The organism is Polaromonas sp., assembly GCF_035638815.1.
Lineage (GTDB): Bacteria > Pseudomonadota > Gammaproteobacteria > Burkholderiales > Burkholderiaceae_C > Polaromonas.
In genome coordinates, this window is record NZ_DASQZG010000005.1 from 1 (window position 1) to 57,273 (window position 57,273).

At 59.4% G+C, this 57,273-nt stretch carries 51 protein-coding genes, 2 tRNA genes and 3 pseudogenes (1 of these 56 only partly in view); 46 read left to right on the plus strand and 10 right to left on the minus strand.

Going from position 1 to position 57,273, the window contains the following annotated elements:
• The 20 genes and pseudogenes from tuf to VE934_RS02285 form a co-directional block, all read left to right on the plus strand.
• Window positions 1–364: pseudogene (gene tuf, locus VE934_RS02190) on the plus strand (elongation factor Tu); the annotation flags it as partial.
• A gap of 67 nt (window positions 365–431) precedes the next feature.
• A tRNA-Trp gene (locus VE934_RS02195) sits at window positions 432–507 on the plus strand.
• A gap of 133 nt (window positions 508–640) precedes the next feature.
• The gene (gene secE / locus VE934_RS02200) at window positions 641–1,024 is read left to right on the plus strand and encodes a preprotein translocase subunit SecE (RefSeq protein WP_324883891.1); all 384 of its coding nucleotides are present in this window, start codon (window positions 641–643) and stop codon (window positions 1,022–1,024) included.
• Entirely contained in the window at window positions 1,024–1,620 is a 597-nt protein-coding gene (nusG, locus tag VE934_RS02205) for a transcription termination/antitermination protein NusG (protein ID WP_414693799.1), read from the plus strand. Before secE ends, nusG begins: the two co-directional genes overlap by 1 nt.
• A 142-nt stretch (window positions 1,621–1,762) precedes the next feature.
• On the plus strand, window positions 1,763–2,197 hold the full coding sequence (gene rplK / locus VE934_RS02210) for a 50S ribosomal protein L11 (protein WP_188708843.1): 435 nt from the start codon (window positions 1,763–1,765) through the stop codon (window positions 2,195–2,197).
• Window positions 2,194–2,889, plus strand: coding sequence for a 50S ribosomal protein L1 (rplA, locus tag VE934_RS02215; protein ID WP_324883896.1), 696 nt, complete (start codon window positions 2,194–2,196; stop codon window positions 2,887–2,889). Before rplK ends, rplA begins: the two co-directional genes overlap by 4 nt.
• A gap of 263 nt (window positions 2,890–3,152) precedes the next feature.
• Entirely contained in the window at window positions 3,153–3,692 is a 540-nt protein-coding gene (gene rplJ, locus VE934_RS02220) for a 50S ribosomal protein L10 (RefSeq protein ID WP_324883898.1), read from the plus strand.
• 82 nt (window positions 3,693–3,774) lie between these two features.
• Window positions 3,775–4,152 (plus strand): 50S ribosomal protein L7/L12, encoded by a 378-nt coding sequence (rplL, locus tag VE934_RS02225; protein WP_324883900.1) that lies wholly within the window; start codon window positions 3,775–3,777, stop codon window positions 4,150–4,152.
• Window positions 4,153–4,487: 335 nt separating this feature from the next.
• Window positions 4,488–8,600, plus strand: a complete 4,113-nt coding sequence (gene rpoB / locus VE934_RS02230) for a DNA-directed RNA polymerase subunit beta (protein ID WP_324883902.1) — start codon at window positions 4,488–4,490, stop codon at window positions 8,598–8,600.
• 26 nt (window positions 8,601–8,626) lie between these two features.
• Entirely contained in the window at window positions 8,627–12,841 is a 4,215-nt protein-coding gene (rpoC, locus tag VE934_RS02235; RefSeq protein ID WP_324883904.1) for a DNA-directed RNA polymerase subunit beta', read from the plus strand.
• Between the two features lie 190 nt (window positions 12,842–13,031).
• Window positions 13,032–13,625, plus strand: coding sequence for a LemA family protein (locus VE934_RS02240; RefSeq protein WP_324883906.1), 594 nt, complete (start codon window positions 13,032–13,034; stop codon window positions 13,623–13,625).
• Window positions 13,626–13,869: 244 nt separating this feature from the next.
• Window positions 13,870–14,871, plus strand: a complete 1,002-nt coding sequence (locus VE934_RS02245; RefSeq protein WP_324883908.1) for a M48 family metalloprotease — start codon at window positions 13,870–13,872, stop codon at window positions 14,869–14,871.
• Window positions 14,872–15,000: 129 nt separating this feature from the next.
• Complete coding sequence (locus VE934_RS02250; RefSeq protein ID WP_324883910.1) at window positions 15,001–15,333, plus strand: c-type cytochrome; 333 nt, start codon at window positions 15,001–15,003, stop codon at window positions 15,331–15,333.
• Window positions 15,334–15,344: 11 nt separating this feature from the next.
• A complete protein-coding gene (locus tag VE934_RS02255; RefSeq protein WP_324883912.1) occupies window positions 15,345–16,619 on the plus strand; it encodes an NAD(P)/FAD-dependent oxidoreductase in 1,275 nt (424 codons plus the stop codon).
• A 142-nt stretch (window positions 16,620–16,761) separates the two neighbouring features.
• Complete coding sequence (gene rsmB / locus VE934_RS02260; protein WP_324883914.1) at window positions 16,762–18,093, plus strand: 16S rRNA (cytosine(967)-C(5))-methyltransferase RsmB; 1,332 nt, start codon at window positions 16,762–16,764, stop codon at window positions 18,091–18,093.
• Window positions 18,094–18,100: 7 nt separating this feature from the next.
• Window positions 18,101–18,730, plus strand: coding sequence for a DUF4390 domain-containing protein (locus tag VE934_RS02265; protein WP_324884101.1), 630 nt, complete (start codon window positions 18,101–18,103; stop codon window positions 18,728–18,730).
• Window positions 18,727–21,015 (plus strand): sensor histidine kinase, encoded by a 2,289-nt coding sequence (locus tag VE934_RS02270; protein ID WP_324883916.1) that lies wholly within the window; start codon window positions 18,727–18,729, stop codon window positions 21,013–21,015. Before VE934_RS02265 ends, VE934_RS02270 begins: the two co-directional genes overlap by 4 nt.
• A gap of 61 nt (window positions 21,016–21,076) precedes the next feature.
• Window positions 21,077–21,754, plus strand: coding sequence for a response regulator (locus VE934_RS02275; RefSeq protein WP_324883918.1), 678 nt, complete (start codon window positions 21,077–21,079; stop codon window positions 21,752–21,754).
• A 21-nt stretch (window positions 21,755–21,775) separates the two neighbouring features.
• Window positions 21,776–21,851, plus strand: a tRNA-Phe gene (locus VE934_RS02280).
• 172 nt (window positions 21,852–22,023) lie between these two features.
• Window positions 22,024–23,343, plus strand: a complete 1,320-nt coding sequence (locus VE934_RS02285; RefSeq protein WP_324883919.1) for a tyrosine-type recombinase/integrase — start codon at window positions 22,024–22,026, stop codon at window positions 23,341–23,343.
• A gap of 56 nt (window positions 23,344–23,399) precedes the next feature.
• Here VE934_RS02285 and VE934_RS02290 read toward each other — a convergent pair.
• Window positions 23,400–23,588 (minus strand): annotated as a pseudogene (locus VE934_RS02290) (helix-turn-helix transcriptional regulator); the annotation flags it as partial.
• A 125-nt stretch (window positions 23,589–23,713) separates the two neighbouring features.
• Window positions 23,714–24,643, minus strand: a complete 930-nt coding sequence (locus VE934_RS02295; RefSeq protein WP_324883921.1) for a helix-turn-helix transcriptional regulator — start codon at window positions 24,641–24,643, stop codon at window positions 23,714–23,716.
• Window positions 24,644–24,949: 306 nt separating this feature from the next.
• Between VE934_RS02295 and VE934_RS02300 the strand changes: the two genes are divergently transcribed.
• From VE934_RS02300 to VE934_RS02320, 5 genes are all read left to right on the plus strand, one after another.
• The gene (locus VE934_RS02300; protein ID WP_324883923.1) at window positions 24,950–25,258 is read left to right on the plus strand and encodes a hypothetical protein; all 309 of its coding nucleotides are present in this window, start codon (window positions 24,950–24,952) and stop codon (window positions 25,256–25,258) included.
• Window positions 25,259–25,262: 4 nt separating this feature from the next.
• Complete coding sequence (locus VE934_RS02305; RefSeq protein WP_324883925.1) at window positions 25,263–25,700, plus strand: hypothetical protein; 438 nt, start codon at window positions 25,263–25,265, stop codon at window positions 25,698–25,700.
• Between the two features lies 1 nt (window position 25,701).
• Window positions 25,702–26,211 (plus strand): hypothetical protein, encoded by a 510-nt coding sequence (locus VE934_RS02310; protein WP_324883927.1) that lies wholly within the window; start codon window positions 25,702–25,704, stop codon window positions 26,209–26,211.
• Complete coding sequence (locus VE934_RS02315) at window positions 26,208–27,746, plus strand: hypothetical protein (RefSeq protein WP_324883929.1); 1,539 nt, start codon at window positions 26,208–26,210, stop codon at window positions 27,744–27,746. The genes VE934_RS02310 and VE934_RS02315 overlap by 4 nt, the downstream gene beginning before the upstream one ends.
• 149 nt (window positions 27,747–27,895) lie before the next feature.
• Window positions 27,896–29,092, plus strand: coding sequence for a DNA methyltransferase (locus VE934_RS02320; RefSeq protein WP_324883931.1), 1,197 nt, complete (start codon window positions 27,896–27,898; stop codon window positions 29,090–29,092).
• On the opposite strand, the gene VE934_RS02325 is transcribed toward VE934_RS02320, so the two are convergent.
• The 3 genes from VE934_RS02325 to VE934_RS02335 form a co-directional block, all read right to left on the minus strand.
• Window positions 29,048–30,295 (minus strand): MrcB family domain-containing protein, encoded by a 1,248-nt coding sequence (locus tag VE934_RS02325; RefSeq protein WP_324883932.1) that lies wholly within the window; start codon window positions 30,293–30,295, stop codon window positions 29,048–29,050. The genes VE934_RS02320 and VE934_RS02325 overlap by 45 nt on opposite strands.
• Window positions 30,296–30,304: 9 nt before the next feature.
• Complete coding sequence (locus VE934_RS02330; protein WP_324883934.1) at window positions 30,305–34,543, minus strand: ATP-binding protein; 4,239 nt, start codon at window positions 34,541–34,543, stop codon at window positions 30,305–30,307.
• 648 nt (window positions 34,544–35,191) lie between these two features.
• A complete protein-coding gene (locus VE934_RS02335) occupies window positions 35,192–35,971 on the minus strand; it encodes an HNH endonuclease signature motif containing protein (protein ID WP_324883936.1) in 780 nt (259 codons plus the stop codon).
• 144 nt (window positions 35,972–36,115) lie between these two features.
• On the opposite strand from VE934_RS02335, the gene VE934_RS02340 reads away from it, so the two are divergent.
• The 3 genes from VE934_RS02340 (at window position 36,116) to radC (ending at window position 38,978) form a co-directional block, all read left to right on the plus strand.
• A complete protein-coding gene (locus tag VE934_RS02340) occupies window positions 36,116–36,412 on the plus strand; it encodes a hypothetical protein (RefSeq protein WP_324883938.1) in 297 nt (98 codons plus the stop codon).
• Between the two features lie 30 nt (window positions 36,413–36,442).
• A complete protein-coding gene (locus VE934_RS02345) occupies window positions 36,443–37,729 on the plus strand; it encodes a YiiX/YebB-like N1pC/P60 family cysteine hydrolase (RefSeq protein WP_324883940.1) in 1,287 nt (428 codons plus the stop codon).
• 739 nt (window positions 37,730–38,468) lie between these two features.
• A complete protein-coding gene (gene radC, locus VE934_RS02350) occupies window positions 38,469–38,978 on the plus strand; it encodes a RadC family protein (RefSeq protein ID WP_324883942.1) in 510 nt (169 codons plus the stop codon).
• A 38-nt stretch (window positions 38,979–39,016) separates the two neighbouring features.
• Here radC and VE934_RS02355 read toward each other — a convergent pair whose 3' ends face one another.
• Window positions 39,017–39,235, minus strand: coding sequence for a hypothetical protein (locus tag VE934_RS02355; protein WP_324883944.1), 219 nt, complete (start codon window positions 39,233–39,235; stop codon window positions 39,017–39,019).
• A 73-nt stretch (window positions 39,236–39,308) separates the two neighbouring features.
• On the opposite strand from VE934_RS02355, the gene VE934_RS02360 reads away from it, so the two are divergent.
• Both VE934_RS02360 and VE934_RS02365 read left to right on the plus strand, forming a co-directional pair.
• On the plus strand, window positions 39,309–39,500 hold the full coding sequence (locus VE934_RS02360) for a hypothetical protein (RefSeq protein ID WP_324883946.1): 192 nt from the start codon (window positions 39,309–39,311) through the stop codon (window positions 39,498–39,500).
• Window positions 39,497–40,072, plus strand: coding sequence for a thermonuclease family protein (locus VE934_RS02365; RefSeq protein WP_324883948.1), 576 nt, complete (start codon window positions 39,497–39,499; stop codon window positions 40,070–40,072). The genes VE934_RS02360 and VE934_RS02365 overlap by 4 nt, the downstream gene beginning before the upstream one ends.
• Here the strand turns inward: VE934_RS02365 and VE934_RS02370 are convergent.
• Window positions 40,069–40,317, minus strand: a complete 249-nt coding sequence (locus tag VE934_RS02370; protein ID WP_324883950.1) for a hypothetical protein — start codon at window positions 40,315–40,317, stop codon at window positions 40,069–40,071. The two genes, VE934_RS02365 and VE934_RS02370, sit on opposite strands and share 4 nt — an antisense overlap.
• A gap of 383 nt (window positions 40,318–40,700) precedes the next feature.
• Between VE934_RS02370 and VE934_RS02375 the strand changes: the two genes are divergently transcribed.
• Both VE934_RS02375 and VE934_RS02380 read left to right on the plus strand, forming a co-directional pair.
• Window positions 40,701–41,150: a thioesterase family protein gene (locus tag VE934_RS02375; RefSeq protein ID WP_324883952.1), complete on the plus strand. Its 450-nt coding sequence runs from the start codon at window positions 40,701–40,703 to the stop codon at window positions 41,148–41,150.
• 591 nt (window positions 41,151–41,741) lie between these two features.
• Window positions 41,742–42,047 carry a DUF736 domain-containing protein gene (locus VE934_RS02380; RefSeq protein ID WP_077595453.1) on the plus strand — a complete coding sequence of 102 codons (306 nt, stop codon included), beginning with the start codon at window positions 41,742–41,744 and terminating at the stop codon, window positions 42,045–42,047.
• A gap of 91 nt (window positions 42,048–42,138) precedes the next feature.
• Here the strand turns inward: VE934_RS02380 and VE934_RS02385 are convergent, their stop codons facing one another.
• Complete coding sequence (locus tag VE934_RS02385; protein ID WP_324883956.1) at window positions 42,139–42,573, minus strand: helix-turn-helix domain-containing protein; 435 nt, start codon at window positions 42,571–42,573, stop codon at window positions 42,139–42,141.
• Between the two features lie 497 nt (window positions 42,574–43,070).
• Between VE934_RS02385 and VE934_RS02390 the strand changes: the two genes are divergently transcribed.
• Window positions 43,071–43,418, plus strand: a complete 348-nt coding sequence (locus VE934_RS02390) for a DUF2958 domain-containing protein (protein ID WP_324883958.1) — start codon at window positions 43,071–43,073, stop codon at window positions 43,416–43,418.
• Window positions 43,419–43,509: 91 nt separating this feature from the next.
• On the opposite strand, the gene VE934_RS02395 is transcribed toward VE934_RS02390, so the two are convergent.
• Window positions 43,510–43,761: a helix-turn-helix transcriptional regulator gene (locus VE934_RS02395; protein WP_324883960.1), complete on the minus strand. Its 252-nt coding sequence runs from the start codon at window positions 43,759–43,761 to the stop codon at window positions 43,510–43,512.
• Between the two features lie 186 nt (window positions 43,762–43,947).
• Here VE934_RS02395 and VE934_RS02400 point away from each other — a divergent pair, with 186 nt between their 5' ends.
• The 9 genes and pseudogenes from VE934_RS02400 (at window position 43,948) to VE934_RS02440 (ending at window position 51,009) form a co-directional block, all read left to right on the plus strand.
• Complete coding sequence (locus VE934_RS02400) at window positions 43,948–44,289, plus strand: DUF2958 domain-containing protein (RefSeq protein ID WP_324883962.1); 342 nt, start codon at window positions 43,948–43,950, stop codon at window positions 44,287–44,289.
• Window positions 44,290–44,393: 104 nt separating this feature from the next.
• Window positions 44,394–45,191: a DUF2285 domain-containing protein gene (locus VE934_RS02405; RefSeq protein WP_324883964.1), complete on the plus strand. Its 798-nt coding sequence runs from the start codon at window positions 44,394–44,396 to the stop codon at window positions 45,189–45,191.
• Between the two features lie 93 nt (window positions 45,192–45,284).
• Window positions 45,285–45,590: a helix-turn-helix domain-containing protein gene (locus VE934_RS02410; RefSeq protein WP_324883966.1), complete on the plus strand. Its 306-nt coding sequence runs from the start codon at window positions 45,285–45,287 to the stop codon at window positions 45,588–45,590.
• Window positions 45,591–45,616: 26 nt separating this feature from the next.
• Window positions 45,617–46,441: pseudogene (locus VE934_RS02415) on the plus strand (replication initiator protein A); the annotation flags it as partial.
• Between the two features lie 200 nt (window positions 46,442–46,641).
• Window positions 46,642–47,391, plus strand: a complete 750-nt coding sequence (parA, locus tag VE934_RS02420) for a ParA family partition ATPase (protein WP_324883968.1) — start codon at window positions 46,642–46,644, stop codon at window positions 47,389–47,391.
• Entirely contained in the window at window positions 47,388–47,651 is a 264-nt protein-coding gene (locus VE934_RS02425; protein WP_324883970.1) for a ribbon-helix-helix protein, read from the plus strand. Before parA ends, VE934_RS02425 begins: the two co-directional genes overlap by 4 nt.
• Window positions 47,648–48,166: a DUF2840 domain-containing protein gene (locus VE934_RS02430; protein ID WP_324883972.1), complete on the plus strand. Its 519-nt coding sequence runs from the start codon at window positions 47,648–47,650 to the stop codon at window positions 48,164–48,166. Before VE934_RS02425 ends, VE934_RS02430 begins: the two co-directional genes overlap by 4 nt.
• Window positions 48,163–48,696 (plus strand): S26 family signal peptidase, encoded by a 534-nt coding sequence (locus tag VE934_RS02435; protein WP_324883974.1) that lies wholly within the window; start codon window positions 48,163–48,165, stop codon window positions 48,694–48,696. Before VE934_RS02430 ends, VE934_RS02435 begins: the two co-directional genes overlap by 4 nt.
• Before the next feature lie 375 nt (window positions 48,697–49,071).
• On the plus strand, window positions 49,072–51,009 hold the full coding sequence (locus VE934_RS02440) for a DUF3363 domain-containing protein (RefSeq protein ID WP_324883976.1): 1,938 nt from the start codon (window positions 49,072–49,074) through the stop codon (window positions 51,007–51,009).
• A 321-nt stretch (window positions 51,010–51,330) separates the two neighbouring features.
• Here the strand turns inward: VE934_RS02440 and VE934_RS02445 are convergent, their stop codons facing one another.
• Entirely contained in the window at window positions 51,331–51,768 is a 438-nt protein-coding gene (locus VE934_RS02445) for a MarR family transcriptional regulator (protein WP_324883979.1), read from the minus strand.
• A 234-nt stretch (window positions 51,769–52,002) separates the two neighbouring features.
• Between VE934_RS02445 and VE934_RS02450 the strand changes: the two genes are divergently transcribed.
• The 4 genes from VE934_RS02450 to VE934_RS02465 form a co-directional block, all read left to right on the plus strand.
• Window positions 52,003–52,992 carry an alpha/beta hydrolase gene (locus VE934_RS02450; protein WP_414693802.1) on the plus strand — a complete coding sequence of 330 codons (990 nt, stop codon included), beginning with the start codon at window positions 52,003–52,005 and terminating at the stop codon, window positions 52,990–52,992.
• Window positions 52,993–53,708: 716 nt separating this feature from the next.
• Window positions 53,709–54,596, plus strand: a complete 888-nt coding sequence (locus tag VE934_RS02455; RefSeq protein WP_324883983.1) for a LysR family transcriptional regulator — start codon at window positions 53,709–53,711, stop codon at window positions 54,594–54,596.
• Between the two features lie 266 nt (window positions 54,597–54,862).
• Window positions 54,863–56,878, plus strand: a complete 2,016-nt coding sequence (locus VE934_RS02460; protein ID WP_324884103.1) for a conjugal transfer protein TraG — start codon at window positions 54,863–54,865, stop codon at window positions 56,876–56,878.
• A protein-coding gene (locus VE934_RS02465; RefSeq protein ID WP_324883985.1) for a CopG family transcriptional regulator crosses the window boundary here: on the plus strand, window positions 56,875–57,273 show its 5' portion. It continues 90 nt past the right edge of the window; only the first 399 of its 489 coding nucleotides appear in the window; its start codon is at window positions 56,875–56,877; its stop codon lies off the right edge, out of view. Before VE934_RS02460 ends, VE934_RS02465 begins: the two co-directional genes overlap by 4 nt.

Here is a 57,273-nt window from a genome sequence, read left to right on the forward strand (position 1 = left end):
CGTCGGTATCCTCTTGCGCGGCACCAAGCGTGAAGACGTCCAGCGTGGTCAAGTTCTGTGCAAGCCAGGTTCGATCAAGCCGCACACCCACTTCACCGGCGAGATCTACGTTCTGTCAAAAGACGAAGGCGGCCGTCACACACCGTTCTTCAACAACTACCGTCCCCAGTTCTACTTCCGTACAACGGACGTGACTGGTGCGATCGAGTTGCCAGAAGGCAAAGAGATGGTGATGCCAGGCGACAACGTGTCGATCACCGTCAAGCTGATCAACCCGATCGCGATGGAAGAAGGTCTGCGTTTCGCCATCCGTGAGGGCGGCAAAACCGTCGGCGCGGGTGTTGTGGCCAAGATTCTTGCGTAATTAATTTTTTGGGGACTGGCTGCTAAAGCCAAGGCTTTTGTTCTGCTCCCCATCTGACAGGAGATAAAGGGGTATAGCTCAATTGGCAGAGCGTCGGTCTCCAAAACCGAAGGTTGTAGGTTCGATTCCTACTGCCCCTGCCACCCATCTTTCGGCATTGCTTCAAGATGAGAGTGGTGTTCAGTAGAACTATGAAAGCCCGCCGGAGTCCAAAAAACCCCAGGCGGGCTTAAGCGTCTCAAAGGACGCGCGAAGAAAACAGGAATTCAGGCAATCATGGCCACTTCTCAAGTTGAAACCGTCAGCACAACTGCCGACAAGGCCAAGCTCGCGCTCGCAGTAGCCCTGGTGATCGGCGCGCTCGCGGGGTTTTATCTGCTTTCCAAGCAGGGGCAAATTGCGCAGTGGGGTGGTCTGATTGCTGGCCTGGTGGCGGCCGTGGTTGTTTTCCTGACTTCTGAGCCTGGCAAGCAATTTGTGGCGTTCGGACGTGATTCGTGGCGCGAAGTCAAAAAAGTCGTATGGCCTACCCGCAAGGAAACCATTCAGATGACGGCCTATGTTTTTGGCTTTGTTGTCATCATGGCCCTCTTTTTGTGGCTCACCGATAAAACGCTTGAGTGGGTGTTTTACGACCTGATACTGGGGTGGAAGAAATAATGAGCGATATAAACGGTGACGTGATCAGCGAAGTCGCTGCTGGTACATCCCTGCAGCCAACCCCTGGCATGCAGTGGTATGTGGTGCATGCCTATTCCGGCATGGAAAAGGCCGTCGAGCGCAATATTGTCGAGCGCATCAACCGCGCCGGCATGCAGGCCAAATTTGGCCGTTTCCTGGTGCCCACTGAGGAAGTGGTCGAGATCAAAAACGGCCAGAAAAAAACAACAGAACGCCGTTTTTTCCCTGGCTACGTGCTGGTCGAAATGGTGATGGACGACGAGAGCTGGCACTTGGTGAAGCACACCAACAAGGTGACTGGTTTTGTCGGCGGCGCGAAAAATCGCCCAGCTCCGATTTCGGAAGAAGACGTCCAGAAAATTGTCAACCAGATGCAGGTCGGTACCGAGAAGCCGCGTCACAAGGTTGAGTTTGAAACCGGCGAATATGTCCGCGTCAAGGATGGTCCGTTCACTGACTTCAACGGCACTGTCGAAGAAGTCAATTACGACAAGAACAAAGTGCGCGTGTCTGTCACGATTTTCGGCCGTGCGACACCTGTTGAGCTTGAATTCAGCCAGATCGAGAAGACCTAAATTTCGGTCCGGCTTTAAGGTTCGCGCTTTGCAACTCGGCGCGATGGGTTCTTCCAGAACCATGAGTGAGTTGTGTAACCCCCGGGGAGCCTTGGCCCGTCTTTGACGGAGTCCTGGCGTTTGTACCCGCAAGGAGAAAAGTATGGCGAAAAAAATCGTCGGCTTCATCAAGCTGCAAGTGCCAGCTGGTAAGGCCAACCCGTCCCCCCCGATTGGCCCGGCTTTGGGTCAGCGCGGCTTGAACATCATGGAATTCTGCAAGGCATTTAATGCCCAGACCCAGGGTGTTGAGCCTGGTCTGCCACTGCCCGTGGTGATCACGGCATTTGCCGACAAGAGCTTTACCTTTGTCATCAAGACACCTCCCGCAGGCGTCCTGATCAAGAAGGCCATCAAGCTCGACAAGGGCTCGGCTACACCGCACACGGTGAAGGTTGGCAAGATTTCCCGCGCACAGCTGGAAGAAATTGCCAAGACCAAAATGAAAGACATGACGGCTGCAGACCTTGACGCTGCAGTTCGCACGATTGCTGGTACGGCTCGCTCCATGGGCGTGTCGGTGGAGGGTGTTGTATGAGCAAACTGACAAAGCGCCAAAAAACCATTGGCGACAAAATCGACAGCAACAAGCTGTACCCCGTGGCTGACGCCCTGGGTCTGGTCAAAGAGTTCGCGGTTGCCAAGTTCGATGAGTCCATCGACGTGGCCGTGCAACTCGGTATTGACGCCAAGAAATCTGATCAAGTCGTTCGCGGCGCTGTCGTGTTGCCAAACGGCACCGGCAAAACCAAGCGTGTCGCCGTGTTTGCCCAAGGCGCCAAGGCTGAAGAAGCCAAGGCCGCCGGCGCTGACATCGTCGGCATGGACGATCTGGCTGCCGACATCAAGGCCGGCAAGATGGACTTCGACGTGGTGATCGCATCGCCAGACGCCATGCGTGTTGTCGGTACCCTGGGCCAGATTCTCGGCCCACGTGGTTTGATGCCCAACCCGAAAGTCGGCACGGTGACCCCTGATGTGGCAACGGCTGTGAAAAACGCCAAAGCCGGTCAGGTCCAGTTCCGTGTGGACAAAGCCGGTATCGTGCACGGCACGATCGGCCGTCGTTCCTTCGACACCGACAAGCTCCAGAGCAACCTGGCTGCATTGATCGACGCGCTGACCAAGGCCAAGCCTGCGTCAAGCAAGGGTGTTTATTTGAGAAAAGTCGCAGTTTCGTCAACGATGGGTGTGGGCGTTCGCGTCGACACACAAACCATCGCGGCGTAATTGCAAAAAATTTGGGCGGCCCGCAGGGGTTGCTCAAAGTGGTGGGCTGTCGGGAGTTATACCCCGGCGGGCCATCCAGGACCGTTGGTGTGGCCGATGAAATTCGGCCACTTAATCGTCGAAAGACAGCCAACGCAGATGGCGGTCCCGCTGCTTGAATGGTTTTGAAAAGAATCTGAAAAACAGTTGGTCGCTGAATATAGGCGTGTGGATTGGAGAGGGCGGCGGCGCCATCTGTGAAACACATTATTAAGGAGTAGACCTTGAGTCTCAACCGCAGTGAGAAACAAGCCGTCATTGATGAAGTGACTGGCCTCGCCGCTAAAGCTCAAACGCTCGTGATGGCGGAATACCGTGGAATCACGGTCGCTGACATGACCAAGCTTCGCAGCCAAGCCCGCGACAAAGGCGTGAACCTGAGTGTGTTGAAAAACACCCTGGCTCGCCGTGCCGTGGCTGGCAGCTCGTTTGATGTCCTGTCCGACCAGATGACCGGTCCGCTGATCTATGGCTTTTCGACCGATGCCGTGGCTGCTGCCAAGGTAGTTGCCGACTTCGCAAAAACCAATGACAAGTTGGTGATTCGCGCAGGCGCAATGGGTGGAAAAATCCTGGACGTGAACGGCGTGAAGCAGCTCGCAAACATCCCTTCGAAAGAAGTGCTGCTTGCTCAGTTGCTGGGCTTGATGCAATCCCCCATTTCGCGGACGGCACGTGTGCTGGCTGCACTGGCGGAAAAACGAGGCGCTGGCAGCGACGTTGTCGCAGCCGCAGAGCCTGCAGCAGAAGCTGCAGCGGCGTAAGCGACGTATTTGCGGGACAGTCGGCTGCGCCAGTCGCAAGCTCTGTTCCCAACTGTTTATAGATATTTTTTAGGAAATCAAAATGGCATTCGATAAAGACGCATTTTTGACCGCGCTTGACGGCATGACGGTCCTCGAACTCAACGATCTGGTGAAAGCCATCGAAGAGAAATTTGGCGTGAGCGCTGCAGCGATGGCTGCACCTGGCGGCGGTGGCGGCGGTGCTGCTGCACCGGCTGCTGAAGAGAAGACTGAATTCAATGTGATGCTGCTCGAAGCTGGCGCCAACAAGGTCCAGGTCATCAAGGCAGTTCGCGAGATCACCGGTCTGGGCCTCAAAGAAGCCAAGGATCTGGTTGACGGCGCACCAAAGGCTGTCAAGGAAGCCGCACCAAAGGCTGACGCCGAAGCTGCCAAGAAAAAGCTCGAAGAAGCCGGCGCGAAAGTCGAACTCAAGTAATTCTTGTGTTTCGCGAAGGCTGGAAGTCCGGATTCGGCTTCCAGCCTTTCGTGCTTTCAAGGACGGTCTTCTTCGTGCCATTTGGCGCGCCTTGAAGACCTCTTTGGAACCACTGGCAAGCAGATTTGACGAAAATCTTTTTGCCAGTGCTTCCTGACCCCGACTGCAGGAAACGCCTTGGTTCGGGCAACGTGCAATGCGTTGCCGTCCGCCATGGTTGGTAGTGGCCAACCACCAAGTCTGATTGAGTACGTGGTGTATTCAGTCAAGACAGTCGCCAGAGCTTAACAAACGAGTGACCCAGACTTGTTTGTGTCCCAAAAAGCGGAGAACTCATGGCCTATTCCTATACCGAACGCAAGCGAATTCGCAAAAGTTTCGGCAGCCGCGAGAGCGTGCTGAATGTTCCTTATCTGTTGCAGATGCAGAAAGACGCGTACACGGCGTTTCTGCAGGCCGATCGCGCGCCGCAAAAACGCACCGTCGAAGGCCTTCAGGCTGCATTCGAAAATGCTTTCCCCATCGTCTCGCACAACGGTTTTGTCGAGATGAAGTTTCTCGAGTACAACCTGGCGAAGCCCGCGTTTGACGTGCGTGAATGCCAGACTCGCGGTCTGACCTTTGCGTCGGCCGTGCGCGCCAAAGTGCAACTCATTATTTATGACCGCGAGTCGTCGACTTCGCAGTCCAAGGTCGTCAAGGAAGTCAAGGAGCAGGAAGTCTATATGGGCGAAGTACCGCTCATGACTGACAAAGGCTCGTTCGTCATCAACGGCACCGAGCGCGTGATCGTTTCCCAGCTGCACCGCTCCCCCGGCGTGTTTTTTGAACACGACAAGGGCAAGACCCACAGCTCCGGCAAGCTCCTGTTTTCGGCCCGCATCATTCCTTACCGCGGTTCATGGCTGGACTTCGAGTTCGACCCGAAAGACGTGTTGTACTTCCGCGTGGACCGCCGCCGCAAGATGCCGGTCACGATTCTGCTCAAGGCCATTGGCCTGAACCCAGAGTCCATCCTCGCGAACTTCTTTGTGTTCGACCATTTCCGTCTGATGGACAGCGGTGCGCAAATGGAGTTTGTCGCCGAGCGCATGCGCGGCGAGGTTGCCCGTTTTGACATCACTGACAAAAACGGCAAAGTTGTTATTCCAAAAGACAAGCGCATCACAGTGCGCCACACGCGTGAGCTGGAGCAGACCAGCACATCCACTATCAGCGTCCCCGAGGACTTCCTGATCGGCCGTGTGGTCGCCAAGAACATTGTCGAAGCCGAGACCGGTGAGATCATTGCCAAGGCCAACGACGAGTTGACCGAGGTATTGCTCAAGAAGCTGCGCCTGGCCGGCGTGCAGGACCTGCAGGTTCTGTACACCAACGAGCTGGATCAGGGTGCGTACATCTCGCAAACCCTGCGCGCTGACGAAACAGCCGACGAATTTGCCGCCCGCGTGGCCATCTACCGCATGATGCGTCCCGGTGAGCCACCAACAGAAGACGCGGTTCAGGCTTTGTTCCAGCGACTGTTCTACAACCCCGACACCTACGATCTGTCCAAGGTTGGCCGCATGAAGTTCAACGCCCGTGTGGGTCGCGACACTTCGACTGGTCCCATGGTCATGACCAACGAGGACATCCTCGCGGTCGTCAAGATCCTGGTTGACCTGCGTAACGGCAATGGCGAAGTCGATGACATCGACCACTTGGGTAATCGCCGCGTGCGTTGCGTCGGCGAACTCGCTGAAAACCAATACCGCACCGGTCTGGCACGTATCGAAAAAGCCGTGAAAGAGCGTCTGGGTCAGGCTGAGCAAGAGCCTTTGATGCCGCACGATCTGATCAACAGCAAGCCGATTTCCGCTGCGCTGAAGGAATTCTTCGGCGCGTCGCAGCTGTCCCAGTTCATGGACCAGACCAATCCGCTGTCCGAGATCACCCACAAGCGCCGTGTATCGGCCCTTGGCCCCGGTGGTTTGACGCGCGAGCGTGCCGGCTTTGAAGTGCGTGACGTGCATGTGACCCATTACGGCCGCGTTTGCCCGATTGAAACACCCGAAGGCCCGAACATTGGTCTGATCAACTCGCTGGCACTGTATGCGCGCTTGAACGAATACGGTTTTATTGAGACACCGTATCGCCGTGTGGTGGACAGCAAGATCACGACCCAGATTGACTACCTGTCCGCGATCGAAGAAGGCAAATACGTCATCGCCCAGGCCAATGCGCTGCTTGACGAAAGCGGCAAGCTGACTGGTGACTTGGTCTCCGCCCGTGAAAACGGCGAGTCAGTGCTGGTCAGCGCGGAGCGTATCCAGTACATGGACGTGTCGCCCGCCCAGATCGTGTCGGTCGCCGCTTCACTCGTGCCCTTCCTGGAGCACGATGATGCCAACCGCGCGTTGATGGGCGCCAACATGCAGCGTCAGGCCGTTCCTGTGCTGCGTCCCGAGAAGGCCTTTGTCGGCACCGGTATCGAGCGCGTTTCTGCGATTGACTCCGGCACGGTGGTCACGGCCACCCGTGGCGGCGTTGTTGACTACGTCGATGCAACGCGTATTGTGGTTCGCGTGAACGACGCTGAAGCGCAAGCCGGCGAAGTGGGCGTGGACATCTACAACCTGATCAAGTACCAGCGTTCCAACCAGAACACCAACATCCATCAGCGCCCCATCGTCAAGATGGGCGACAAGCTGTCCAAGGGTGATGTGATTGCAGACGGTGCATCGACCGACATCGGCGAACTGGCCCTGGGCCAGAACATGCTGGTGGCTTTCATGCCCTGGAACGGCTACAACTTCGAGGATTCGATCCTGATTTCCGAGCGTGTGGTGGCTGAAGACCGCTACACCTCGATTCACATCGAAGAACTCGTGGTCATGGCTCGGGACACCAAGCTGGGCTCGGAAGAGATCACCCGCGACATTCCCAATCTGTCCGAGCAGCAGCTCAACCGTCTTGACGAGTCCGGCATTATTTATGTCGGTGCTGAAGTCCAGCCGGGCGACACGCTGGTTGGCAAGGTCACGCCAAAAGGCGAGACCACGCTGACACCGGAAGAAAAACTGCTGCGCGCCATCTTCGGCGAAAAAGCCAGCGATGTGAAAGACACCTCTCTGCGCGTGAGCCAAGGCTCGCAAGGCACGGTTATTGACGTGCAGGTCTTCACCCGTGAAGGCATTGTGCGCGACAAGCGTGCCCAGCAGATCATTGACGACGAGCTCAAGCGTTTCCGCCTGGATCTGAACGACCAGCTGCGCATCGTGGAAGCCGACGCTTTTGACCGTATCGAAAAGCTGCTGAACGGCAAAATCGCCAATGGCGGACCGAAGAAGCTGGCCAAGGGCAGCAAGATCGACAAGGCCTATCTGGCTGATGTCGAGAAGTATCACTGGTTTGACATCCGTCCTGCAGATGACGAAGTCGCTTCGCAGCTTGAGAGTGTCAAAAACTCGATGGAGCAGACGCGCCACAGCTTTGACCTGGCTTTTGAAGAAAAGCGCAAAAAGCTCACGCAGGGCGACGAACTGCCAGCTGGCGTGCTCAAGATGGTCAAGGTTTACCTTGCTGTCAAACGCCGCCTGCAACCTGGCGACAAGATGGCCGGCCGTCACGGCAACAAGGGTGTGGTCTCCAAGATCGTGCCTGTCGAAGACATGCCTTACATGGCAGACGGCACACCGTGCGACATCGTGCTGAATCCGCTGGGCGTGCCTTCACGGATGAACGTGGGCCAGGTGCTGGAAGTTCACCTGGGCTGGGCCGCCAAAGGCCTGGGCCACCGTATTGGTGACATGTTGCAAGCGGAAGCCAAGGTGGCTGAAGTGCGCAAGTTCATGGACACGCTGTACAACAAGTCTGGCCGCCAGGAAGAGCTCGGCAAATTGTCAGACGCTGAAGTCATCGAGATGGCTGGCAACCTGTCCACCGGTGTTCCTTTCGCCACGCCCGTGTTTGACGGCGCGTCGGAAGCGGAAATCATGGCCATGTTGCAACTGGCTTACCCGGACGACATTGCCAAGGCCAAAGGCCTGACAGCAACACGTACGCAAGCCCAGTTGTATGACGGACGCACGGGCGATCAGTTCGAGCGCACCACAACCGTTGGCTACATGCACGTTCTGAAACTTCACCATCTGGTGGACGACAAGATGCACGCCCGTTCTACCGGACCGTACTCGCTGGTTACGCAGCAGCCTCTGGGCGGCAAGGCGCAATTCGGTGGACAGCGTTTCGGCGAGATGGAGGTCTGGGCGCTGGAAGCTTACGGCGCTGCTTACACGCTGCAGGAAATGCTCACCGTCAAGTCCGACGACGTGCAGGGCCGCACCAAGGTGTACGAAAGCATCGTCAAGGGCGAGCACGCCATCACGGCCGGCATGCCCGAGTCGTTCAACGTGCTGGTTAAAGAGATTCGTTCGCTCGGTATTGATATCGAACTCGAACGCAGCTAATCAACAGGAAAGAAAAGGATTTAAAAATGAAATCATTACTCGACCTGTTCAAGCAATTCACGCCGGATGAGCATTTTGATGCCATCAAGATCGGCATGGCCTCGCCCGAGAAGATCCGCTCGTGGTCTTTCGGTGAAGTCAAGAAACCTGAAACCATCAACTACCGCACCTTCAAGCCCGAGCGCGATGGTCTTTTTTGCGCCAAGATTTTTGGCCCCATCAAGGACTACGAGTGCCTGTGCGGCAAGTACAAACGCCTGAAGCACCGCGGTGTCATCTGCGAGAAGTGCGGCGTTGAAGTCACGCAAACCAAGGTTCGCCGCGAGCGCATGGGTCACATCGACCTGGCCGCACCGTGCGCGCACATCTGGTTTCTGAAGTCGCTGCCGTCGCGTCTGGGCCTGGTGCTCGACATGACATTGCGCGACATCGAACGCGTGTTGTACTTTGAAGCATATGTGGTGACTGACCCTGGCATGACCCCGCTGAAGAAGTTCAGCATCATGTCCGAAGACGACTATGACGCCAAGCGCAAGGAATATGGTGACGAGTACGTCGCCAAGATGGGCGCTGAAGGTATCAAGGACCTGCTCGAAGGGCTGGACCTGGATGTCGAAATCGACAAGCTGCGCAACGACCTGACCGGTTCCGAAATCAAGATCAAGAAAAACGCCAAGCGTTTGAAATTGATGGAAGCGTTCAAGAAGTCCGGTATCAAGCCGGGCTGGATGGTGCTCGATGTTCTGCCCGTGTTGCCTCCGGACCTGCGTCCACTGGTGCCGCTGGATGGTGGCCGCTTCGCGACCTCTGACCTGAACGACCTGTACCGCCGCGTCATCAACCGCAACAGCCGTCTGCGCCGTTTGCTGGAACTGAAAGCGCCGGAGATCATTGCCCGCAATGAAAAGCGCATGTTGCAGGAAGCTGTGGACTCGCTGCTGGACAACGGCCGCCGTGGCAAAGCCATGACGGGCGCCAACAAGCGCGCACTGAAGTCTTTGGCAGACATGATCAAAGGCAAGTCAGGCCGTTTCCGCCAGAACTTGCTGGGCAAACGCGTCGACTACTCTGGCCGTTCTGTCATTACCGTGGGCCCAACGCTCAAGCTGCACCAGTGCGGTTTGCCGAAGTTGATGGCTCTGGAGCTGTTCAAGCCCTTCATCTTCTCGCGCCTGGAAGCCATGGGCATTGCGACCACCATCAAGGCGGCCAAGAAGGAAGTTGAATCCGGCACACCAGTGGTGTGGGACATCCTGGAAGAGGTCATCAAAGAGCACCCCGTGATGCTGAACCGTGCGCCTACGCTGCACCGTTTGGGCATTCAGGCTTTTGAGCCCATCCTGATCGAAGGCAAGGCTATCCAGCTGCACCCACTCGTCTGCTCGGCCTTCAACGCCGACTTTGACGGTGACCAGATGGCTGTCCACGTGCCCCTGTCGGTTGAGGCGCAAATGGAAGCACGCACCTTGATGCTCGCGTCGAACAATATTTTGTTCCCTGCCAGCGGTGAGCCTTCCATTGTTCCGTCGCAAGACGTTGTGCTGGGTCTGTACTACACCACCCGCGACCGTACCAACGGCAAGGGCGAAGGTCTGATTTTCGCCGACACCGGTGAAGTGCAGCGCGCTTTCGATGCGGGTGAGGTTGACCTCAATGCCCGCGTCAATGTGCGTTTGACCGAGTACGTGAAAAACAAGGAAACCGGTGAGTTCACCGCGTCCACCAAGCTGTGGGAAACCACGGCCGGCCGCGCTTTGCTGTCCGAAATCCTGCCAAAAGGTTTGCCTTTCTCCAACATCAACAAGGCGTTGAAGAAGAAGGAAATCTCCAAGCTCATCAACGTGTCTTTCCGCAAGTGCGGCTTGAAAGAGACCGTGGTGTTTGCCGACAAGCTGTTGCAGGCGGGTTTCCGCCTGGCGACCAAGGCCGGCATTTCCATCTGCATCGACGACATGCTGGTGCCTAAAGAGAAGCACACCATCATTGCGCGCGCCAAGAAGGAAGTCAAAGAGATCGAGCAGCAATACGTCTCGGGTCTGGTGACCTCCGGTGAGCGCTACAACAAGGTGGTGGACATTTGGGGCAAGTCGGGCGACGAAGTCTCCAAGGTCATGATGGCCCAGCTTTCGAAAGAAAAAGTCATCGACCGTCACGGCAAGGAAGTGGAGCAGGAGTCTTTCAACTCCATCTACATGATGGCCGACTCTGGCGCCCGTGGTTCCCCTGCGCAGATTCGCCAGGTTGCCGGTATGCGCGGTTTGATGGCCAAGCCAGACGGCTCGATCATCGAGACGCCGATCACCGCCAACTTCCGCGAAGGTCTGAACGTGCTGGAGTACTTTATCTCCACCCACGGTGCCCGTAAGGGTCTGGCCGACACGGCGCTGAAAACCGCCAACTCCGGCTACCTGACGCGCCGCCTGTGCGACGTGGTTCAGGATCTGGTGGTCACCGAAGACGATTGCGGCACACAAAATGGCTCGGTCATGCGCGCCATTGTTGAAGGCGGTGAGGTGATTGAATCCCTGCGCGACCGCGTGCTGGGCCGTACCACGGTCGAGGATGTGCTCCATCCCGAGAATCGTTCGGTTCTGGCCAAAGCGGGTGTCATGCTCGAAGAAGACCTGATCGACGACCTTGAGCTGGCAGGTGTGGATGAGCTCAAAGTGCGCACCGCCCTGAATTGCGAAACCCGCTTCGGACTTTGCGCCAAGTGTTATGGCCGCGATCTGGGTCGTGGTGGTCTGATCAACATCGGCGAGGCGGTCGGCATTATTGCTGCGCAGTCGATCGGTGAGCCCGGCACACAGCTGACCATGCGGACCTTCCACATTGGTGGTGCGGCATCGCGTGCGGCCATTGCGTCCAGCGTTGAGGCCAAGTCCAACGGCGTGATCGGTTTCAACGCACCGATGCGTTATGTGACCAACAGCAAAGGCGAGCTGGTTGTGATTGCCCGTTCCGGCGAAATCGTCATTCATGACGAGCATGGGCGTGAGCGTGAGCGCCACAAGGTGCCGTACGGAGCCATCCTGGCGGTCAAGGCTGACCAGACCATCAAGGCTGGCGCCATTTTGGCTAACTGGGACCCGCTGACCCGACCCATCATTACCGAGTTTGCAGGCAAAACCCTGTTCGAGAATGTTGAAGAAGGCGTGACAGTTGCCAAGCAGCTCGACGAGGTGACCGGTCTGTCCACCCTGGTGGTGATCGATCCGAAACGCCGCGGCGCGACCAAGGTGATTCGTCCGCAGGTCAAGCTGATTGATGCATCCGGCAATGAAGTCAAGATTCCCGGCACGGATCACTCGGTGACGATTGGCTTCCAGGTGGGTGCGCTGGTTCAGGTGCGTGACGGTCAGGATGTGGGCCCAGGCGAAGTGTTGGCACGTATTCCGGTCGAAGGCCAGAAGACGCGAGACATCACCGGTGGTCTGCCACGTGTGGCCGAGCTGTTTGAGGCCCGTACCCCGAAAGACAAGGGCACACTGGCCGAAATGACCGGTACCGTGTCGTTTGGTAAAGAGACCAAAGGCAAGGTTCGCCTGCAGATCACTGATCCTGATGGCAAAGTCTGGGAAGACCTCGTGCCAAAAGAGAAAAACATCCTGGTGCATGAAGGCCAAGTTGTGAACAAGGGCGAGAGCATTGTGGACGGCCCTGCCGACCCACAGGACATTCTGCGTTTGCTGGGCATGGAAGAGCTGGCTCGCTACATCGTCGACGAAGTGCAGGACGTTTACCGCTTGCAGGGCGTGAAGATCAACGACAAGCACATTGAAGTGATTGTTCGCCAGATGCTGCGCCGTGTCGTTGTTGAAAGCGTGGGGGACTCCAGCTACATCGCTGGTGAACAGGTCGAGCGTTCAGTCATTCTGGATGCCAACGACGCCTTGCGCGGTGAAGACAAGATTCCCGCAACCTTCAGCAACCTGTTGCTTGGTATCACCAAGGCATCGCTGTCGACCGACTCGTTCATTTCTGCGGCTTCCTTCCAGGAAACCACCCGCGTGCTCACCGAGGCTGCCATCATGGGCAAGCGCGACGAGTTGCGTGGTCTGAAAGAAAACGTGATCGTCGGCCGTCTGATCCCTGCCGGTACCGGCATGGCTTACCACGAAGCCCGCAAAGCCAAGGACCTGATGGACGACGCCGAGCGCCGTGCCATCGCCGAGGCGGAAGCAGCCGAGCTGGAAGCCCAGCCAGAAGCAGCCAGCAGCGAAGGTGCTGCCAGCGAATAAGCTGCCAGTATCCGCTATAAAAAGCATAGCGCCTCACGCCCGATTTAAAAGGGCGTGAGGCGTTTTTCGTTGTGAAGATGACGACGGCGCATCGAATGGAAGCGTCAGGCGCTGTACATTGCCCCGCCTTGTCGGCTACAGTCGCCGGAGCCGGCTGGCACCCCGCCGCAGCTTATGGAAAGAAGGTTTTATGTCCACCACTTCTCTGGTTCTGATTGCCGTGTCTGCCTTGCTGCTGTTTTGGGCAGTCGGTGCGTACAACCGGCTCGTGCGCCTGAAAAACGTGATCGCCAACGCTTTCGGGCAGATCGATGTGCAGCTCAAACGCCGTTATGACCTGATTCCCAATCTGGTCGAAGCCGCCAAAAAGTATCTGCAACATGAACGCGAAACGCTGGAGGCGGTGATCGCCGCGCGCAATCAGGCGCGTACCGCGAGCGATGCTGCACGAAGCCGGCCGACGGGTGCGTCCGAGGTCATGGCGCTGGCGGTCGCCGAGCAGGCGCTGAGCGGAAGTCTGGCGCGCCTCTTTGCCGTCGCCGAAGCTTATCCCGAGCTCAAGGCCGACGACACCATCCGCGAGCTCAGCGAAGAGCTGACCAGTACCGAGAACAAGGTGGCTTTTGCGCGGCAGGCTTATAACGACGCGGTGCTCGACTACAACAACGCGCAGGGGCAATTTCCGCCTGTGCTGATTGCGCGCCTGTTTGGCTTTGCGCCTTCTGCCATGCTGCAGGCAACACAAAGCCCCGCGGAACGCGAGGCGGTTCGGATCCAGATGTAGAGAATGTGGCCCCCACGGTCGCTCACTTCGTGTAGCTCCCTGCACCTTGCAGGCCGCCGCTCGCCAGAGGCTTCGCTTCTGGCGCCTGTCCGAACCTGCTCAAGCAGGCTCGGAGCCGCAGGCGCCAGCCCCGAGGGGGCCGCTGCGCCTGCGACCCGGCGGAGCCGGTTCCGCGTCCCCGGCTGGTTTGAATACAAGAATCCCACGCTTGTCGCTTTGCCTCTTTCGCCTAACCAAGTTCAATATGCGATTCTTTGAACAACAGGAGAGTGCTCGCGCACAGACTCGCCACTTGCTGCTGCTGTTTGGCGTGGCAGTCGTGCTTCTGGTGCTGGCCGTGAACGCGAGCCTGGCGTTGACCTGGCGGCTGGTCACGCCGGGCTTCAGCGGATACCCAGCTTACTTCTTTCACGTCAATACCATCATGACGCTGGTCTTTGTGTTGGGCGGCTGGTGGATGGAGACGTCCAACCTTACCGGTGGTGGCGAAAAGCTGGCGCGCCGTGTTGGCGCCCGTGAAGCCTGGCCGTCGGTGCGCCTTGAGGAGCAAAAGCTTTGGAACATTGCCAGTGAACTGGCCATTGCCGCCAGCATGTCTGTTCCCCGGGTCATGGTGCTGGACCGGGCGGGCAGCATCAACGCTTTTGCTGCGGGATGGGATGAGGACGACTCCATCATTGCCGTGACACGCGGCGCGCTCGACCATCTGACCCGTGACGAGCTGCAAGGCCTGGTGGCGCATGAGCTAAGCCACATCCGTGAGGGCGACACGCGCCTGAACATGCGTCTGGCGGGCATGGTCTTCGGACTTGAGATGATTTTTAATCTTGGCGTCACCATGTGCGAGCGCGGTTCAAACGGTCAACGCAGCTTTCTTGCTTTGCCGGGGGTAGCCATCGTGGCTGTGGGTTTTCTCGGCTGGGTGGCGGGGCGGGCGCTCAAGGCTGCTGTGTCGCGCCAGCGCGAGTTTCTGGCTGATGCACGTGCTGTTCAGTTCACCCGCAGCAAGGATGGGCTGGGTGGTGTGCTGCGCAAGGTTGCCAGCCAGCAGGGCACAGACCCAACGCCAAGCTTTCACTCCGCTGTGCAGCACATGCTGCTGGTTGGGCGGGATGCCAAGCCCCACTGGTTTGACTCGCACCCACCGCTGGCCGAGCGGATACGCCGCATCTATGGTCGCCCGATGTCGGCGCTGGCGGTGAAGAGGGATGAATTGTTTCCAACTCAGCCGGGTGCCCTGCTTTAAGTGCATAAGCACATCACGATTGATTTGAAGGCGGCCGTTCCACCACGCGCCGAAGTACTGGATACTCCCTATGGCTCGCCTTCCGTGGCGCGTTAAATTGACAATTTGTAAAAACCGCGAGGAGACGCTGTGAAGATAAAAAATCCCGTACCGAAGTTGGCCTTCCTGTTGGCCATCACAGCGTCATCGCTGGCCCACGCGCAAAGCAATGCGTCGCAGCAAACGCTCTACACCCGCAGCCTGGCTGCCACTTGCGCCAATTGCCACGGCACCGATGGCCGGGCTGTGCAGGGCTCCGCGGTGATCTCTCTGGCGGGTATGGATCGAAGCTATCTCGCGACCCAGCTCAAGGCCTTCAAGTCCGGCGCCCGGCCAGCTACCGTGATGCACCAAATCAGCAAGGGGTATAGCGACGCGCAGATCGAGACGCTTGCTGACTACTTTGCCGCACAAAAGAAATAAGGAGAAATTCAATGCAACGCCGTTCCTTTCTCCAGTCTTCTGCCGCCCTCAGCCTGCTGGGTTTGAGCGCCTGCGCTTCCATGAGCATTCCCGCCAAAGCCCGTGTGGTCGTGGTCGGTGGTGGTTACGGCGGCGCTACTGCCGCCAAATATGTGCGCCTGCTGTCGGACTACAAAATCGATGTGGTGCTGATCGAGCCCCAGGCCGCTTTTGTTTCATGCCCCATCTCCAACCTGGTGCTCAGCGGCGGCAAGCAGATTGCCGACGTCACCACGCCCTACACCGGGCTGTCCAAAAATCATGGCGTGACAGTTGTGCGCGACATGGTCTCCTCCATTGACACTGCAAAACGGTTTGTCACCCTGGCTGGTGGATCCACCATCGCTTACGACAAGCTGGTGGTGTCGCCGGGGGTTGACCTGATGTACAGCAGCATTGCCGGATTGCAAGAGGCCAATGCTGCGGGCCAGATTCTGCAAGCCTGGAAGGCCGGCGCTGAAACACTGGCGCTGCGCAAGCAGCTGGAAGCCATGCCCGACGGTGGTGTGTACGCCATCACCATTCCAGAGGCGCCTTACCGTTGCCCTCCCGGCCCTTATGAGCGGGCATCTGTCATTGCAGGTTATTTCAAGGCCTTCAAGCCGCGCAGCAAGGTGTTGATTCTGGACGCCAACCCCGATGTCACCTCCAAGGGGCCGCTGTTCAAAAAAGTCTGGGCCGAACAATACAAAGGCATCGTCGAGTACCGGGGCCAGCACAAGGCCACCGCGGTGGATGCCAGGGCCGGCGTTATCAAGTTTGACGTGCAGGAAGATGTCAAAGCCAATGTGCTGAATGTGCTGCCTTCCATGCGCGCGGGCGCCATCGCCGTGCAGACGGGCTTGAACAACCTGGCCAACAACCGCTGGTGCGGCGTCAATTACCAGACCTTTGAATCCACTGTGGCTGCCAACGTGTTTGTGCTGGGTGACTCGATCCAGATCGCGCCCGGCATGCCCAAGAGCGGCCATATGGCCAACAACCATGGCAAAGTGGCTGCGGCGGCGATCGTGGCGCAGCTGTCAGGTTGGGATGTCAACCCCGCTCCCATGCTCACCAACACCTGCTACAGCTTCGTGGACAACAAAAACGTGGTCCACGTGGCGAGCGTGCATGAGTACGTGGCGGCAGAGAAAACCTTCAAGACCGTGGCCGGTTCGGGCGGCGTCAGTGTCGGGCCGACAGAGCTTGAAGGCACCTATGCGCTGAGCTGGGCGAGCAATATCTGGGCTGATAGCCTGATCTGAACTACCGGCGACGTTCCGCGTCCGATCCCGAATTGCAAGCAGGGGCCGCGGAACCGGCTCTGCCGGGCCGCAGGCGCAGCGGCCCCCTCGGGGGGGCAGGGAGCTACACGCAGTGAGCGACCGTGGGGGCTAACATACCTCCATGCAAGACAACCCCAACCAAATCCCCCTGTGGCGCCAGCTTCAGGGGGCTGCTTTTTTATTAATGGCCGTCCGCGCGGGCCGCTCCATGACGGCTGCGCTGGAGGACGTTGACACGTCCATCCGGCCGGGCGTGCAGGCGCTGGGTTTTCATGCCCTGCGTCATCTCGGCCGGGCCGAAGCGCTCCGCCAGCAACTCGCCAGCCGGCCCCCGCCCCCAGAGGCTGACGCCTTGCTTTGCGTGGCCCTGGCGCTGATCTGGATGGAGGAGGGTGCGCCCTACACCGTTCATACCCTGGTTGATCAGGCGGTGGAAGCCGCCAAAAACAGCGAAGAAACGCGGCATCAGGCCAGCTTTATCAATGGTTGTCTGCGGCGCTTTTTGCGCGAGCGCGATGCGCTGGTTGCCGTCACCGAGAGGCATCCCCAGGCGGTGTGGAACCACCCGCAATGGTGGATAGACCGGCTGCGCAAGGACCACCCCGGGCATTGGCAGGCCATCCTGCACGCCAACAACACCCGGGCACCGCTTATCCTGCGTATTAATAAACGAAAAACGACTTCTGCCCAATATTTACGGGCGCTGTCAGCTATGAATATAGGAGCATCTGCCGCTGGTGAACATGGCGTCGTGCTGGCCCATGCGCAGTCTGTACCGTCCCTGCCTGGCTACGCGGAGGGGCAATTTTCAGTCCAGGATGCGGCCGCGCAGCTCGCCGCGCCTTTGCTGCTTGCCGGGCTCGCTGCTGGCGATGGCGGTCGCCTCAGGGTCCTCGATGCCTGCGCCGCGCCGGGTGGCAAAACCGCCCATTTGCTGGAGCGGGCTGATTGCGATGTGACCGCACTCGACATTGATGCACGCCGCTGCGAGCGCATTGGGCAGAACCTGCAGCGGCTCGGCCTGCAGGCCAATGTGCGGGTGGGTGACGCCGCCAGCCCTGCCGGCTGGTGGGACGGGCGCCCCTATGACGCCATTTTGCTCGACGCGCCCTGTACCGCGTCGGGCATCGTGCGCCGCCACCCGGACGTGCGCTGGCTGCGCCGGCCAACGGACATCGCGCAGCTGGCCGCTCTGCAGCTGAAGCTGCTGGAGGCGCTGTGGCCCCTGGTCAAGCCGGGTGGCAGGCTGCTTTACTGCACCTGCTCGGTTTTCCGGGCTGAGGGCGAGCAGCAGGCTCAAACGTTTGTTACACACCACAAAGATGCCTCTTTGATGCCATCACCCGGTCATTTACTGCCTCAAAGTGGCAGTGGGGAGACTGACTTCCCGGACAATTTGAAGGGTGAGCACGACGGGTTTTATTACGCACTTTTTGAAAAAAGCAAGGCTTGACGCAGTGATGCGGCGTGCGTGGGCGTTTTGCCTGTGCCTGTTGTTGGTCTATGCCAGCCCGGCACTGGCCGCAGATGTCAGCCAGATGAAGCTGGAGCGGTCTGAAGACACGGTTTTCCTCTCGGCCAGCGTCAAGTTCGACTTGCCCCCGGTGGTGGAGGACGCACTTCTCAAGGGCATTCCGCTGTTTTTTGTGGCTGAGGCCGACATCTACCGCGACCGCTGGTACTGGTATGACAAACGCGTCACCACGGCCACACGTACCCTGCGACTGGCCTACCAGCCGCTCACGCGGCGCTGGCGCCTCAATGTGATGTCGGGCGCCATCAGCGTGACCGGCCTGCGAGCATCCCTCAGCCAGAGTTATGACAGCCTGCCTGAAGCCCTTGCGTCGATTCAGCGCATTTCCCGCTGGCGTATCGCCGACGCGGCAGAAATTGAGTCTGACGCCAGGCACAACGTCCAGTTCCGTTTCCGGCTGGACTTATCCCAGCTACCGCGTCCCTTCCAGATTGGAGTTGCGGGTCAGAAGGACTGGGCTGTGTCGATCGAGGAGACCCGCCAATTGGTGGCAGAGCCCATACGCGAGGCTTCTAAAGATCCAGGCAAAGACCCAGTCCCAGAGGTCTCCAAGTGAGCCTGAAGGGCGGCGTCTCGGGGCTAAAAAGCAGCCCGGCCTTCCGCTGGACGGTGGGCGTCGGCATCGGAATCATGGCGGCACTGGGCCTGGTGCTGCTGTTTTTGCTGACCCAAGCCACCGGCAACCGCGAGCTGTACGAACAAAATTACGTCCGCCTTTTTGCGCTGAACGTGGCTGTGGCGGGCTTGCTGCTCATGGTCATTGGCTGGATTGTGTTTCGCCTCATCGTGCGGTTGCGCAAAGGCAAGTTTGGCAGTCGTCTGCTGGTCAAGCTGGCCGCCATCTTTGCGCTGGTGGGCTTGCTGCCCGGCATGATGATTTATGTGGTGTCCTATCAGTTTGTATCCCGCTCCATCGAGAGCTGGTTTGACGTCAAGGTGGAGGGCGCGCTGGACGCCGGGCTTAATTTGGGCCGCGTGACACTGGATACGCTGGCGACCGAGCTCTCCAACAAAACCCGGGTGGCCGCAGGGCAGCTGACCCAGACCTCTGACGCCTCCGCCGGACTCGCGCTTGAGCGCTTGCGCGAGCAGCTCTCTGTCAGCGACGTGGTGCTGTGGACCGCATCGGGGCAGATGATTGCCAGTGCTGGCGACTCACGGTATTCCCTCAAGCCCGAGCGACCGCCGGCGCAGCTGCTTCGCACGGCACGCACGCAGCGCGTCGCCACCCAGATTGAGGGCCTGGACGAGGTCACCTTGCCGGGGGCTGAAGGCGCCAGCGGGGGAGCGGGCATCACAGGCGCACCTGCTACGGTGCCGCGCATCAAGGCGCTGGCGCTGATCAACAACCCCAGCGTCGGCCTTCTTGGTGAAAGCCGGTTTCTGCAAGTCACTGAAGTTTTGCCAGCCAGCCTGGTTGCCAATGCCATCGCGGTGCAAGAGGCCAACCGCGAATACCAGGAGCGCGCGCTGGCCCGGGGCGGCCTGCGCAAAATGTACATAGGCACACTCACGCTCAGTTTGTTCCTGGCGGTGTTTGGCGCGGTGCTGTTGGCGGTGTTGCTGGGCAATCAGTTGGCCAAGCCTTTGCTGGTGCTGGCAGAAGGCGTGAAGCAGGTGGCCCAGGGCGACTTGACCCCCAAGGCGGCCCTGCAGGGCAAAGACGAACTGGGTGGCCTGACGCGCTCGTTTGCTGTCATGACCCAGCAGCTGTCCGATGCCCGCGGTGCCGTACAAAAGAGCATGGACCAGGTAGACGCCGCCCGCGCCAACCTGCAGACCATTCTGGACAACCTGACCGCTGGTGTTATGGTGCTGGACCTCAAAGGCCGCATCCAGACGAGCAACCCCGGCGCCACCCGAATCCTGCGCGCACCCCTGGCAGCGCATCATGGTCAGCTTCTTAGTGAGGTCCCCGGTCTGGAGGTTTTTGCGCAAGGCGTGCAGACCCAGTTTGACACCTACTTCGGCGAAAACCAGCAGCACGACATTGAACACTGGCAGCAGTCGTTTGAACTCAATGCGGCGCAACCGGGTGCGCCTGACAACGCCATCACACTGATTGCCCGGGGCGCAAAAATGCCGGGCAACGAATGCCTGCTGGTGTTTGACGATGTGTCCGAAATGGTGTCGGCCCAGCGTGCCCAGGCTTGGGGCGAAGTGGCGCGCCGCCTTGCCCACGAAATCAAAAACCCGCTCACGCCTATTCAACTCTCGGCTGAACGGCTGGAGATGAAGCTTACCGGCAAGGTGGGTGAGACCGAGCAAATCCTGCTGACCAAATCCGTCAAAACCATTGTTGACCAGGTCGATGCGATGAAGCGGCTGGTGAATGAGTTTCGCGATTACGCCCGTTTGCCCGCCGCAGAACTCAAGCCGCTGGACCTGAACGCACTCGTCAACGATGTGATTCAGCTTTATGCCAGCGACAACGCCGTGGTGCCGGTGCATACCGAGCTTGATGCCAATGCGCCGCATATCAAAGGGGACGACCAGCAAATCCGGCAGGTCATTCACAACTTGTTGCAAAACGCTCAAGATGCACAAGACGGCATTTCTCCAGACCATAAAGGCGTGGTGACGCTGCGGACCGAGTACTCGCCAACCTCGCGTCGGGTGCGCCTGATCGTGCGCGATAACGGCACCGGCTTCCCCGAGCACATCCTGAAACGGGCCTTTGAGCCCTACGTGACCACCAAGGTCAAGGGCACTGGACTGGGCCTAGCCGTCGTCAAAAAAATCGCCGATGAGCACGGCGCCCGCATCGATATTTCAAACCGGGTCGTGGATGGCGCCGTGAAAGGGGCTCAAGTGTCGTTATCATTCGCGGTGGTAACTTGACAACACTTGTGCGCGGCCCAGCCGCAGCAGGCCGGTAACTGGCGGGACTAACGATTCAATCATGGCAAATATTCTGGTAGTCGACGACGAGCTCGGTATACGCGACCTGCTTTCGGAAATTCTCAATGACGAGGGTCATCAGGTTGAGCTCGCAGAAAACGCAGCCCAGGCCCGCGCCGCCAGAGGCCGCGCCCGGCCCGACCTGGTATTGCTCGACATCTGGATGCCCGACACCGATGGTGTGAGCCTGCTCAAAGAGTGGTCCTCAGGCGGTTTGCTGACCATGCCGGTCATCATGATGAGTGGCCACGCCACCATCGACACTGCCGTTGAAGCCACCAAGATCGGCGCCATGGCTTTTCTTGAAAAACCCATCACGCTGCAGAAACTGCTGAAAGCAGTTGAGCAGGGCCTGGTGAAATCAGCAGGCCGCAAACCAGTCGTCGTACCCACAGCAGTGCTGCACGCCGTCGACATGACCGTAGAAGCCGTCATGACCAGCGGCGCCGTGCCTCTGCCAGTCGACTTGGGACCGCAACCCACTCAAAGCTTCTCGCTTGAAAAACCCCTGCGTGATGCGCGCGACGAATTTGAAAAAGCGTACTTCGAATTTCACCTGGCTAAAGAAGGTGGCTCCATGACCCGGGTGGCCGAAAAGACTGGCCTTGAGCGCACCCACCTGTACCGCAAGCTCAAGCAACTTGGCGTAGACCTGACCCGCGGCAAGCGCGCCGCCTGATATATAATCGTGGGCTCAATAGGCCCGGTAGCTCAGTCGGTAGAGCAGAGGATTGAAAATCCTTGTGTCGGTGGTTCGATTCCGCCCCAGGCCACCATCTTTCTTTCTCAGTAGGTCCCGAGTCAGCTCACAAGTCTTTGTAGATCAAGGACTTAGCCTTAAACGGCGGCTCAAGCGGTATCACTGAATCCCAGAACGTCCCGTTCTTGCGTGTACCCCTAGGTGTACCCCAGACTGCTTTTTAAATTCAGTCTTTCCGGGGGTACACCATGGGACAGCTCAACGAGCTACAGATCAAGGCGGCGCAGCCGCGCGACAAGGAATACATGCTTTCAGACGGGGAGGGCTTGTACCTGCGCGTCAGACTCAACGGGAAGGTCTGGATCTACCGCTACAAGCATGCAGGCCAGCAGGCCAAGCTGAGCTTCGGCCCTTATCCAACAGTGACCCTGGCCGTGGCGCGCAGGAAGGCCCGCGGCGAGGCTGAGAAGCGCGCGGGCGGCATTGACCCCAGGGACGCGCGGCGAGAGCAGTTAGAGCGCGATAGGGTGTCTCGGCTGAATACGTTCGAGCTGATGGCACGCGCCTGGCATGCCCAAGCGCACCAAGACCGTCAGTGGTCCGCAGGTTACGCCGAAAAGGTAATGCGGCATCTGGAGTTGCACATCTTTCCGTGGCTGGGCACGTTGATCATGGAGGCTATCAAGCCTACTGAGCTAGTGCGTTGCCTGCATCGTATCAAGGAGCGTGGCAATCTGGAAACGGCGCAGCGCGTCCGGGAGGCTGTTCAGCATGTCTTTCAGTATGCGGTTGACGTGGGCGCGCTGGACCCTGCCAAAAACTTTGTCAATAGCCGGACTGGAGGCTTGCCCGCGCCGCGTGCCCGTCACTACCCGGCTATTACAGATCCCGAGAAGCTGGGCCAACTGCTGCGCGACATTCAAGGGTACAAAGGCCATGTCATCACGCGTGCCGCCCTGCAGCTTTCACCGATGCTTTTCCAGCGTCCAGGGCAGTTACGCTTGGCCGACTGGGAGGATATCAATTTTGAGCAGGCCATGTGGCGCTGCCCTCCTGAGAAGATGAAGCTTCGCGAGTGGATGAAACGAGACACACGGACGCCAGCACACTTGGTGCCCTTGCCGACGCAGGCCTTAGAAATCTTGCGTGACATCTATCCACTGACGGGCCCCGCTGGACCAATTTTCCGCAGCATGGCGAAGCGTTCAGAGGCGAGCCGCCATATGAGCGATAACACAATCAACAGCGCTTTGCGAACGTTAGGCTACGACACCAGAGAGCAGATCACGGGGCACGGTTTCCGGGCGACGGCCCGGACGCTGATCCGTGAGTTGCTAGGCTGGGATCGTGAAATCATCGAGCGGCATCTGGCTCACGTTTCCGACGAGGAGCTGGGCGGCAGCTACGACCGAACGACATTCCTAGATCAGCGCCGGAAGATGATTCAGCTTTGGGCCGACCTGCTGGACGATTTAGCCGCTGGCAAGGCAGTTGCGCTTGCCACGGACCTTCGTCGGTCAACTTCGATTGAAAAATCCTCGAGCCTACTGGAGGAGGCTGGCGCATAAGCTTGAGCTTGCAGCCTAGCCGCTTTATAGCCTTCGGGGTCATCGACCCATTCTTGCAGTGCTGCGCTCGGCCAGGCCGATGCTCGACCACCCAAATGGACCGGTGGTGGAAAACGGCCCTCAGCAACGCGTCGATAAATAGTAGAACGACTGAGGGCAGCAATACGCATAACGTCGCGTAACCGATAGAAGGCTGGTGGGACCTTGGAAGCCGGTAACTTGGGCGGGGATTTATGGAGAAACATGCGAATCCTTCTCGAACGAGTTCGAGAGAATGCGTCTAAACAGGAATCCCGCCAACTCACGCGAGCGTGCTATGCCTTACCGGGGCGTAGCTCCTCAACCACCGAGGCGTCTGTTTTCAGTTGCGTCATAGTGCTTGTATGGACTTGGCGAGTTCGCGGGGATCTTTGTAGCCTGGTGCTAACTGGGCATTGTTTGCACCGTACAGCGCGAATGAATCGGGTAACCAGAGAGCATATTCGATGCCATTGAGATGATGGTCGGGAGAGCAGTCCACAGACCATCGCCGCAACATATAGCCCGCATTCGCTGCTCGGACCTTTATCTTTAGTACGTCATCTCTCATGCCGTAATCCATGCACACGAGTCCCGGCCGCGGGTGGCTGGGGTGCGGTACCAGCGCTAAGCTGATGACTCGGCTCCATTGCTCATCGTCATTCGCCATCTCGCCCTTGCCGGCAGGGCTGTTCTCGAGCGCGACAGGGTTTTCCATCCGATTGAGGACGTAGTCACGGAACTCTTCGTGGTCTCGGTCATATGCCCGTACGTGCCAGCGAATACCTGTGTCTATGAGTGCGATGGGGACAAGCGTTTTCTCGGTTTTTCCGCTCTTAACCGACGTGTAGTGGAGCTTGACCGCGAGCTTCCGATTAATGGCCCGGGAAATCGGCGCAAGCACCGCAACGTCAGGAAGAGTAAGTGGCAAAGGAGTGTCGCTTGGAAGCATTGCCTCCCAGTCCTCTCCTAATCCTTCCCCAAAGCCTTCGGACAGTGCAGTGAGCACTCGGCGTGCGGAATGTTTGAACAGTGGCTGAAAGTTTGGCGTCGGCCTGTAAACCTTTTCTGCCGGATCCATTTCGCAGTTCCCGGGAGCGAACCGTCTATACAGCGCGATATCTCGAGTTACACCGGAGGGGCCCATACCAAAGCGCTCAGCTACATCTTGCCGGCGAAGCTCCCCCAGGAAATACAGCATGAAATCTATGTGTGCCAATCTTTCTTGCTGCGCACGTGGGTGGTCCTTCAGCTCACGGCTGTCTTCTTCTTTAATGTCCATGAACGAATGATAGATGAAAAAGCAACGACCATGAGACCAAAATGGACCATTACATGCCCAAAATGATCATGTAATGGGTTCAATATGATATAGTCACGATATGAATTTGGAAAAGGAGCTAAATAGACGTCAGAAATAAAAAGCGGCCGAGAACAAAGTCCTCGACCGCCGGGGTGTACACGTAGCTTTCGCAACGGGCACGGTTTCGCAGCCGCCATTGTGTTGCTACTCACTTCGGCCGTCAAGGCTTGCCCCGAAAAGGCCGACCAGGGCGTCGGAAATTAACCAAAGAAGTGAGCAAACACTATGAATGCAATCTCTCCTGGCGAGAAACTCGCCCTCAATGCCAACTTGGTGCTTCGCGTCCGGTACGCGCCGGTGAAGCAACCCTTCGTACAGCCCCAGACGCCGGCCAGCACCACGCTGGCTGCGGCCAAGGCTCTCGCGCTTACGCACTTCGGCTTGACCGAAGGCGCGGTCGACGGCGGAACGAAGACCTACGAGATCTCGGTCGATGAGACCGTGCAGACCAACCTCAGTCTGACGCTTGGCGAACTGGCCACCCATGGCCGGCAAATCGAGCTGCTGCTGATCGAGCAGTTCCAGCAGGGCTGACGCAATGGCAGCCGAGTACGACCTGGCAACGTTCGAAAGGGACTTTGCCGAGGCGCTCGAACTGCCGGCTGCATCGCGTTGGAGCCTGGAGAGGGACGTCGACGTCCCTCTCCAGGCAATTTGCACGATGCACCCTCGCAGCGCGCCGCACGAGTTCTACAGGGTCCGGCTGCGCTGGACCGATTACACGGCGCCGTTTTCCATCAAATTCTTGAGTTTGGAAACCGGCGCCGACAGCGACCAGCACGCCTGGCCCAACATGGACGGCGCGAACCCGGGCGGGTTTTTTCTGTGCGCACCGTTTAGCAAGGAGGGCAACGACCACCACAAGGAGTGGGAGAGCTCCCCTTCAATCCGCTACAGGACGCCGGAGCAGCCGCTGGTTTTTGCCCTGTTGCAACTGCAGTTTCTGCTGGACAACAAATATAGAGGGAGGGGCTGAAATGGCTCAGAAAACATGGGACCTGCCGCGCGACCTGCTCGCGCAATCGATCCAGGTTATGCGCCCCTACGGCGCGATCGGTCATGAGGGCTTGGCCCTATGGTTTGGTGACGACCGGGGTGATGCGGTGGAGATAACGCACCTGATCGTGCCGCATGGCCCGGGTTTGGTGACGCATCCGTTGCACTTGAGCTTATCGCTGCGGGCCATCGCGCGGCTCACGGGCCTGTCCGGACGGCTGGATCGCTATTGGGCCGGCCAGATCCACAGTCATCCCGGGGTGGATGTGCGACTTTCAGAAGTTGACAAGAGGATGGGAGTGCTGGTGCAAGACTACCTCTCCGTGGTTTGCCCGCATTACGCCCAGCAGCCCGTCACCGACCTGCGAGAGTGCGGCATCCACATTTTTGACCGCGGTGCCTACCGCCAACTTGCACCAGCGGAAGTGGGCGCGCGCATTCATGTGAGCGAACGTACCGTAGAGGTCGTCCCGGTGGAGGTACCAGCATGAACGCACAGGACGAGACCTTGGTTTCCAGCAGACCAATGGGCGTCGCCGGCGAGCTGGGTGCGAAAGCACTCGAACCAGCGATCGTTTTTGGACGGCAAGTGATACTGACGGGTGAGCTGGCGAGCTTGCGGGAGCAAAACGGCCGCTGGTGTTTTCTCGATAGCCTACGCCTGCTTTCGCGAGTGGTTGGCGACCTGACCGTGGTCCTGCCCGATGAACGCGGCGACTTTCACTTGGAGGTTGACGAGGTCGTTGCCGAACTTTGGAGTCAGGGCCGGGTCCGGCGAATTGGCGCAAAGGATTGCGATTTCCTAGGCGCTACGGCCATCTTGAATGTGGGCAACACGGTCCGCCCTGACCTGCCGTGGACCTCCATCAACGCCAATGGTTGGATTGCTCGATGCACTTCTGGTTCGAAACCGTTGCCAGAAGGCAGTGCCATCGCCAACCCCTTAGCGTGCATGCTCGCGGCATCGTTTGGCGTAGCGGAGGTTTTCAAGCGCATCTACGGTGTGCCGCCGCACAAGGCCGCGCCAATGAAGGACGTGGCCTTCTCGCTGTTCGAACTCAGCGTCGAGTTCACCGACTTCGGTCCGAGGCTTCCGGACTCTATTTCGCTGCCCAACACACTGCTTCTGGGTGCCGGCGCTATAGGCAACGGTATCGTCCTGTTATCGTCGCAGTTGCCGCTTCTTGGCCGGATGCTGGTACTGGACAAGCAGGTGTTTGGTCCCGAAAACTATGCCACCTGCGCGCTGCTGGACGTCGCCGACTGGATCGGCAAGCCGAAGGCGAAGCGCTTGGCCGGGTGGCTAACTACGCGTTCTTGCCTCGCCGTCACGGGCGAGCAAGCCACCGTTCAGAGCGCGATGGACGACGGTCTGCTTGATGGCCTGCGTCCTGACCTTGTGATCAACGGTCTGGATGACATCGGCGCGCGAAAAGCTGTGCAGAAGGTCTGGCCCTCCTTGCTGGTGGACGGCGGCATTAACTCGGTGGGTGCAGCGGTTAGGGCGCACAGCATGTCGCACCGCCATCTTGCCTGCATGCGCTGCGCGTTCGTTGACCCTGTCCAGGACCACATCGACGCGCAATCAAGGGTCACCGGTCTGGCACGCGCTTCGCTCGAAGGCAACCAGGATCGCCCCATTACGGACGAAGACATCGCGCACGCGAGCTCGGAGCGCCGGGAATGGTTGAGGGCGCAGCAAAGGCAGGGTCGGACGGTCTGTTCTACGATGAACCTGGCGCAAGCCGAAGGGCTCGGGCTGGCGCTGGAGGAGGGCTTCCAGCCATCTGTGCCCTTCGTGGCCACCGCGTCGGCCGCTCTCGTTATGGCGCACGTTCTTCGCACTTTGTTGTGGCCGCAAATGAAGTTTTTTAGCGGCTTTCAGTTCGAGAGCGTTTTCGCTGGGGCGGACACGGCCCAGCGCTATAACAAGCTGGCCTCGCCTGGCTGTGAGTGCACGAGGAACAAGGTCATCATTGACACGATCCTGGCGCGCAGAGACGCCGCAGCATGTAAGGCGCGGTAGGGTCATTGGCCTTGTGGGGCTGACGGGGGTTAGCCCCGTGCGAAAGTGCGTCATGCGGACCTGCTCGCTACACGCGACGAATTGCGCCAACCGCTCTGTCGCCGCCATGCCGGAGCTACGTAAGGTCGCAGCCCGCGCTCGGCTAGCCAGTGGCCATTGAGCGTCGTGAGAAACGAAGCCCTACGACGCTGGCGCCGGGCATTACACTTGCAGGCTGGCCCAACCCCTACATGCGTCCACTCGCCTACAACCCAAAATACGCGCTCAACGCCATCTGTCCTTACTTCACGATGTTTCCGCTGGAGTACCCGCTAAGGGTACTTAGGAAGCATCGCAAGGATGCTCCGGTGGTGATTGACCCGTTCTGTGGTCGTGGCACGACGTTATTTGCAGCGCGGGCAATGGGACTTAAAAGTTGGGGAATCGATGCATCGCCCGTTGCGGTGGCGATTGCCAGGGCCAAGCTTTCCAATGCGACGGCCGATGAGGCGCTGAGCCTCGCTGGTTTCCTCGTTGCTGGGGTCAGGCCTGCGCACACGCCGAACAGTAAATTCTTCAGGAAAGCTTTTCACAAAAACACGCTTCGCGGCATTTGCGCCCTGCGAGAAGGGCTGAGTGCGGGCCTTCAGGACACTGATGCTTCAGTTCTCCTGCGGGCAGCTGTACTGGGCTGCTTACACGGCCCCCTTTTGAAGAGCGGTCTGGCCTCGTATTTCTCGAATCAGATGCCGAGGACATTTGCGCCGAAGCCAGACTACGCGCTGAAGTTTTGGAGCGCGCGTCACATGGAGCCTCCCGAAGTGGATGTGCTCAAAGTACTCGAGCGAAAACTAAAGCTCATCGCCTCTTCGCGGGAACTGCAGAAGGCGCGCTTCACCAATGTGATCCACGGAGACTCCACCGTGGCCGCGTCATTGCCCAAAAAACGCGACTACTCATTGGTCGTGACCTCACCGCCTTACTACGGGATGCGTACCTATGTTCAGGACCAATGGCTGCGCAATTGGTTCTTGGGAGGGCCCGCGACAGTTGATTACGCAGCGGGCGTCCAGCTCGAGCACACCGGTACCGATGTGTTTGCCGAGTCGCTTGGCAAAGTGTGGAAGAACATGGCACGCACCGAAGCGGACACCCTCGACTTGTACGTGCGTTTTGGTGTGATTCCTTCGGCGAAGGTGGACGCTAAAGAGCTTGTCGAACGTTCGCTGGAAGCCGCGAATTCAGGTTTGCGCGTACTGTCTTGGCGCAACGGTCTTTCTGCGACTTCCGGCAAACGGCAGGCAGATCAGATGAAGGCGGATTCAGGAGCTTGTGACGAGTTCGACTTCCATATCGTTCGCCACTGAGGCGGTCGATTGCTTCCTGCCAGCATAGGCGCGAACCAGTCCATCGAGGCTGCAATGAAGTCCAGCGGCCTTTAACCGTTTCTTGCGCTTGCTGAACAATGTCGCAAGGAGCGGTTGCTTCTCGGCCGGCGTGCCGCGGTGGATTCGCGCGTGGCACATCGGGCACAGCGCCACCACATTGGCGGGCACGTCAAGACTGGCGTGTGAGTACCGATGCTGATGGTGGAGCGGGATGACGTGATGCGCCTCGACATAGTGCCTATGAGTCGAGGCGGCTATGAACAGCTGATTCCCGCAATCAGCTTCGCATGTGTGCTCAACGGAAACGATAGCTGTTGCTGCAACGGAAGGATCCCGGTCGTAGACGGTGACCCACGTCGATCGCTTTGGTGGTGGAGGAACGGGAATGTCATACAAGGGCCCGCTGAGCTGAAGCTTCGCCGCGCGCTCTACCACTTCCGCTTGGAATATGGCTTCGTTCATTCGACCTCGTGCCTCGGCAATGCCGGCCAAATCGCCGGCTACTCCGGAGGGTATTGCCGCATACACATCCAGGATCTTCTCAACGGCATTCCGCAGGTCCACTGGAAAATTTGAGTCAATGGATGCGAGGTCGAACTTGCGGCTCAGGATGGCGCCGCGTTCGTAGGCTTTCCCATACCGCATCCTCGCGGAGAGCTCGATCCGGCCAGGTGCAAAGCCCTGAGGGGCCGGCAGACCATCGGCGGTTTCGCCGGCAACCAATTCGACCGCTTCCAATACTTCGAGTCCCTCGAATCGATTCTCGAACTGCGCAATCCCTTGGTTGAGCGAGAGCCACAGCGATTTGCAATTCTCATCGAACAGAAACGCCAGATACACCCCGCGCGTGGGCGTGGTCGTCACATCCTTGCGCATGACCATCACGTAAGGGATGAGGGTGTAGCGGCGACCCTTTTGGCCGGCGGAGGCCTTGATCGAAAGGGAGGGGTGATCTCTGACGGCGGACTCTATCCAGCCCTTGATGCGGTGCTCCAAGGCAACGACCGACGCCGGCGCCATCGCATCATGAAAGCGCATCGCTTTTGTAACCCGTCCTTCATTGTTGCGCCCTCCGGTGTCCAGTACGTACTGATCACGAACGACCTGAACAGCGGCGAGGAACGCAATGTCCGCGACTTCGCCATCATCAGTCGAAATGGACATGGCATAACCCTTGTTCATGAAATTCTGTCATCCATGCCAACGAGCTTCTACGACGCGAGTGCCACCGCCAACCAAATTCACAACGTGCGTCGAACGCTTGTTGCAAAAGGATTCGAGATATGACTTGATGGCTTTTGCGGTTTTCAAGGTTTTTCGTTCACTGGGCAGGTGGAATGCCAGCGACTTCGGCATGATTACGATGCATTTCGCTTGAGCCCGAGAGACGGAAACGTTGATGCGTTCCAGTTGCAAAAGGAAAAATTCCTCGCCGGCGATGATGTCTACATCACCAACTCCGAATGACACGATGATTGTCTGGCGCTGACCTCCCTGAAACTTCTCCACGGTATCAACCGCTTCAGCGATGTCGTTGCGAGTCAGCAGCGGAAAAAGCGAAGATAGCTCGGAAATAATGAGCGCTCGTTGCGCCTTATGGGGCGTGACGATACCCACTACATTCTCAAGAAGCTCCTTAGGCGTGGGAGCGGCATGCAGCTTCCCAGCATTGAGCGGTTCGAGCTGGGTCGACATGGTCTTGTACAAACCCCACACCAAGGCCGCGACCATCTTCGCTTCGTGCAGGTTCGCTTGCGAGGCCGTGTCATCTTCATGGATAAGAGTACAGACTGCCTTGCCGGGAGCGAGCAGAGTTTCCCATGCGTCAGAGGTTGGTAGTGAAGCTGGAAGTCCAGCCATTGCGGCCTTGATGTCGAATAGCTGATGCAATCGCAAGGTGGGCTGAGCTGATGTGAGCTTCGGAGGATAGTCCAGTGTGAGGGCGAAGTCGACGATGTCTTGATTTGACCGGTAGTTGGTTAGCAGTGGAAGCTCCGCCACATTGAAACGCTCGGTGAAATAAGCTTGAATGCTGCCAACGAGATACTCCGAGCCGACCGGGGGATCCAAAGCAGCGATTGGCGGCATTTGCTTCGTGTCGCCAGCGATGATGAGTTGACTTTCGTCCTTCAGGGTGGCGAGTGGCAAAAGGGCGAGCGTGACAGGGACTTGTGAACTCTCGTCAATAATCGCGATGTCGAACACGGGGGCAAGAACTGCGACTGCGTCGGCGAGCTCTGCAACTTTTCGGGAAGCATGTGCAGAGGTCGCCACCAGGGTGACGCGCTGGTCAGATAGCAGACTCGTTCTCAACTGTGCGTATGAAGGTGTTCCTTGCCTTAACGACACGTTCGCGCCGGCAATGTGCGCGGGAAGCAATGGTGAGGGGGGCAATTCGCGCGACTTCGAGTACGCTCTGAAGAAATCGCATGCAGCGCCACATTGCATGGCCAGAACGCCGAGCGCACGATCCGCCAGCTCCTCAACTGCCCGGTAGTTCGGACCAGTCAGGAGGACTTTGAGTGGCTTCTTCGCTTGGTTGGCTTCGAGCACCATTGCTGCCACCATCGCAGCCAAGGTGTCGGTCTTGCCCGTGCCTGGCGGTCCCCAGATCAAGCTTAAGGCGGCTCGCGCAGCGCCTTTAACAGCGTCGTATTGGCTATCGTTGAGCGGTGGGTTCGAGATACCTTTGGCGACATTCGCGAGTGTGGTTGCGGCAACCGGTGTACGTCGTGCAGTCTTGGCGAGAGAAGTTGCATCCCACAGTATTTGCGATAGCGTTGTCTGAGGCCCAGTTCCGGATTTGACGGCCTTTCCCGCCTTGCCAAGAGCCTGAATAGCGTTAGGGTCTGGTTTGGCGTTTTTGGGGTCACCTACGGCATTGAGGACCTCGTCTATTTCACGCGTTGGATCGTAGGGTGGGCCTTGCAAGAGATACAGGCGCTCAGAAGCAATATTGACCACAGTCGGATGCATGGCTGCGGTAAACAAAGCATCTACCCCGGGCCAACTCGCTGCAAACTCCACTTCGGCCAGGCCGGTGGTTCGGTCGAGGGACAGTAGTTGGGCACGAACGATTCTGTGCATCGCAATACCCAAAACCTTTGCTTCCAAGCTAGGGTCGATCGCCTGAAGGTCGAGGGAGTAACCGTTTTCGAGTGGGAAACCAGGCCGGCTCTCCACGCCGAGCGTGAGGTAAGCGTTCGGGGCTTCGATCTTCGCTTCAAGAGAGTCAGGACTCACCTTGAATCGGTAGCGTCTGCCCCCGAGATGACTCAACATCTGATCGAGGACGATTGCTTCGTATCTCGATTCCAGCCCTTCAAGTGGAGCTGCCAAGGCGGCACCAGCCAAAGTGACGGCGGTGGCATGGTCCAACGCGGCCCAACGAGCCCAGAGTTGTGAATCAAAGGCCAGCGACTTCGAAGTCCCAACCCCGGACAGTTTCAGTCGGCTCACCTTCCCTTTGATCGATGCCTTGAAGTCATGGTCTAGCCGTGCAACGATGGAGGTCAAGCTATAAGCCATTCCCCGAAGGTGCTTGCAATATCGATCCACGGCGTCGGATAGGCTTTGCTTGTAGGTAGCCCCCCACTCAACCACACCGCTTGTGTTTGTCCAGATCTCGAACGTTCGCTCGCGTGGAATTCCGTTTGAAAGCGGCTCTGAGTGAAAGCTGTCGAACTTCAGAGGCGGCAGGGAAGTGTGCGAGTACTCTCGATTCGTTGCCAGGAGCGTGTAAACGTGTGGCACGGGCAAGTGCATCGCCAGTTCCACGACTTCTTGGATGAATACGATTGCCGGTGACACGGCGCCGTCTTCTCGCTCTAACAAGGCCTCGGCGGGAAAAAGCCAGGCAAGCGCTCGCTGTTTGGTGTCTTTCAGACCTAACACTCGGGGAAGATGTCGGCCGAACGCTTTGCACAGCTCCTCGTATTGCCTGAACTCCCAGAAGTAGATTTGTGCGTAGGGCAACTTGGGACTTGCGACCCCGGGTTCTGCCAACGAAGCCGCCTCCAAGGCGCTGCTAGCCAAGTCATCAATGAACTTGCTCAGCATCATCCATTCCGCATCGTCGTTGTCCCGCTCGACCATATGCCCTGTGTATTTCAGATGCGTGAGCGTCCCTGCGCTGCCCCATTTCGGTAGGTAGTCGGCTCGATATCCAATGCCAGTAAGCCGACCTGCCGACGGATCGAAAGTCACGACCACACTGGCTCGCAGCTCCACACCTTTGCCGATGGTATTGAGCTTGACCGAAGGGCCCACGGCGGCCAGATTGGTGATGAGCGACCCAGCTCGGCTCGCGAGCGAGTTGCGGTTGCGCTTAAGGAAGGAGTGCTGCGAAAAGGTGGGTGCTGTGGGAGCAAGGGTTTTTAACGCGTGGACGTTCTTGGTTCCACTGTTCTCCAGCACACGCCGTGCGCCTCGCGAGAGGCTGGCAATCTGGCTCAGGTGACCGGATCCCTTCGCTGCGGGCACGCAGTATCTGTCAGGACTTGCATTGAAAATAGCCAAGTCGGCGGGTGACAACCAGTCCTGGAAGCCCAGCCAATCACAAGCGTTGCAGCGATTCCCGACGTGGTAGTCAACGGCCTGCCATCCGGCCTTGTCGCCAAGCCGCACTACGCGCGGTACGTCCTCCGCAAAGAACTTCTTGACGCTGGGCATGAACTGCAGAAAGTCCACTTCCTCTTTGCTCAGGTCCCGGACGAGCGCATGGATCAGATCTGATTTGAGTGCAGTGGGTTGCGCTTTGTACAAAGCGTCGAACTCCGTGAGAAAAGGTGTCGTCCAGAGGTACGTTTTCTCAGACACGTAGTACTTATCCTCCAGGCCATGCGCCTCAAGCCAATTCGCCAGGATGACGGCGTACATGCAGACCTCCGCCGCATAGCTCGCATTGCCCTCGGTGACATTCTTAAGATCTATCACGCAGAGCGCTTGGCGGGTATCCCCTGGCTCGATGCGCTTGCGGCCTCCGCTGCACGTTGCCTGCCACTCCCCTGGCGATGCGGCATCCACCAGCACAATGTCAGGGCGCATACCGGACAGTGGTGGGATGAGGTGCTGATCTCCTGGGGCGACGCTCAAATTGTCAAAGATCCGCTGGCGAAGCGGTTCAGGCTCAATGGCAGGCTGAATGCACAGAGTTGTCCCGGTGATCGTGGGCAGCTCTTTCAATAAGTCGACGTCCGCGAAGTTGGGTCGATGTCTTACCTCTTTGCCCAGCCTTGTGACAAGCATCTGGAACTGGTCTTTTTCGAACCGGTCACCGGCACCGGTCACTAGCTGAACGTTTTGACGCGATTTCAGGGGTGCAGGCAGCCCCGCCGCGGCAATCTCTGCTGGTTTGCCTCTAAATAAAGACAGATACAGTTCCCGATCGCACTGGGTGCGCAGGAACATGGAAAGCTTCGATTTCGACAAGTGCCTGGGTGGCATCGGTACTGTTGTCAATTGCCTTTCCTCCTTTGGGCCCCATCAGCACGTTCGCATCGAAGCTGGCGCTCAGTGTACTGCCACGTTGCATTCGCTTACACGACTGACAGGGGCGAGTGAATGCCGCTGGGTGTTCGCCGTCAGCCCGCTTTCATTCCACTATTGCGCCTCCCAATGGCTTCCCTCCTGCAATTAGAGGAGGTCGGCAATACCGCCTACTAAAGAGCGCTTTGTTTGTATGCTCGTGGCTTGTCTACTATGGGTAATAAGGATGTTCATGCGAAGCCCAACCGCAGTGCCGCCGAAGGCCCCAACCTTCGAGCGCCAGTATCCGCGCCCGGTCACTAGAAAGCGCCGCGGCGCATGCAATGGTCACTAGCTTGGCCAACAAGGTCAAGATACGGCAGGATTCTCGGGTGCGTCGATAGTTGCGAAAAATTGCCGAGCAATAAACCGTGAGAGAAATCCGCCTCTACTGGGCCGACCATGTAGGTCATCATGAAGACCAACTAAGGAGCGGTGGCATTTGGATCCCAGTAAGCGAAGCAGCGCCGCGACCTTCAAATTGTCACTGAGGCTGGCAACGAGATCTACGGCGCTGGCTCGCATTTGGCGGAATAACGCGAGGCGTAGAACCTAAACCTGCTTGGCCAGGAATTCTGTGAAGGTGGAAAAAGAGCGCTGTCCTTTTGCAGTATTAAGTTTGGCCAAGATTGTCTTGGCAATGCGCTGTTGCAGATAGGCGCACAGCGGTTCAAACTTCTCAATGGGCAGCAGCTTCCACGGCGACCCGAACTGAGTTTCAATATTCACTGACAGGACTCCGTAGCTGAACTTTTTAGTCCGGGTCTTGTCGGCACTTGCAAATTCGTTGTACCGCTTGATCAAATACTGCACGTAGCGGCTCAACTGCTGGTCCGCACCGATCGTGCCGTGTGGCGCATTCACCAGAACAGAACGACGGCTGGTCTTCACAGTGACTGTATGGGCCTGTATCGCTCCAGGACTGTTGATCGCGACATAGCCCGTGTTGTTGATGACAGTGATTCGCTTCAGATCATTTAAAAGAATTTTCGCGAAGAAGGCGTCAGTTGGTTGCTCGGGCCGACCCGCAACGCCCTCGTGAATGGTTTTTATTTCCTGAAGGGCATCGACGCTGTAAAGCTCTGGCTCGGAATCCACAACCTTGTGATGATGTCTGCATAAAAGGATCAGGTTGGCGAAGTCATGTCGAGCCTCCTCAGCTTGCGCAGGATCAAACCGAGGGCCTCCATGTCTTCTGGCTTTGATGTGGCAGATTTCCCCGGTTACGGTGCCGGCGCTCTCAACAATGGGAAGCGCGCAGCCGGGATAAGCGCAAACATTGCCGGAAAGCGCGAACAGGCGCTTGATGGTCTTGTCGCTAGGTTCTGCCAATCAGGTTCCTGGGGTTTGGGTGGGAGGATGTCAATCATGATGTGCCTTCGCCACTCTCACGGACTTTTGTTTGCAAGGCAGCCCACAGCCATTCTGCGGTTAATAGGCTCGACGTAAATACTACACTGGGCTTAGGAGATTTTCATGGTCATATCAACCCTCACTATCGACATCAACAAGGATGCGCCTGGCGTTTACACCGCTCATGCTATGAATGGAGACGTTCTAGTGACCGATCCAAATAGCTACGATCGAATTGAGGCTGCGATTCGAGGGGAGGCGAGTAATATTCCGGAGGCGTTTGCCTGCTTTGTGGTTTTCACCTACGGTGGAATATCGACAGGAACCCTGACCATTGCCGAAGCGATTGCACGCGCGTCCCAGCTTGCTGACCGCCTTATCGAACTAATTGCCGAAGAGCATCGACTTATGGGGCGCTGAACTGACTAAGACCCAATACTGAGGATAAATATGGCTGGTGCTAGCAAAAAGTTGGGGCTTAAGAAGATCAAAGACCGCTTGTTGATTCCTGGCGACATCATTCTTACAACAACCAGGGATGTGTTGAGTGCGGCAATTCGAGTTGCGACCTTTGGCGATATTTCCCATGCGATGGTTTGCGTGGACGATAGCAGCGTGATTGATGCGACGGGCGAAGGAGTTCACGCGCGAAACGTGCAGCGACTGTTGTTTGATGAGAACTATCCAGTTCATGTGTTGCGTCTTCGCACTCCACCCTCCGCCACACAGTTGAAAATAATTGATCAGTTTCTCCGCGGAAACATTGGAACGCAGTATTCAAAGGTAGCGGCGGCGCAATCCCTCTTCGGGGGTGGGCTTGTAAGCAGAAAACAATTTTGCTCCCGGCTGGTGGCACAGGCATTCGCCTTGGCTGGCATCCAATTGGTGGATCAGTCGGACTTCTGTTTTCCCGTAGAAATTCTACGGAGCCCACTTTTGATCGAGATCTCTGACTCGACTCAACTAATCACCCTTGGCGAAGCAGCTGCCTGGGAGGGCGTCGAAGATGTCCCGCAATTAATGCGTGACGCCATCAACGCAGTGCTAAAGGCTGCACGTTCGTTGTCCGACAAAATTCAAACTTTTGACGACATTCACGCCTATCTGATAGCCCACCCCCACGAAGACACTTTTATGTCGGAGGCTCTAGCAGCGTCTGGATACCTATCTGTTTGGCAAGTGGAGGCCAACAAAAATCCCTGGCAGTATCAAGATGCCCTGTTAAACGATGTGCCCGAATCTGAAGCAAGGAAGTACTGCCTTCGCTTGATTGAAAGTGAATCGGATGGGCCCCACCGGTTCGTAGTGAATCGAGGAGCTTATGTTGCACTTCACGCATTACATAGGCTTCATTTCTTCGCGGCACTCATGGATTTGTACGAACTCCTTGCCGAACAGCATCGAACCCGCATCAATGTAGCGACGCATTGGTTGAATTCTCGCGGGCTACTTGATCTTGAGAACGTGCGACCGGTCCGTCCTCATTCTGCGGAGTGGTTTGAACAGTTGGAAATCTGGAATCCCCCTCAAGCCGCGATGACTCGACAAGTCACTAACCTATCGGGAGGCTTAGAGGTTTGTTCGGTATGCGGCGATGATCCTGCAAGTGACTACATGCTCGTGGAAGGAGCTCCCGCCGGTGGTCCGGGAACCCTGAGACTTTGCGATTTTTGCGTGCGACATCGACGCAATTCGATGGGGGACTTGTTCGTTCCTTTTCCGGAAGAAATACCATAGAGATTCGCGCTCGATCAGTCTCTAAGGAGATTTAATAATCGCAGCCAATTCCGCGCCTCATTTATCAAGAGTTCTGCCTCTGGATCACTAGCCGACCTGTCGGTGACGTCCGCCCAGTCAGTTGACTTGCATCAAGTTGAAATTTTCTCCGAGCACCGGGCGCTCCCCGAATACCCCGATCAACCGCGATTCGAGCAGTTCGCGATGCTATTGCCCACGGATGCTTCTCAGACAATGACATCCACCGCACCTAAGAACCGACCAAGGATCTCATAGTAAGAGACATAAAACTGCCTGCCGGATAGCTCCGCGCCGGAGCCATGCCTGCCCCGCAACGCATTTTGAAGAGGTCCGATTCAGCGTTTTGGGTTCTACTGCTGGAATGCCAGACCCTACAACCGAGTTGCAGCGACCTGAATAACGCTTTGTCTGCGTCCCGGCGTATCGCCGTCGGGCTCTCGGACTTTGTCCCGCACCTTCCGGTCGCGGCCTGCGGGCTTTGATCCCTGACGCCTGTGCCAGCCTTGCTGGCTGCGCGCTGCGCTTGCCACGGTCAGTGAGTGAAGGGGTGGGTTCGCTGTTCCCTCCAACCTATCACGCCGTTCTCGTGGTCAAGGTCTGCACACCCGTGCTTCGCTCGTGCGTTTGCGTCCTTGCGGCCGTCTTCGAACCTTGACAACTGCGCTGCGCCGTGCCGGTGCCGGTCTCGGGCAATCCCGCCCGGATCAAGGAGTCGACCATGTCGCATGATTTTTCTTCCTTCAATTCCTTCGCACTTTTTGTCCGGGACGTTACGGGCACATATCGCGAAGCCCAAACCGATGAAGTGCTTCAAGCTGCTCAAAGTATGCTCCTAAGCCGGGTGCGCAACACCGAAGTATTTACCTCCCCGCAAGCAGTTCGGGATTTTCTGCGGGTTCGTCTGAGTGCCTTGGAGCACGAGATTTTTGCGGTGCTGCATCTGGATGCACAGAACCGAGTGCTTGAATACGTGGAGATGTTTCGAGGCACTGTGTCGCAAACTTCGGTGTATCCGCGCGAGGTGGTCAAGGAAAGTCTGGCACGCAACAGTGCGGCAGTCATCCTGGTACACAATCATCCGAGCGGAGCAGCTCAACCTTCGCGGGCCGACGAAGCGCTGACGCAAACACTCAAAGCAGCACTTTCGCTGGTGGACGTTCGGGTGCTGGATCATCTGATCGTCGCAGGAGCGGATGTCGTCTCTTTTGCTGAAATGGGACTGCTCTAGTCCCAGGGGCCACAGCCCCTTTTTTAGCCACCGAGGCCTCACTCGGCCGTGTGGATCTCTACCGATGCGTCTTTCTCCACTTTCACAGGAGTCAGCCAGGCCGCCGCAGCTTCTTCTGGTGGCATCGCGCGCAATTGCACGTCTTGCCATAGGTCCACCGCCAGCTCCTCCAATTGAGCCGGCTCGACGGTGCGCCAGTGCTGGTGGAGCCGACCGGCGCACTGGGCAATCCACTGGGTGGGCAGGAGAGTATCCATAGGTAAATCATACTGTACATCCATACAGTTCGCAAGTACCATGGCTTGCCATTTAGATACCAGAGCACGAAGCATGAGTCCCTCCCCCCACCTCCGCGCAGCCATTCAAGCTGCGCCTCCATTTCTACCGCCGCGCCCGGTGCGCACCCTGGTCTGGCCTTTCATCATCGGCCGCAAGCCAGCGGCTGTTTGTCCCATTCGTGCCCGCGCTGCAGCGGTCATCGCCACCACCGCCAGGCACTGGTTATCCTCTGTCGAGTCATGACAGTCGGCTATTCACTTGCCTTGTTTTCTCGCCCTTTCGCAGAGCGGTCCTGGACCCGCCCATCCCGCATGTGGATCGGCTTGATCCTGGCGATTGGCTCGCTGGTGGCCAGCGCAGGAACCATCACCGGAAAGGTTGTGGGCGTGACCGATGGCGACACCCTCACGGTCCTGGATGCGAACGATCAGCAGTTCAAGATCCGCTTGTCTGGCATCGATGCGCCTGAGAGAGGACAGCCTTTTGGAAACCGGGCCAAGGAATCACTAAGCGAGATGGTGTTCAACAAACAGGTGGTTATCGAATTCAGCAAGGAGGACCGGTACCGGCGCAAGGTCGGCAAGGTACAGCACGAGGGCACGGACGTGAATCTTGAACAGGTCAAGAAAGGAATGGCCTGGCACTACACCGCCTATGCGAAGGAGCAAGCGCCGGCAGATCGCGAAGCGTATGCGAGTGCCGAAGCAGAGGCCAGGGCTCAGCGCCGCGGCCTCTGGCGGGAGCCCATTCAGGCGGCGCCGTGGGAGATTCGGCGGATCAAGGCCGCAGTCCGGGAAGTGCCCGAAAGGAATTAAGCCGCGCCTACTGCGTCCCTGACGCATTTCTTGCTGAAGCTGTTCTTGGCTGCACCGGAGAGCTTCTTCTCTTTGCTGGCGATATCGCACTTGGCGGCCGCATCTTTCTCGCACTTTTTGAGGAAAGAAGTTTTGGCGGCGCCGGACAACTTTTTCTCAGTTGCATTGGCGGTGCAGGTGGCGTCTTGAGCGAAGGCCGAACCAGCGAAGCCCAGAATGGTGATCACGATAAGTTTCTTGAACATGAATGCTCCTTGTGAAACCCGAACAGCGAATCGGGTTAGCCACTGTAGCGCATGCGCTCGGAGCGCACGCATCTCTCCCAAGGGCTTTACGCCCCACCGGACCTCAGATGCTCCTCAATCTCATGCATTTGCGCATTGAGATAAACCAGGCGATGAACTTAGGAAAACGGCGGCAACGGCGCCCAGCTCAGGTCACTCGCCGAACCCACCGCAGCCAATATCGGTCCCCGAATTTGGAATCTGGCTGCACGGCGTGACGCCCTACGCCAGCGCTCGCTGCGGTGGGTTGGGAATGCCTACCGGACACCGGAGCATCGAACACCACCGATCAACGGCAATCCAGCGCGTTGATCGAGTTTTCGACAACATCACCCGGATACCCTATGAACCACCAAGGCGTCAGCGAAATATTCTTTGAAGAGTCCTACACAGTGCCAGCGGACCAGACGGCTAAGTCGCTTTTTTCGCGGCTTCCTCACGGAAGCGGATACGCAGAGCGGCTGGTCGAATGTCTTGCCACCGGGTACCTGGTAGCGGTGGTTGAATCTATTTGCATTCGTGAGATGCAGCAGCACGTCGATGCCGCCGCTGAAGTGGTGGTCGGCCGTTCGATCCGCATCGACCATCGAGGGCCGATCCCGCCGGGGTCTCCGCTTCGGCTGCGCGGATGGCTGGAACGGCTGGGAGACCGGAGCGCCACATTCCGCGTGCAAGTCCACGACGCACACGAAGTCGTCTGCGAGGCCACTGTCACGCTGGTGGCCGCACAGCGGACACTTCTGGAGTCGCGCATTGCGACAAAGGTTCAGGCACTCCAATGCCCTGGCACCTAAGAAAAGCGCGTCCCGCTGGTAGCGGAGCGCGGGGTACAACTCAACTGCTGCGCTCGAATGTCATGAGCGCCGGTCCGAGTAAATCCTGCGGGCAGGCTACCGTGACGATGGCGGCTCGGCGAGGGCCTTCCCGCTTGCACTTCCTTCCACGCCAAAGATGCCGACCGCTGGCCAGCGCCGATGCGGCGGGATCGTTCCTTCTGATCTCTTTGTCAGCCGACATGGACCTGAACTGCGACAGGGGCCTGCCGGAACGCTGTTGCAGCGGTGACGGTGCTGGGGCCATGCGTCCTTTCCCCACAGGATCACACCCACAACGGCCTTGTATTTGTCGTGAATCCTGGCTCGGGCACGGCGGTGTTGCACTTCGTTTCGCACTGCCTCGGGCTTTTTCGCCGCAACCGTCCAGCCCAACAAATTTCCCCGACCTGCGGTCTTCCTCGCGAGGCAAATTTCTCGGGCCTCCCGGTCCTTCACTGCGTTACGGCCCCTCCGCTTCGCTGTGGGATGCGGCGCGCCCGGACCCTCACCCATCGGATCACGCCAAGGCCGCGATGGGCGCGACCTGGTTAACTTCAAAAGGACTTCATCATGGCCAACATCGGCACCTTCACCGCACAGAACGACAGCTATACCGGCACGGTTCGCACCCTGACGCTCAACGTCAAGGTCAAGATCGTTCCCAACAACAAGGAGAGCGAGAACGCTCCGGACTACCGCATCGTCGCTGGCAACTTCGAAATCGGCGCGGCGTGGAAGAAAGTGAGCAAATCGGATCGCCCCTACCTGTCGGCGACCCTGGATGACCCGTCGTTCCCGGCAACCATCTATGCCCGCCTGGTCGAAGGCGAGGACGGCGCGCACAACCTGATCTGGTCGCGCAGCAAGGGTGACTGAGCGTCGCTGTCGGCGCCCCGCCACCAGCGGGGCGCTTTCACGATTCCGCGGATTGAGGTCCGCTAACTGCTTCGCTAGCGCTCGATAGTGGTCAGTTTGCGAGTTCCGCTATGCGCGAAGTCGCCTCGCGCTTGCCCAGCTTCAATGCAGCGCGCAAAGCCGGGAGCTGAGAGGCTCTGGGCGTAGCCTTCTGCTGCTCCCACTTGTAAATAGATTGGCCGGAGACGCCGACCAGCACACCCATTTCAGCCGCTGTTATGCCCAGGCGCTTGCGCTGCGCGGCAAGCCCTGTGGCGCTGAATCGATTTCGCAAGGGCGCCTGCGCCGGATCTACCTGTACCGCTGGGGCCCGGCGGATGCGGGCTGATCCCTTCGCTGCGCGCTCCAGATCCGTGATGCGACGCTTCAGGGCAGCGATTTCCATCCGATACTGGCTGACGGCTTTTTTCAGTTGGGCGGTTTCTCCGCGCAGTTCTTTACGAGCAATTCGGGTGATCTCAGCTTTCAAAACGGTCGCGACGTTCATCAAAAATCCTTTGTTGGTCCGGAATCAATTATCGACTGGGCTCTTTGGCGCCGATTCGCCTTCACGCTTTTGCGGCTGTACGCTTCTACTGGTACGCGTAATTCCTGAAATGCGCATGCGAGGCTTCAATGAAAGCCGTATTCCCAGGTTTGCGTCTATACGGATTTCAGGTTTAGCAAAGGTATGGGCTTGTGCGTCTCCGGCGATGCCGGCCGCGCTGTCGTGCTGCATCGAGCCGCCCGTGGCGTCTCGCCCCTTCGGGCTTCCATCGCTGACGCCTTCGCGCCTATCTGCGCTGCGCACTGCGTTTGCAGGAGCAGAGGCGAGGGCTAGCTTGCTGTTCACTTACCGTATCACGTCGTTCTCGTCGTTAAGGTCTGCGCGTGCCTTGCACGCTGGCGTCCTGGCGGCCGTCAGTCGAACCTTGACGGCTGCGCTGCGACGTGCTGCTTCCGGTCTCGGGCAATCCCGCCCTGATTCCTTTCAAGGAGAAGACCATGACGAAGCTCATCACCGACGAACAACGCGCGCAACTGCTGGCCAACGGCCGGCAATCCCTCAAACAGGAAAACTTCGATCCCACTCCTGTGGTCAAGCTGTTCACCCCGGACGCTGGGGCGACCTGGCTGCTGGCCGAGATCGACCCGGACGACCACGACCATGCGTTTGGGTTGTGCGACCTGGGCCTGGGTTACCCCGAGCTGGGGTGGGTCAGCCTGGCAGAGATCGTGGAGGTGCGCGGCGGGCTCGGACTTCCGGTGGAACGGGATCTGCACTTCGCACCTCAAAAGCCTCTGAGTGTGCGCGCGCGTGAGGCGCGGTTCGCTGGGCGGGTCGTGGCTTAGCAACCTCCGGTGCCGCCGAAGCGGCGTCCTCAGAAGGGGGAGGCGATCTACATATTTCGTCGGGATCGATGCCTTTCGAAACGGATGCCTACTAAATGCCCGCAGCCGCGAGAAGCTTTGAGGGCCGAACCCCTAGCGCCTCGGCGATCTTGCTCAGGTTGATGACCGCCACGTTGTGCTCACCCCTCTCGATGCCGCCCATATACGACCTATCAAGGCCCGCCAGATCAGCCAGCGCCTCCTGGGAGAGATCCTTGGCGGCGCGCGTGCGTCTGATCGCATCACCAAGTGCGGTGAGGATGGGGTCTTTTGCGAATGACGGAGACGGTTTGGCCACACCCATCACTGTCTCGGGTTGATGTAAATAACACCACGGGATAAGATACCCAATTGAATACAATGACACTCGTTGCAAGGCGACGTAGAGTCGCAACGTATGCAGAAGCCGTCACGATTCATCGACTCGAGCTAGGTAGCGCTTGATTTATCGGCTTGTCGGACTAGGATGTAACTTGCTCACAACATCACGATGACGGTTCTCGCAAACGAGCAACGAAGCCAAATGCTGGCCAACGGTGCCGCGCGGGTACGTGGGGACACTCTTGACCCCTTGCCCGTGATCAAGCTCTACACGCTGGACGCCGGGGCCGCCTGGCTGCTGACCGAACTTGACGTCGATGGAGACAGAGCGTACGGCCTGTGCGACTCTGGTACCGGCAGTCCTGAGTTGGGACATGTCAGCCTCTCGGCCCTCGCACGCGTGCGGGGTCCGCGCGGCATGCGCATCGTGGCTGATCCGCACTTTAAAGCGCGCCAGACACTCTCGGGCTATCTGGCCGACGCTCAGCGCGACGGCTCGATCAGCGACTGACGAGCGTCTTTGAAGCGTCGCTATTCGCGCGACGCTCGGTCGCCGCAAAAGCGACCCATACTTTGCACGCCTATGGCAGCGTTCCTCTTTCAAAGGAGGATTTCGTGACCGACCCCAACCTCGAAGACCTGCCCAGCACACCTTGGGGCGTGTCTGCTGCTTATCTCTATCTGCTGGATCTCGATGATTCGGCGCTCGCATGGGAATATTTGCGCCGCCACCCGGGCTATCGCTTGGATTGGAAACGCCGCAAGCGCGTGGTGTCGTTTGCCCGTTGGGGGTTGCGATATTGCGAAGATCCCGACCTAGACGGACGCCTGGCGCATCCGCTGTGGCGGTCATCTCCTGACGGGTTGCTGCAGGTGCGTGCTGCGCACGCGCGCAGTGCGGTAACCCGCCGATTCGATCTGTGGCGCATTTCCGGCCGCAAGCGCCTGGCGCTTGATGGTTCCGACTTGTCGCTGACTACCGACCTCAGTGCGCAGCGCATGCACTTGTCCCTGTCGGGCAGCTTGGCTGACGGGACCCCTTACGCGGGCGCAGTGCCGCTAACTCGGAACCTGCGTGGCAACTTGGGCACCTTTATCGCACAAGCGCAGGCGCTGGAAGGACACCCCCCGCAGGTTGACCCCGCACGGGCAGTGTCCCGCGGAGCGCTGCTTCATCTACGCGCCCTGCAAGCGCTCGATGCGGCGCAGGTGGGCGCGTCGCAACGCGACATTGCCCAGGTCTTGTTCGGTCTGGAAGCCGTAGTCCTACGCTGGCACGAAGACGGGGAACTGCGCGCGCAGGTGCGCCACCTGCTCCGACGGGCCGAGGCGCTGATGAATGGCGGCTACCTGACCCTTGCGGGTGTTTCGCATCCCGCAACGAACCACCCCGGAGACGAACCGGTGCGCTGAATCTCTCCCTGCCTTGATCGGGCCTGGTTGCCGAGACTACCCTCCATCGGGCCGCGAATGGTTTGCGGCCCATTGACAGCGATGGAGGCCGTCATGGCAGTTGGCAGTTCTTTCCCGTCCCGCGCGACAGCAGCGGCCGCGCCACAGCGCTCTGTGGCTTCGGCGGTCCCAGCCGGGCCGGCTAACCCCGAATTTCTGACCACCGACGAAGCCGGCGCGTTCCTGCGGCTGTCGCCACGTACGCTGGAGAAGCAGCGAGTGTTGGGTGGCGGCCCGCGCTTTCGAAAGTTCGGCGCGCGCGTCGTCTACGCGGCCGCCGATCTGCGTGCATGGGCCGACAGCCGCGCCTACGGCATGACCTCGGACCCCGGCTACGAACAGCGCGACTCTGTCCGCTGATTGGCTGCACGAGGGGGCAGCACCTTATGTCGAAGCGCCTGAGCGAACGCGAACAGCTTTCGCTTTTCCGCGCATTGCCGCACGGTGACATGGCGCTGCGTGATGCCCAGGATTTGATGGCCTACCCGTTCTTTTCCCTTGCGAAGTCGCCGCGCATAGTCCCGATCAGGTTCGAGGCCGGCGGCATCTGTCTCACTGTCGAGGGCGTGCCCGAGCACGGCATCGCCACAATCTGGGACGCCGACGTGCTGATCTGGGCCGCCAGCCAGATCATCCAGGCGAAGAAGGAAGGCATCGTGCCTTCGCGTCTGATGGTGGCCACGCCTTACGAGATCCTGCGCTTCGCGCAGCGGGGTACTGGCCGCAGTGACTACCTGGCGCTGCGCGCCGCGCTGGATCGGCTCCAGTCCACGACGGTCGCCACCACGCTGCGCCAGCGCGAGCGCCCGAACGGCGCCACGCGTGTGCACCGCTTCTCCTGGATCAACGAGTGGAAAGAGTACATGCGACCGGACGGGCGCTCCGATGGCATCGAGTTGATTCTTGCCGACTGGTTCTTCACCGGCGTAATGGATGAGGCCCTTGTGCTGACGCTCGATCCTACGTATTTCCGGCTTTCAGGCGGCATCGAGCGCTGGCTGTACCGGTTGGTGCGAAAACATGGCGGACGACAGCCTGCCGGCTGGCGCTTCGATATGCGCCACTTGCACCTGAAGTCAGGGAGTCTGCAGCGCCCTTCCGACTTTGCGCTCCAGGTGCGCCAGCTCGCGCGGCGCCAGGCGTTGCCCGGCTACCAGCTGTCGCTGGAGCGCAGCGGCGGCATCGAATGGTTGGCCTTCCGGGCCGGCCCAATCGAACCCGTCGAGGCTGACTTATCCACAACTTCTGTTGAAGAACCTGTGGATGGGCTGGGGATGGGCTCGGTGGATCACCCGCAGGACCCTCGGTGGATCGGCCGCAGAAGTATCGGTGGATCGTCCGCACCGATCGGCCAGAAGGCCACGCCCAGCAACGGTTTCGAGCCTCCCTAAACATCTAAAGGGATACATAAATGGAAGTCACGCGCGCGCGAGCCGAAGCTGCTCAAAAAATGGGCAGTGCCTTGCCGGAGGCAGTCCGAACAGCCGAAAACCGTTTACCAGGAAGACGGGACAGGCCCGGCAAGGTGATCGCGCTGCTCAACCAGAAGGGCGGTGCGGGCAAGACCACGCTCGCCACGCACTTGGCCGGCGAACTGGCGCTGGCGGGAAACCGCGTGACGCTGCTCGACGCCGATCCGCAAGGCTCGGCTCTCGACTGGGCACAGCGACGGCTTCAGAACGGGCAGGGTCGGCTCTACGGCGTGTTCGGGCTGGCGAGGGACTCACTGCACCAGGAAGCCCCGCAGATCGCCTTGGAGGCGGATTACGTGGTGATCGACGGTCCGCCCAGGGTCGCGGCGCTTGCCCGCTCCGCGCTGCTGGCCGCCGACCTGGTGCTGATTCCCGTGCAGCCCAGCGCCTATGACGTGTGGGCCAGCCATGAGATGGTGGCGCTCGTTGCCGAGGCCCGGGTGTTCAGACCGCAGCTTCGCGCGGCCTTCGTGATCAACCGGCGCGTGGTAGGTACCGTGATCGGCCGCGAAGCTCGCGCCGCTTTGGCGGACCAGCCATTCGCCGCGTTAGAGACCGAAGTCTCGCAGCGCATCGTGTTTGCCGACAGCGTGGCCGCAGGCCGGCTCGCATGCGAAGCGGTGCCGAAGTGCGCCGCAGCGCGGGAAATCGCGGCACTGGCGCTGGCAGTGCAGGAGATGCTGCGATGACGGCATCAGCGTCATCTGCAGCGCCGAGGCGAGCATCCATCGGCCGCAAGCCTGCCATCGACCCGGCCTCGACCTGGGTGCGACAGGCTGATGCACCTGAAGTTGCCGCAAAGGCGTCGATATACACCGCGCGCCTGACCATCGACGTGACGCCGGCGCTGCGAGGTCGCATCAAGGTAATCGCCTTCGAACGCGGCGTTACCGCCGCCGAAATGTTGCGCGAGCTGCTGAAGCGCGAATACGGCGGAGGCCAGTCATGAGACAGTTGTTCCCCACCACTGCGCAGGCTTGGCCCCAGGACTTGCCGCCGCCACGGCCTGTTTATATGCGGGTCTCGCTTGCCTTCGTCGAGCATCGGGTAAACGTCTGGTTGCGCTTTGGTCAGCCCGCGCGCGAAACAACGTTGGATCGCTGGCGGCGCGTGGCGACATTCGAACCCAATGCCGTCTGTTGCCGCGTGAAGTGGATAGGCAATGACTACGGGACGGCGCTCTGGCAGCTCATGGTGCTGCAGGCGCCCATGCCGTTCGATGGCGCGCAACGAGTCTCCGGTGTAGCGCCCGGCGCGCGCATCCTGCTGCGTGCCGATGGCGAACCACAGGTCAAAGCGGCGCTCGAAGCGATCGACGCCATCGAAGCGCTCGGAGTCGATCCGGCTGCGGTTGCCGTCACGTACTGGCGCACGGCTGGCAACCGGCTGGCTGCACACCGGCCGCTGCCGTACTACACCGCCGAGCGACATGCGGCACATCTCGCGCGTCGGTCGCTGAAATGAGCCAGCGCGCGCTTTTCGCCGGCATGGGCATTGGCTTGGCTGCACTGCTCGCGCAGATCTTCATGCCGTTGCCAGCCCATAAGCGTGCGCTCGTGGTCTACAACCCGACGGACAGCGTGCCGCGCGGCTGGTACCTGGTTGGCAGCATGAAGCGCGCAGGTGCGCTGCCCGTCAGCAGCGTCGTTCTGGCCCGCCTTCCCGTCGACGTGGAGGCCTTTGCGGGACAACGCGGCTACTTGCCGGGCGGCGTGCCGATTCTCAAACGCATTGGTGCCATCGCACCGCAGTCGGTATGTGTTCGAGAGCAGGTCGTGCTAATTGATGGGGCAGTTGCGGCGACCACACGCACACATGATGGCGCGCGCCGGCCACTGCCTGCCTGGCAGCATTGCCGACTCCTTGCCGAGGGCGAACTGTTCCTGCTCAGCGACACGAACCCGGCATCCTTCGATAGCCGCTACTTTGGCCCGATCACTGCGTCAGACGTGGTCGGCATCGCACGGCCAATGTGGACCTGGAACGCGCCATGAGCCTTGCTCTATCGCGTCATCAAGTACGCCGCCCAACTGCCGCCGGGCATGTGCCCGCGCTGCACTCGGTCGTGCGGGGAGTCCGTCGCCAGCGTGGTGCTCGCGCTGCACCGCCGCTGCCTCTCGGGCAGCGTTGCGCACCCGGTGCGCGGCTGGCGGCAGGTCGGAGCCGGGAGCGGATGCGGAAGGCGGAGACGGAGGGCCAGATAAAGGGGCCGGCACGCCGACCCTCGCCGAGCCAGTCTGCACGTGGGTGGGACGCGGCACGGCATCCGTCTGCGCCTGTGCCGTGCCGACGCGTTATGCCGCATGCCAACGACAGGGCCCGTGTGCCGCGTCCGATCCACTGCGCCACACTGCGCCAGGGTTTTCGCGATGGCATCGCGTGACGACGACCGCTTCCGCATCCGGCCGGCTGCGCCAAAATCGCGCACTGGGCCGCGCTCGCAGCGTTTTGTGTCCCAGGTCCTCAAAGAAGTCTCTAAGGCCGGCGCGAAGGCTTCGGGCACCCGCGGCGGCCAGCCGGCCAACACCTTCGGGCGCGGGCGCGTCGCCTCTGGCATGGCCGGCCAACGCCTGCAGGCCAACGCCCGCCGCGTCATCATCAAGGCTCGTTTCGTCGTACTGAAAAAGGCCGGGGCCAACTCAGTGCCCACGCACCTGCGCTACATCGAACGTGATGGTGTCACGCGCGACGGCCAGAAGGGCCAGGCTTACGGAAGTGACCGCGGCAAGGAAGTCAACACCGCCGATCTCAGGGCCTTCGAGGATCGCGGCAAGGGCGACCGCCATCAGTTCCGTTTCATCGTTTCGCCCGAGGATGCGGTGGAGATCGACGACCTGAGGGGCTACACCCGCCAGCTGATGTGGCGCATGGAAATCGATCTGGAGACACGACTGGACTGGGTGGCCGTGGACCACTGGGACACCGACAACCCGCACACGCACGTCGTACTCAACGGCCGTGCTGCCGACGGGCAGGATCTCGTTATCGCGCCGCACTATCTGGCCCATGGAATGCGCATGCGTGCCAGCGAGATCGCGACCGAATGGCTCGGCCCGCGCACCGAAACCGAAATGCGCCAAAGCCTACAACGTGAAGTCGATCAGCAGCGCCTGACCGCCTTGGACAGGGCGCTCCTCAGGCAGGCCAGTATGAATATCGTAGATTTGAGCGGCTGCCGTTCGGAACCTCAACGGCAGAACGCACTGCGGGCACGGCTCCAGAGGCTCGAAGCCATGGATCTGGCCGAGCGCTTAGGTGCTAACCGCTGGCGGCTGGCGCCCGACCTGGGCCCCACGTTGGGAGCGATGGGTGAAAGGCAAGACGCCCTGGACGCTATGCGCCGCGCTTTGAAAGGTGAGCAGCGCGAACTGGTGGTGGATGACGCGCAGGGCAGCACCGTCGTCGGCCGTATAGCTGGTAAAGGGCTTTACGACGAACTGAATGACAGAAGCTATGTGGTGGTCGATGGCATCGACGGACGCGCGCACTACCTTAGGCTGCCGTCTGGAAGCGACCTGTCCGCCTGGCCTTCTGGCGGCATCGTTGAGGCCGGGCCGGCGGTGCGGGAGCGTCCGGTGGACAGGGCGATCCTCACCGTTTCGCGTGAGGGGATATACCGCGTCTCGGACCACCTTGCGCAGTTGCCGGAGCATCCTCATGAAACGGTCGAGGTGCATGTTCGCCGGCTGGAAGCTCTTCGGCGTGGCGGCATTGTCGAGCGTGCAGCCGATGGCGTTTGGCGGGTGCCGTCAGATTTTCTGGTGCGAGCACGGCAGCATGATGCGCGAAAAGCGGTTGGGCCCAACATCGAGCTGCGCTCACACTTGTCCATTGATCAACAGATGCAGGCGATCGGGGCCACTTGGTTGGACCGCCGGCTGATGGGTGGCGGTCAAGGCCAGGCGTCACGGGGTTTTGGGAAGCAGGTGCAGGACGCGCAGCAGCGGCGCGCGGAGTACCTGACGGAACAGGGCTTGGCTGAGCACCGTGGGCAGCGCCTAGTGCTCGCTCGCAATCTGTTGGCTACTCTACGCGACAGGGAACTGGCAACGGTAGGCCGCGAACTTCAGGCCAGCACGGGCCAGATCTATCGGCCACTTCGCGATGGCGAAGCTGTGAACGGCATTTATCAGCGCTCGATCCAACTGGCCAGCGGGCGATTCGCAATGCTGGACGACGGAATGGGCTTCAGCTTGGTCCCCTGGCGCCCACTGATCGAGCAGCGACTTGGGCAGCACGTTTCGGCGCTCGTCCGGGGCTCTTCAGTTGATTGGACCTTGGGGCGCAAAATGGGTATTGGGAGATAGCTCTCCATACGAAAAGCGAGGGCTTGGCAATGCGCTTGTCTCAAAGAAATTTCAGGCACTGCTACTGGTCAATGGCACAAATGCTGGTTCACCGCAGTGAAGGTGGTTGCGACTTGCGACCGGTCGATCTGTCGGAACAGGCACCCGGCAGTTGACACTTCCCAACGGGGAAACACGGACATTTCTTGAAAATGGAGACGCGTCATTAAAAGCTTGGGCGAAAGCTCAGGATGCAAAGTCGCTAGGTTTCGTCCCGTGCAATGGCACTGTCCCGCCTGCCATTTGGACCTCCACTCTGCTCTTAGGTTTGGTTTGGAGCGTCTAACCCGCAACCAGCCGCGCATGCAGCGCTCGCACCGTCTCGCGCAGGTGCACAAGGTTCGCGCTGGCCATGCCGCAGGCGGTTTCAATCGCCTTGTTGACCTTGACAGCTTTAAGTTTCAGCTTTCGGCCCTCCGGCGTTAGGGTCAAGGCCAGGCTTCGGTCGTCGCCGGCCACGCGCAGGCGCAGCAGCAGGCCGTCGGCTTCCATGCGCTTGAGCACCGGCGTTAGCGAGCCCGATTCCTGGTACAGCGCGTCCGCCAGCGCCTTCACGGTGATGCCTTCACGCTCCCACAACACCAGCATGACCAGGTACTGTGGATAAGTCAGCCCGATCTCTTCGAGCAGCGGTTTGTAAACCTTGGTCATGGCGAGCGAGGTTGAATACAGGACGAAGCAGAGCTGTTCATCCAGGCGAAGAGGGTCTTTGATAGGCATGGTCAGCGCATTCTACGGGTAAGCCCATATACATTGCGCGCTAACGATTTGCGCACTAATAAAATTTGAGTTACTATGACAAGTCTTCGAACATAAACATTTTGACAATGTTCGAAGCAGGCGGGGCGTGACGGCCTCTTTTTTTGACACATATAGTTTGCGCAGTAATTAATTGCTCGCTATTTATATCAGGAGATGAACTTGAAACCAATCACCCAATTTGTGGCCACGGCCATGCTCGGTCTGGCCGCATCGTGCAGCCTAGCCGCTGGCAGTCCCGGTGTTGAACACAACACCCAGGCGTTCTTGCAGGCGCTCGCCTCCGGCGGAGGAAAGCCGCTGGAACAGCTATCGGTGCCCGAAGCTCGCGGCGTGCTGGTCGGCGCGCAGGCGGGCGTCAAGCTTGAGCTGCCTAAGGCTGAAGTCCAGGAGCGCACCATCACGGCCGACGGAAAAAAGATCAGCCTGACCATCGTCCGGCCAGCCGGCGCCGCCGGCAAGAAACTGCCTGCTTTCATGTTCTTCCACGGTGGCGGCTGGGTGCTGGGCGACTTCCCCACGCATGAGCGGCTGGTGCGTGACCTGGTGGCCGGTTCCGGCGCCGTAGCTGTGTTCGTCAACTACACACCGTCACCCGAAGCACGCTACCCGACCGCGATCAACGAGGCCTACGCCGCGACCAAGTGGGTCGCCGAAAACGGTGCCCAGATCAATGTTGACGGCAGCCGCCTGGCGGTGGCCGGCAACAGCGTCGGCGGCAACATGGCGGCTGTCGTGAGCCTGATGGCCAAGGAAAAGGGCGGGCCAAAGATCAAGTACCAGTTGCTGCTGTGGCCGGTGACCGACGCGAACTTCGAGAACGCCTCCTACAAGCAGTTCGGGGAAGGGCACTTCCTCACGCGCAACATGATGAAGTGGTTCTGGGACAACTACACCACTGACGCCGCCAAGCGCCGCGAGATCTATGCATCGCCGTTGCAAGCAACCACCGAGCAGTTGAAGGGCCTGCCGCCAACACTCATCCAGTCGGCCGAGTTCGATGTGCTGCGCGACGAGGGCGAGGCCTATGGCCGCAAGCTCGACGCCGCCGGTGTGCCCGTCACGGTCACGCGCTACAACGGCATGATTCACGACTTCGGCCTGCTCAACTTGCTAAGCGGCGTGCCCGGCACTCGCTCGGCCATGCTGCAAGCCTCCGAAGAGCTGAAGAAGCACCTGCGCTAATCCCCGCGGCCCGTCCATCCCACGGAGAGACAAACCTTGATGTACCTGGAGATGGGTGCGGGCCGCGCGGCCGCTGTGGCAGTTACTCAGCCTGGGCTTGTTGATCGGGCCCGTGTCCACCCTCAAACCCAGGACCAAGCTGCTGAGCTCGACCCAGCTTAACGCTATCGGGCCATCGTGGGTGTGGCCACCGCCAGGGCGGAGGATCTGGGGTTTGCCGCGCGCATGTGGGTTCAGCCGCAGATCCAACGCGCGCGGACCCTGCCCGACCTTGCAGGAGTTGCGGGCCTGTTGTGCAAGCGGCTCGCCAGCACGCCGCTCATGGCCTTACGCCTGAGCAAGTTGCGCCAATTAGCCGGCGATAGTCTTTGACACTCGAATCCGCAGGACCCATGCGGCGTGCATACAGAGGTTCTTCCTCTGCCAATTCGGGGCAAAGCGACATGGCTCACTTGGCTATTCGCCGGAGATCCCGATGAAGATCGGTCTCGTGCCACGACGTAGCCTCACGCCACTTTTCCTATCCAGAAGCAATCTGCGAATTCGAGCAAGGCTGGTGATCGCATCCTTCAAAAGGCGAAGGGCAAGTTCAAAATAATTTCCTGAAGGAGTAAAACTATGAGCAACACCGTCCCTAAGGTCACACTTACACTGTCCCACCATTGCCACTTCCAGCTCCTCCGCGCACTGTTCGACAGTCACGCGGCGAGGCGACAATGATTGAGCTGCGACACCTGCGCTACTTCGTCGCCGTTGCCGAGGAGCTCAATTTTCGCCGTGCCGCCGAGCGCGTGCATATCGACCAGACCCCGCTGTCGCGCGCCATCCGCGACCTGGAAGACCAACTTGAGGTGCAGCTGTTCGTGCGAGCGCCGCGCAAGCTGCACATGACGCCGGCCGGGGTACGGCTGCTCAAGGAGGCGCGCAAGGTCTTCATTCGGATCGACCGCACATTTCGCGCCGTGCGAGATGTCGATGCCCGCTTTCGCGCCCCGCTGCGCATCGGAATCGCCGATGGCATCGCGCAGCCCAAACTTTGCGAGTGCTTCGTCCGCTGGCGTGAAGTGGCTCCGGAGACCCCATTGGAGCTGACCGAAATGCGAGCCTCGGAACTGGCGGACGCGCTGGAGCGCGAAGAGATTGACGCGGGCTTCTCGTTCGGCCTGCCGAATGGCGATGCAATCTTGGAGGAACTCGCGTGGAGTTATCCCGTCATGGCGCTGCTCCCCGCCGGACACGAACTTGCGTCGCAAAGCCGGCTTGCGCTCACTGATGTGCTTTCTTTTCCACTGCTATCCTGTCATGCTGATCGGCAGCCCGGCTTGCTGCAGCAGATTAGCGCCATCGTGCAGCGGTACACAACGACACCGACACTAGCCGGTGAAGCCGGAACACTCTCGGGCTACATCACCCGCATCGCAGCCGGCATGGGGGTCGGGCTGGGGGACGCAGGCCATGTTGCCGCGCTGCGTCGTACCGACGTGGTAGCCGTGCCGCTACGTGAGGACGAGTGGATCGCCACCTACGTGCTGCACAAGCACCAGCGGTTCGGGATACCAGGGAATCTGCAACGTTTCGTTGCCCATAGCAAAACTTTGCGTTGATTGTTACTGCTGTCGCGCGCGCCAGGTATAGCGCAGCGGCATCGGCCGTGGACATATAGCGCGGGACTTGCAATGCTATAGCCGCGGCTGAGTCTCGGGTTGGCTTGCATTTATCCAGTCCGAGGCGGCGATTTCCGCCAGCACACTCCTCACCACGCTCCTTCGCGCCCCGATGGGTGGACGGTTTGGCGATGCGATTCCAGACTCAGGAAGCGGTGTCGTTTTGGCACGCGCGCTGGAATCAATACGCGAAGGAGTTGTCGCCTATGTCGACACGGGGTACGACCGGAATCTTGTTCGGGCAGATTGTCGTGGTGGCGGCCGTTGCCTTGGGCGGCGTTTGGACGGGCACGCAGTGGACGGCGCACGCCTTAGGCTACCAAGCGCGGCTTGGCCCTCTGTGGTTCGAAGTTTACGGCGTGCCTGTCTATGAACCTTGGAAGTTGTTCGAGTGGTGGTACTTCTTCGACGCCTACGCACCTCAGGTGTTCGAGCACGGCGGGATCATCGCCGCCTCAAGCGGGATGCTCGCCACAGCAACGTCTATCGGCATGGCAGTGTGGCGTTCACGCCTTGCGAAGCAGGTCACGACTTACGGCTCGGCGCGCTGGGCCGAACGTCAAGAGATCGTCAAGGCCGGGCTGACTCAATCTGCCGGGGTGCTCCTCGGCAAGACCGCGCACAAGGAGGTCGACTACCTGCGCCACGAAGGTCCGGAGCACGTGATGGCATTTGCGCCAACGCGATCCGGCAAGGGCGTTGGCTTGGTGGTACCGACCCTGCTTTCCTGGCCGGGTTCAGCCGTGATTCACGACATCAAGGGCGAGAACTGGAACCTAACCGCCGGATGGCGCTCGCGGTTCTCGCATTGCCTCTTGTTCAATCCGACCGATGCGAGGTCGGCCACGTACAACCCGCTGCTCGAAGTTCGGCGTGGCATGCACGAAGTGCGCGACGTGCAGAACATCGCCGACATCCTGGTCGATCCCGAAGGTGCATTGGAACGGCGCAACCACTGGGAGAAGACCAGCCATGCCCTGCTGGTCGGTGCCATCCTGCACGTTCTCTACGCCGGCGAAGACAAAACGCTGCGCGGCGTCGCCAATTTCCTGTCCGATCCGGCGTGCCCATTCGAGGTGACGCTGCACCGGATGATGACCACCGGGCATCTGGGTAGAGATGGGGAGGATGGGGTTCATCCCGTCGTCGCTTCCGCAGCGCGCGAAGTGCTCAACAAGAGCGACAACGAACGTTCGGGTGTGCTGTCCACCGCAATGAGCTTCTTGGGCCTGTACCGTGACCCCACGGTGGCAGAAGTCACGTCGCGCTGCGATTGGCGCATCGCCGATCTGATCTCAGCGTCGCACCCCGTCTCGCTCTATCTGGTCGTGCCGCCCTCCGACATCAGCCGCACCAAGCCGCTGATCCGGCTGATTCTTAATCAGATCGGCCGGCGCCTGACCGAATCCCTGGACGGCTCGGACGGCATCCCCCGCAAACACAAGCTGCTGTTGATGCTCGACGAGTTCCCAGCGCTCGGCCGGATGGACTTCTTCGAGAGCGCCCTTGCCTTCATGGCGGGCTACGGACTGCGTGCTTTCCTGATCGCACAGTCCCTCAACCAGATCGACAAGGCCTACGGCCCGAACCATTCCATCCTGGACAACTGCCACGTGCGCATCGCATTCGCAACGAACGACGAGCGCACGGCCAAGCGCATCTCCGAGGCGCTGGGGACAGCGACCGAGCTGCGCGCCCAGCGCAATTACGCCGGCCATCGGCTCGCGCCTTGGCTCGGGCATCTGATGGTTTCGCGCCAGGAAACGGCCCGGCCCCTGCTGACGCCAGGCGAGGTGATGCAACTGCCGCCCGACGATGCGGTGGTGATGGTCTCGGGCCATCCGCCCATCAAGGCGAAGAAGCTGCGCTACTACCAGGATCGGAACTTCACCCAGCGCGTCCTGCCTGCACCCGTGCTGGCTGCGGGCGTCTACGAGGACCGTCCTGCTGCACGGCCTGACGATTGGAGCGGACTGCCGACCCGGACAGCTCTGCGGGATTCGTCTGTCCCTGATGGCGGTGGCCTTATCGACGAGGGTGGCCACCAGCTCAAACCCGAGCTGGATGTCGCTGCCGATGCGCCGTCGCTTCCAGACGCCGACGGCCTGTTGGTGCTGGATGACGAAGACGATGCGCCGCTTCGGCCGCAGGATGTAGACCGGCAACTGATGCGTACCGCGCGCCTGGCCGCACTGGACCCTGATGACGGGATCGCGTTATGACCCGCGCCCGCCTGAACATTTTCATCGAGCCGGACCATGCAAAGCGGCTGGACCAAGTCGCGGCGCACAAGGGCGTGTCGAAGTCCGCCGTGATCGCCGCCGCGTTGGCGTCATTCCTCTCACCTGATGGCGCCGACCAGCGCGAGGCCGCCATTGCCAAGCGCTTGGACCGGCTGTCGCGCCAGTTCGACCGGCTGGAGCGCGACCAGAACGTGCTGATCGAAACGGTGGCGCTTTACATCCGCTACTTCCTAACGGTCTCGATCCCTGTGCCCGAAGGGCAGCAGGAGGCGGCACGCGCGCAGGGCCGGGCCCGATACGTGCAGTTCATCGAACAGCTGGCGCGCCACATTCAGCGTGGGCGCAGCCTTGTGCGCGAAGTCCATGAAGACATC

Excerpts from the sequence above, each read along its gene's own strand:
- VE934_RS02395 (WP_324883960.1), bottom strand. The coding sequence starts at position 43,761 with ATGGGTGTGGCCAAACCGTCTCCGTCATTCGCAAAAGACCCCATCCTC.
- VE934_RS02255 (WP_324883912.1), top strand. The coding sequence starts at position 15,345 with ATGCAACGCCGTTCCTTTCTCCAGTCTTCTGCCGCCCTCAGCCTGCTG.
- VE934_RS02240 (WP_324883906.1), top strand. The coding sequence starts at position 13,032 with ATGTCCACCACTTCTCTGGTTCTGATTGCCGTGTCTGCCTTGCTGCTG.
- VE934_RS02360 (WP_324883946.1), top strand. The coding sequence starts at position 39,309 with ATGAGTCCCTCCCCCCACCTCCGCGCAGCCATTCAAGCTGCGCCTCCA.
- VE934_RS02425 (WP_324883970.1), top strand. The coding sequence starts at position 47,388 with ATGACGGCATCAGCGTCATCTGCAGCGCCGAGGCGAGCATCCATCGGC.
- VE934_RS02385 (WP_324883956.1), bottom strand. The coding sequence starts at position 42,573 with ATGAACGTCGCGACCGTTTTGAAAGCTGAGATCACCCGAATTGCTCGT.
- VE934_RS02305 (WP_324883925.1), top strand. The coding sequence starts at position 25,263 with ATGGCAGCCGAGTACGACCTGGCAACGTTCGAAAGGGACTTTGCCGAG.
- VE934_RS02275 (WP_324883918.1), top strand. The coding sequence starts at position 21,077 with ATGGCAAATATTCTGGTAGTCGACGACGAGCTCGGTATACGCGACCTG.
- parA (WP_324883968.1), top strand. The coding sequence starts at position 46,642 with ATGGAAGTCACGCGCGCGCGAGCCGAAGCTGCTCAAAAAATGGGCAGT.
- VE934_RS02355 (WP_324883944.1), bottom strand. The coding sequence starts at position 39,235 with ATGGATACTCTCCTGCCCACCCAGTGGATTGCCCAGTGCGCCGGTCGG.
- VE934_RS02410 (WP_324883966.1), top strand. The coding sequence starts at position 45,285 with ATGGCAGTTGGCAGTTCTTTCCCGTCCCGCGCGACAGCAGCGGCCGCG.
- VE934_RS02450 (WP_414693802.1), top strand. The coding sequence starts at position 52,003 with ATGCTCGGTCTGGCCGCATCGTGCAGCCTAGCCGCTGGCAGTCCCGGT.
- rpoC (WP_324883904.1), top strand. The coding sequence starts at position 8,627 with ATGAAATCATTACTCGACCTGTTCAAGCAATTCACGCCGGATGAGCAT.
- VE934_RS02345 (WP_324883940.1), top strand. The coding sequence starts at position 36,443 with ATGGCTGGTGCTAGCAAAAAGTTGGGGCTTAAGAAGATCAAAGACCGC.
- VE934_RS02430 (WP_324883972.1), top strand. The coding sequence starts at position 47,648 with ATGAGACAGTTGTTCCCCACCACTGCGCAGGCTTGGCCCCAGGACTTG.
- VE934_RS02400 (WP_324883962.1), top strand. The coding sequence starts at position 43,948 with ATGACGGTTCTCGCAAACGAGCAACGAAGCCAAATGCTGGCCAACGGT.
- VE934_RS02315 (WP_324883929.1), top strand. The coding sequence starts at position 26,208 with ATGAACGCACAGGACGAGACCTTGGTTTCCAGCAGACCAATGGGCGTC.
- VE934_RS02300 (WP_324883923.1), top strand. The coding sequence starts at position 24,950 with ATGAATGCAATCTCTCCTGGCGAGAAACTCGCCCTCAATGCCAACTTG.
- rplA (WP_324883896.1), top strand. The coding sequence starts at position 2,194 with ATGAGCAAACTGACAAAGCGCCAAAAAACCATTGGCGACAAAATCGAC.
- VE934_RS02445 (WP_324883979.1), bottom strand. The coding sequence starts at position 51,768 with ATGCCTATCAAAGACCCTCTTCGCCTGGATGAACAGCTCTGCTTCGTC.
- VE934_RS02380 (WP_077595453.1), top strand. The coding sequence starts at position 41,742 with ATGGCCAACATCGGCACCTTCACCGCACAGAACGACAGCTATACCGGC.
- VE934_RS02265 (WP_324884101.1), top strand. The coding sequence starts at position 18,101 with ATGCGGCGTGCGTGGGCGTTTTGCCTGTGCCTGTTGTTGGTCTATGCC.
- VE934_RS02245 (WP_324883908.1), top strand. The coding sequence starts at position 13,870 with ATGCGATTCTTTGAACAACAGGAGAGTGCTCGCGCACAGACTCGCCAC.
- VE934_RS02440 (WP_324883976.1), top strand. The coding sequence starts at position 49,072 with ATGGCATCGCGTGACGACGACCGCTTCCGCATCCGGCCGGCTGCGCCA.
- VE934_RS02370 (WP_324883950.1), bottom strand. The coding sequence starts at position 40,317 with ATGTTCAAGAAACTTATCGTGATCACCATTCTGGGCTTCGCTGGTTCG.
- secE (WP_324883891.1), top strand. The coding sequence starts at position 641 with ATGGCCACTTCTCAAGTTGAAACCGTCAGCACAACTGCCGACAAGGCC.
- VE934_RS02455 (WP_324883983.1), top strand. The coding sequence starts at position 53,709 with ATGATTGAGCTGCGACACCTGCGCTACTTCGTCGCCGTTGCCGAGGAG.
- radC (WP_324883942.1), top strand. The coding sequence starts at position 38,469 with ATGTCGCATGATTTTTCTTCCTTCAATTCCTTCGCACTTTTTGTCCGG.
- VE934_RS02325 (WP_324883932.1), bottom strand. The coding sequence starts at position 30,295 with ATGAACAAGGGTTATGCCATGTCCATTTCGACTGATGATGGCGAAGTC.
- VE934_RS02310 (WP_324883927.1), top strand. The coding sequence starts at position 25,702 with ATGGCTCAGAAAACATGGGACCTGCCGCGCGACCTGCTCGCGCAATCG.
- VE934_RS02435 (WP_324883974.1), top strand. The coding sequence starts at position 48,163 with ATGAGCCAGCGCGCGCTTTTCGCCGGCATGGGCATTGGCTTGGCTGCA.
- rplK (WP_188708843.1), top strand. The coding sequence starts at position 1,763 with ATGGCGAAAAAAATCGTCGGCTTCATCAAGCTGCAAGTGCCAGCTGGT.
- rplL (WP_324883900.1), top strand. The coding sequence starts at position 3,775 with ATGGCATTCGATAAAGACGCATTTTTGACCGCGCTTGACGGCATGACG.
- VE934_RS02390 (WP_324883958.1), top strand. The coding sequence starts at position 43,071 with ATGACGAAGCTCATCACCGACGAACAACGCGCGCAACTGCTGGCCAAC.
- VE934_RS02460 (WP_324884103.1), top strand. The coding sequence starts at position 54,863 with ATGTCGACACGGGGTACGACCGGAATCTTGTTCGGGCAGATTGTCGTG.
- VE934_RS02365 (WP_324883948.1), top strand. The coding sequence starts at position 39,497 with ATGACAGTCGGCTATTCACTTGCCTTGTTTTCTCGCCCTTTCGCAGAG.
- VE934_RS02375 (WP_324883952.1), top strand. The coding sequence starts at position 40,701 with ATGAACCACCAAGGCGTCAGCGAAATATTCTTTGAAGAGTCCTACACA.
- VE934_RS02285 (WP_324883919.1), top strand. The coding sequence starts at position 22,024 with ATGGGACAGCTCAACGAGCTACAGATCAAGGCGGCGCAGCCGCGCGAC.
- VE934_RS02340 (WP_324883938.1), top strand. The coding sequence starts at position 36,116 with ATGGTCATATCAACCCTCACTATCGACATCAACAAGGATGCGCCTGGC.
- nusG (WP_414693799.1), top strand. The coding sequence starts at position 1,024 with ATGAGCGATATAAACGGTGACGTGATCAGCGAAGTCGCTGCTGGTACA.
- rsmB (WP_324883914.1), top strand. The coding sequence starts at position 16,762 with ATGCAAGACAACCCCAACCAAATCCCCCTGTGGCGCCAGCTTCAGGGG.
- VE934_RS02295 (WP_324883921.1), bottom strand. The coding sequence starts at position 24,643 with ATGGACATTAAAGAAGAAGACAGCCGTGAGCTGAAGGACCACCCACGT.
- rpoB (WP_324883902.1), top strand. The coding sequence starts at position 4,488 with ATGGCCTATTCCTATACCGAACGCAAGCGAATTCGCAAAAGTTTCGGC.